We start from the raw sequence: 57,671 nt of genomic DNA on the forward strand, positions 1-57,671 counted from the left end.
AATATGATTGGGTCCCGGCTCGGCCTGACGGCCGTCCGGGACGACGGGGAGAGGACCTTCGATACGCAAAGGTCTCCTATGGGAGAGGGAATCGGCTGCTGATCGGAATAGCGCCGAGGTCGCCAAGGGGCAATCGCCAGGGGCGCGAAGCCGATTTGCCCTAAACCTTCAGCAGCGCGATGCACTGGTCGCGGATTTCGCGCAGCTCCTGCAGGGCCTGGTCGATGTCGCGCTGCTTGCCGCTCAGCTCGGCAATCGAGCTCTCGACGCTCTTCAGGAGCCGCCGGGTCTGCTCGATCTGGTTCGGGTCGGCGTCGTAAAGGTTGAGATATTCGGAGATCTCCTCGAGGCTGAACCCGAGCCGCTTGCCGCGCAGCACGATGATCAGCCGCGCCCGGTCGCGCTTGGTGTAGATGCGGTTGCTGCCGACGCGGCTCGGCGCCAGCAGCCCCTTCGACTCGTAGAAGCGGATGGCGCGGGTCGAAATGCCGAACTCGGCCGAGAGATCGCCGATGCTGTAGAGCGGGGCGTCCTGCCGGACGGCGGGGGCCGCCGCCGCTTCCGGTTTAGACTTTACCATTGGCCTTCATTTCGGCGCGCAGCTCCTTCTTCGACAGCTTCCCGATCAGCGTCTTGGGCAACTCGTCGCGGAATTCGACCTCGGACGGCATCTCGATCTTGGAGAGTTTCGGCTCCAGGAATTTCAACAGCTCGGCCTTGGTCGCCGTTACGCCCGCCTTCAGCTTGATATAGGCCTTGGGCGCCTCGCCGCGATAGCTGTCGGGGATGCCGAGCACGGTCACCTCCTCGACGCCGGGGAATTGGTAGATCGCCTCCTCGATGGTGCGCGGATAAACGTTAAAGCCGGAGCAGATGATGATGTCCTTCATCCGGTCGACGATGAACGTATAGCCCTCGACATCCATATAGCCGACATCGCCGGTGCGCAGGAACTCGCCCACCATGGCGTCTGCGGTCTCCTTCGGGCGCTGCCAATAGCCCTTCATCACCTGCGGCCCGCCGATGCAGACCTCGCCGGTCTCGCCGAGCGGCATTTCCACGGCCGGGTCGTCCAGCGAGCGGATCGAGATGCGCGTGCCGGGGATCGGAATGCCGATCGAGCCTTCCTTGTTGGCGCCCGAGACCGGATTGCAGGTGGCGACCGGCGAGGATTCCGACAGGCCATAGCCCTCGACCAGCGCGCAGCCGGAGATTCGCTCGAAGCCGCGCTTGATCTCCATCGGCAACGGGGCGCCGCCCGAGATGCAGAATTTCAGCGAGGACAGGTCGCCGGGCTTCAGCGAGTGGGCATGCATCAGCGCATTATAGAGGGTCGGCACGCCGGGCATCACGGTTGGCCGGGTCTCGCGGATCAGCTTCAACCCGGCATTCAGCTCGAATTTCGGCACCAGCGTCAGAGTCGCGGCGATAGCCACGCCCAGGTTGAGCACCGTCGTCATGCCGAAGACGTGGAAGAAGGGCAGGATGGCCATCACCCGCTCCTCGCCCGGCTTCAGCGTATGCGCCCAGAACACGGACTGCCAGGCATTCACGTAAAGATTGGCGTGGGTGAGCATGGCGCCCTTCGGGCCGCCTGTGGTGCCCCCGGTATATTGCAGCACCGCGACATCGTTCAGCGGATCGATGGCGACGGGCGCCGGCTTGCCCGGATTGGCGATCACGTCATCATAGGCGATCAGCTTGGCGGCCTGGGGCGAGGCACGCCAGTCGGCCAGATCCTTGCGCTTGAACAGCCTGAACAGGATCGATTGCAGCGCCGGCAGAAGCCGCGGGAACGGGCAGATCACCGCCGAGCCGATCGCGCCGCTGGCGACCAGCGCCTCGGCTTTCGGGAACAGCGCCTTCAGATCGAGCGTCACCATCATGTGCAGCCGGGCGTCGCGCGCCTGATGCGTGAGCTCCTCGACCGTATAGAGAGGGTTGAAATTGACGACCGTGCCGCCCGCTTTCAGAATGCCGAAATAGAAGATGATGTAGGTCGGTGTGTTGGGCAGCAGCAGCCCGACATTGACGCCTTTCTTGACGCCGCGCTTCTGCAGCCCCTCGGCCACCCGGCTCGACAGCGCATCGACCTGCGCATAGGTCAGCGCCTTGCCAAAGAACGTGCAGCACGCCCGGTCCGGATAGGCGGCGGCAGTTTTCTCCAGCAGCGAATGCAGCGGCGCCGGCTCGAGCCGCGCATGCCAGTCGACATCCTTGGGATAGGTTTTCAGCCATGGATAACGCGCGGGAGGCGTTGCCCGCTCGACGCCATTAGCTCGAACGTCTGCGCGATTCGGGTCCATTATTTCCTCGTTTTATGGGCGTTTCCTCAGATGCGGGCGAGCCGCAAAGACCCGGCAGCGATTATTCGGCTTTTCGCCGCCGATGGCAATCATTCCGCGCCTGAAGAGCGCTCAAGGGCCGGGGAGTTTGCCAGGCTCCCGCGACGCTGTGATGACGGCCCGCCCGCGCCCGCATGAATTCCGTGCAGGAATGGAATTCGCCAGATCGCGCAAAGCTGCCATAATGCAGGCCGGGGGCAGGGCAATGACGAGCGGGGGGCCGATCCGATTCGCGATCCCGGAACAGACCCCAGTTCCGTCCGGCGCCAATCGCGAGGCTCAATTGGGAGAGACATCATGTTCTTCGACACGTTCACCACCATTCACAGCCTGTTGAGTCTGGCCGCCATCGCAACCGGCGTGCTGGCCGTCGCGGCGCTGTTCAACATCCGCCTGCCGCAGATCTTCACCATTCTGTTTCTGCTGACTGCCGTCGGCACGAGCGCCACCGGCTTCGGCTTCACCTTCTACGGGCTGAAGCCGTCGCATGTGGTCGGCGCGATTGCGCTGGTGATCCTGGCGGTTACTATCTATGCAGGTTACTTCACGGCCCTGACCGGGAGCTGGCGCTGGATCTATGCGGCCGGCATCGTCGCCAGCCTCTATCTGCTCGTCTTTGTCGGCATCGCCCAATCCTTCGCCAAGATCGAGGTGCTGCGGGCCGCCGCGCCGACCCAGTCGGAGCCGCCATTCGCCATCGCCGAAGCCATCGGGCTGGTGGTTTTCCTCATCGTCGGCTATCTGGCGGCGAGGGCATACCGACCCGAGGAGCCGGAGCTTGCGGGCCGCTCGGTGAACGCCTGAAAATCCGCTGTGACGGGGGCGAACGGGTGCTAACCAATCCTCGGACAAGGCGGACGAAGCCCTGGACACCCCGCAAATTTGCGTTTATCTGGGGGGCTACGATGCTCCCCGGACCGCATCCGGCGAAAGCGGCATACACTGGCCCTCGATTGGGAAGGGCACGGAGAGGACGATGGACGACGTAGCCAACAAGATTGTCAGTATTCTCAAGAAGAACATGAAGGAGCCGCCGGAAACGATCGCTCTGGACACCAAGCTCAGCGATCTCGAAATCGAGTCGCTCGATCTGGCCGTGATCGTATTCGACATCGAAGACACGTTCGGCATCCAGATTCCCTACAACGCCAATGAAGAGATGCAGGATTTCGCGACGGTCGGCTCCGTCGTCGAGCGCGTCAAATCGTTGATCGGTGACAAGGGCGCCGCCGGCGCGGCCGCCTGATACGTCCATCCCGCCTCACGGGCGCTTTTTCGACATCATAGGCACGGCATGGCAGGGCCCAACGGGGCAAGACGGGTGGTCATTACCGGTCAGGGTGTGGTCTCGGCCATCGGCATCGGGGTCGACACATTCTGGGCGAATATGCGGCGCGGCGTTTGCGGCATCGGGCCGATCACCAATATTCCGCTGCAGGATCTCTATATCACCATCGCCGGCGAGGTGAAGGATTTCGACCCGCGCGAGCGCTGTCCGTCGAAGCCCTTCATGCTCGCCGACCGCTATTCGCAATTTGCCGGCTCGGCCGCCATCGAGGCGATGAAGCAGGCGGGCTATGACGGCCCGGTGTCGGACGGGCATCGCGCCGCCTCGATCATCGGCTCCGGCATCGGCGGGCTGGGCACCATCGAGAACGGCTATGTCGATCTCTTCATCCATAAGAAGAAGGCCACCCATCCGCTGACGCTGCTGCGCAGCATCGGCTCGTCGGCGGCGGCCCATGTCAGCATCGAATATGGCATGAAGGGCCCCTGCTTCGGCACCGTCAGCGCCTGCTCCACGGCGGCGCACGCCATCGGCCTGACCTTCCAGATGATCCGGGCCGGGATGGTCGATATCGGCATTGCCGGCGCGTCCGAAGCCTGCGTGACCTTCGGCTCGATGCGCTCCTGGCAGGCGATGCGCGTGCTCTCGCCGGAAGGCTGCTGGCCCTTCTCCAAGCACCGCAACGGCACCGTGCTGGCCGAGGGCGCCGGTATCCTGGTGCTGGAGGAACTGGAGCACGCCCTGGCGCGCGGCGCGACGCCGCTCGCCGAACTGGTCGGCTTCGGCATGACGTCCGATGCGGCCGACATGGTCAATCCGTCCATCGAAGGCCCGTCCGTGGCGATGCAGATCGCGCTCGACGATGCGCGGCTCGCGCCCGGCGACATCGACTATATCAACGCGCATGGCACGGCCACTACGGTCAATGACATCAACGAAACGCGCGCCATCCGCCGCGTCTTCGGCAAGGACGCGGACAAGGTCTCGGTGTCCTCGACCAAGTCGATGCACGGCCATTGCCTGGGCGCGGGCGGCGGCGTCGAGGCGGTGGCCTGCATCAAGGCGATCTCGGAGAATTTCGTCCCCGCCACCATCGGCTTCGACGAGCCGGGCGAGGAATGCGACCTCGACTATACGCCGAATGAAGGCCGCTCCCGCGAGATCACCTACGCCATGTCGAACTCCTTCGCCTTCGGCGGCCTGAACGCGGCCCTGGTCTTCGGCCCGCCGCCGGCCTGACGCTGGGGTTGAGGTCGACCGCCTCGCCGAAGGCACGTCGAGGGGATGACGGGAGCGCTGAATCGCTCCTGCCCAGACTTATGGGATCTCCGCACAAAACCAGAGGCACGGCCCTTCCCATCTCCGACTGTGAGAGGTTAGCGCGCGGGTGAGGGGGGAATGCCTCTCCGATGGTTTGTAACCCTCGTTCCAGCCCTCTCCAAATGAAGACCTTTGCAAACTGCCAGAGCCGGGGCTACTTGCCTCTCCTCTGGCACGGTGCTGGCCGATCCGCGAGTGGATCCCGGTTCGGCCTGACGGTCGCCCGGGACGACGGGTGGAGATGCCCAAGCGACGCGCAAAGGTCATCCATGGGAGAGAGAGCGATCCGTCGCGCATCGCGATAGGGTTCTACTCCATCCCCCAAGCTAAATTCCGCGCGAACCTCACCCCCGCGCCAGCCTCGCCGCTTCGCGCAGGTCGCGGACGAAGGCGTCGTATTGCTCGCGCTTGGCGGTCTCGTCGGGCAGGCGCAGCAAATAGGACGGATGCACCGTCAGCACCACCGCGCCGTGCTCGCCCGGGATCGGCTTGCCGCGCTCGGCCATCAGCCGGACGGCGCGGCCGAGAACGCTGCGGGCAGCGGTCGCGCCCATCGCCACGATCACGCGCGGCCTGATGAGCCGCACTTCCTGCTCCAGCCACCAGCGGCAGGCCTTGATCTCGTTCGGATTGGGCGTCTGGTGCAGCCGTCTCTTGCCGCGCGGCTCGAATTTGAAGTGCTTCACGGCATTGGTGACATAGATCCCCGCCCGGTCGATGTCCGCCGCGCCGAGCGCCTTGTCGAACACAGCGCCCGCCGGTCCCACAAAGGGATGGCCCGCCAGATCCTCCTGATCGCCCGGCTGCTCGCCGACGACCATCATGGCGGCATCCGCCGGTCCCTCGCCGAAAACGGTTTGCGTCGCCGGCTCCCAGAGCGGGCAACGCCGGCATTGCGCCGCTTCGGCACGCAAGGCGTCGAGCGTCGCCCGGGCGGGAGCGGCCGGTCCGCCGAGCGCGAACTCGGCCTGGGCCGGCGGGTCGCTTTTGCGGCTTGGGGCGTGCAACTTATGATCCATCCGACAAATCCTGCTGGCGAAGCTTTCGCCGTTTGACGAGAAGCGCGCGCGCTGCGCGCCGGTTCCGCCTGCTTTCCGGTGATAATAGGTTCTGTTCCTGGTTTGTTCAAGATCGCGCCCCAACCGGTCCCACTTGCTTTTGCGGTGCACAAAATTTTGAGTGCAGAGGGGTTGGCTGGTATTTGCTGCCGGTTCATAGTCATAACGGGCGTGAGCGCATCACCAGCAGCCGGAGTTTTCGCATGAGCAAAAATAAAAGTGCCATCGTCACCGGGTCGACCAGCGGCATCGGACTGGGGATGGCGGAAGCTTTCGCCAAAAGCGGCATGAACGTCATGCTGAACGGTTTCGGCTCGCCGGACGAGATCGAGGCCATCCGCCGCCGCCTCGCCGATCAATACGGCGTCAAGATCGGTTACCACGGCGCCGACATGACCAAGCCCGAGGAGATCGGCGCGCTGGTCAAGGCGGCGGAGGAGCAATTCGGCGCGGTCGATGTGGCCGTCAGCAATGCCGGCATCCAGTTCGTCGCCCCGGTCGAGGAATTCCCGGCCGACAAATGGGACGCCATCATCGCCATCAATCTGTCGAGCGCCTTCCACCTCATCCGCCACGCCCTGCCGGGCATGAAGGCGCGCGGCTGGGGCCGCATCATCAATCTCGCCTCGGCGCATGGGCTGGTCGCCTCGCCGTTCAAATCGGCCTATGTGGCGGCCAAGCACGGCATGATCGGCCTGACCAAGAGCGTGGCGCTGGAGACCGCCGAGCACGGCATCACCGCCAACGCCATCTGTCCGGGTTATGTGCTCACCCCCCTCGTCGAGAAGCAGATCCCCGACCAGGCCAAGGCGCGCGGCATCTCCGAGGAGGCGGTTAAGCGCGACGTCATTCTCGGCGTGCAGCCAACCAAGCAATTCGTCACCACCGAGCAGATCGGCGCGCTGGCCGTATTCCTGTGCGGCGACGAAGCAGCCTCGATCACCGGCGCGGCGCTGCCCATCGATGGAGGCTGGACCGCGCAATGACCGTCGTCGCGGATCCGGCGGCGGCGAAGGGGGCGAAGCCGATCAATCTGGCGCTGCAAGGCGGCGGGGCGCATGGCGCCTTCACCTGGGGCGTGCTCGACCGCTTCCTCGCCGACAGCCGCATCGCGATCGAGGCCATCAGCGGCACCAGCGCCGGCGCCATCAACGCCGTCGTGCTCGCCGACGGGCTGATGCGGGGCGGCCCCGAGGGCGCGCGCGAGCGGCTCAAACTGCTCTGGGACGAGATCGGGCGGGCGGCGCGGCTCAGCCCGATCCAGCGCGGTCCGCTCAGCGTGCTCTCGGGCGATTGGAGCCTCGACAGCTCGCTCGGCTACCTGTTCTTCGACGCCTTCACCCGCAGCGCGTCGCCCTATGATTTCAATCCGCTCGACATCAATCCGCTGCGCGACATTGTCGGGCGGCTGGTCGATTTCGACCTGGTGCGGAGCTGCGGCGCGCCCAAGCTGTTCGTCTCGGCGACCAACGTGCAGACCGGCCGCGTGCGCGTCTTCGGCTGCCCGGAATTGTCGCTCGACGCTGTGATGGCCTCGGCCTGCCTGCCGACCCTGTTCAAGGCCGTTGAGGTCGACGGACAGTATTATTGGGACGGCGGCTATACCGGCAACCCGGCGCTGTTCCCGTTCTTCTATGCCAGCCGCTCAAACGACATCCTGATCGTCCAGATCAATCCGCTGGAGCGCAAGGAGGTGCCGCGCACGGCGCATGAAATCATGAACCGGATCAACGAGATCTCGTTCAATGCCAGCCTGCTGAGCGAACTGCGCTCGGTGGATTTCGTACGCCGGATGCTGGATGAGGGCCGGCTCGATCCGGAGCGATACCGGCGGCTGAACATCCACATCATCGGCGAGCAACAGGCGGCGGCGGCCTATGGCGCCTCGAGCAAGTTCAATATCGAGCGGGCCTTCCTGCAGCATCTGTTCGAGATCGGCCAGAAGGCGGCTGCGGATTGGCTGGAGCTCAATTTCGACGCCATCGGTGAACGCTCGACGGTCGACATCCGCCGCATGTTCGCCGGCGACGGCTATGACGAGGCGGCGGGCGTCGTCTGACTATTCCGCCGCGTCCTGCGAGGCGAGGAATTTCGGCGCGGCCGGGTCAATGACCGGGACGCCGGCCGGGATCGCCGCTTCGCCTGGCTTCTTCAGCCTATGCGGCATGCTGTCGGGCGCGAGCGCGCCGAGCGAGAAATAGATCCGCAGGAGATCGTCGACCTTCATCTCCGGCACCGGGATGACGCAGTTCTGCGGCACCATGACGAGGCCGCCGGACATCGGGATCGGCGCGGTGGGCAGGTAGACCATCTTGCGCGGCTCGCCGCCGATATAATAGGTCTCCTGATTGGCGAGCAGCGCCAGCACGTCGACGCCGTTCTGGCCGCCGAAGCGGCAGGACACCACCGCCATGCCGGTGAAATCGCCGGCGCTCTTGTCGGTGGCGAGGCGGACGACGCGCGAGACGGGATTGTAGATGGTGCGGATGATCGGCAGCTTGGTGAAGATGCGGTCGATGGCGCGCTCGATGGTCTTCTGCGCCGCGCTCCGGGCGATGACGCCGAGGAACCAGATGCCGACGAAGGCGATCAAAATGCCCAGGAAGAAAGCCAGCGTATCGTAGCCGGGGCCGATGATGGTCGAGCCGCCGCTGGTCAGCAGATTGCCCAGGAACGATCCCGGCCCCAGCGCCGCCTTCAGCACATCGATGATCCAGGCGATGATGATGATGGTCAGGACGACCGGCAGCAGCAGCACGAGGCCCGCCAGGAATGTGGTCGTCACGCTGTTGCGCCAAAGGCGTGCAAATAGGCTCATGGTGTCACCGCTCGCAAGGGCCTGCCGAATGCCTACCCTATCCAAATTTGCTGTAATTGTCCTTAATTTGTGCGTAGCAACATAAACCCCCTTCGCCCGCGCGGCGAGAGCGGAAAACCTTGCCCCGCAACAAGGCTGTGGGCAGAATTGGCCGTCAGGTCGGTATTGCGCCGCCGAAATGGGCGGACAGGCCGGCGATCCCGATCAAGATCAGATAGGCGGCAACGAGGTAGTTCAGGATCTGCGGCACCAGCAGGATCAGCACGCCGAAAACAAGGGCGATCCAAGGCTGAAGTTCAACATAATTCATGTCGCCGGCTCCGTTGCGATGTGGCACGAGTGGCCGATGCAACAATCCGCGGCGGCGCAAAGTTCCGCCTGCGCCGGGCCTGGGCGCAGTGGCGCCGGTCACCGAGAACACTTCGATTGCGGTTGGCCCCGGCCGGAGGCGGACGCCGGCCGAGTTCCCCCTACTCGCTAGGGTCTAGAACGCACTGATGGGAGCAAAGAAGCACCGGCGGGTGCCGTTCGGCCGGTGGCAGCGCCAATATTGGCCGTCGACACTGGGCAGCGCTTCCTTGTAGGGAACCGTCTCCTGCGTCGGCGTCAGCTCGAAGCCGGCACCGCCGACTTTGACCGCCGAAGAGGGCACGACCGAGCAGTCGGCAGCGCCGCAGCACCATTCCCCGTTTTGCGGACCGCGAAAGCCGCCACGGGAAATCCAACTGTCATGGGCGTATGCTGTGGAGGTTAAGGAAAATAATGCCAGGGCAGCAAAGAGCATGCGGGATGTCGATCCGATCATAGCGTCTACCACGTTGAGGTTTCATCTCATCGCGCGGCGATCGCCTGAACGGCCTAATCTTCAAAAGTCTAAGCCGTCATGCGGCTCGTCTATCGCCGCGTATCGTGCCGGCCTTGGACATTTCGACCCTTTGACGGGTCTCTAAGGACCCGGTCACTCCACTAAAGTGTAACAGCGAAATCACGCTTCGCAAAACGGGAATGTTAAACGGTTGCTCGCATTCGTTAATTCGCGCGAAGGTAGCGAAAAATGCGAGAAATTGTCGCGAATCAGCGGGTTTGGCGCAGGCTTGCGGGAGGCTGAATTGCCTGTCGGGGCGGGTCCTGGCGGCATTTGCCGCATGATTGGCGGTCAGCCGTTCAACGGCTTTTTCGCGGACGACTGGACGGATTGACTGGGTAATGAGGGAGGGACGCGGCGGTCGAGGTGCGGAGTCGGCGCTTCGACGCAGGGGATTTCACTCAAGCGGTTAATGCAATCTTACAGCGCCGGTGATTCCGAGCTGTCCACACCTAGCGGCGGCCATGCTCGCGCAGCACTTCGCGCATCGTCTCGGCAATGATGGCGGGGAGTTCGCCGCGCAACGAGGTCACGTCCTTGCGCAAGGAGCTGAGCTCGGCCTCTACCCGGTCGACCTTCGATTCCAGCCGGTCCATCCGCGTCTTGAGCACCGCGAGATCGTCGCCATTCTGGCGGGACTGGTTGAGAATGTAGCGGGACAGCATTTTCTCGCCGTCCGCTTCCTGCTCGACGCTGCTGACGCGCGTTTCGAGGCGTTTGAACTCCTCATGCGTCACAAAGGCTTCGCTCATGCTCGCGGGTCTCCAAGGCAGAGGCCCACCGTAGCCTGATCTGCGGCTATTCGGCAACAGTGATTGTGCTGGGGATTCACCGGATTTGGTGGGGGAGATCCGACTTCATTATCGATCAGCGTCCGCAAACGGGAACCTGTCTGCTGTTGCCGAGACGAAGGCATGAATCAGCGGATGTTCCACGCCTGCGAGGGCGGAGCGCTCGGGCTGATAGGCGGTCCCGATGAAGAAGGGGTGCGATCTCACCTCGAAAGCCCGCGGCTCCCCGTTCGGGTCGAAGCCCGTAAAATCGAGAGCGCTGTCATCGAACAGGCCGACATACCGATGGGCGACGCCGTAGCTGCAATGATATTTCTCCGTGACCCGCGTCACGCCGTGGATCTTGGCGATCTGCGATCCGGCCACGAACTCGATCTCTCCGTGCTGCTCCACCAGAGCGCAGGTCAGCGGCGCGACCAGCGGCATTTCGGCGTCCGGATTGACTTCGGCATTGTCCGCCATGGCGTAACCGAGGACATTGCGGGCGAATTCCAGAATGCCGTGCTGGTATCCGCCGCAGGTGCCGAGGAACGGCATTCCGGTTTCGCGTGCGTGCCGAATGCCTCTCAGCGCGCCGTCCATGCTGGCATAGGGGCTGGCGGGAACACACCAAACGGCGTCGAAGTCCTTCAACGCTTCCGCTGTGTGCTGCAATGCGGTCGTCGCGACCCACACTCCTGTGGTGGGATATCCTGTGCTCGATGCGGCGATGTCTATCGCTCGGGGGATCGCAATATGCGCGGTGACGCCGGGATTATAATCGCCGACGAGGGCGATGCGCTTGGGATTGGCCATTGGCTGCTTGCCGCTTTTTGATGATCGCCACTAATCGGCTTCGGAGGACGGCTTGCGGCTGTCACTCCGCCGCCTGCGCCCTCTTCATCGGCCTTCTCGCCAGCAGCTCGGCCAAAAACTGACCCGTATAGCTTTCCTTCACCTTGGCGATCTGCTCGGGCGTCCCCTCGGCAACGATGCGGCCGCCGCCGTCGCCGCCTTCCGGGCCCATGTCGATCACCCAGTCGGCCGTCTTGATGACCTCGAGATTGTGCTCGATAACCGCGACGGTATTGCCGGCATCGACCAGCTCGTGCAGCACTTCCAGCAGCTTCGCCACGTCGTGGAAATGCAGGCCCGTGGTCGGCTCGTCCAATATGTACAGCGTCCGGCCCGTCGCGCGCTTCGACAGCTCCTTGGCCAGCTTAATGCGCTGGGCCTCGCCGCCGGACAGCGTCGTCGCCTGTTGGCCGACCTTGATGTAGCCCAGGCCGACCCGCGCCAGGGTCGCCATCTTGTCACGCACGGCAGGCACCGCCTTGAAGAACTCCGCCGCCTCCTCCACCGTCATGTCCAGCACGTCGGCGATCGACTTGCCGCGGAAATGGATCTCCAGCGTCTCGCGGTTGTAGCGCTTGCCCTTGCAGACGTCGCAGGTGACGTACACGTCGGGCAAAAAGTGCATCTCGATCTTGATGACGCCGTCGCCCTGGCAGGCTTCGCAGCGGCCGCCCTTGACGTTGAAGGAGAAGCGGCCCGGCAGATAGCCGCGCGCCTTGGCCTCCGGCAGCCCGGCGAACCAGTCGCGGATGGGCGTGAAGGCGCCGGTATAGGTGGCCGGGTTGGAGCGCGGCGTGCGGCCGATGGGCGACTGGTCGATGTCGATGACCTTGTCGAGATGGTCGAGCCCCTGGATGTCCTCGAAATGCGACGGGGCCTCGCGCGCGCCGTTCAGCCGCCGGGCGACCGCCTTATAGACGGTCTCGATCAGCAAGGTGGACTTGCCGCCGCCCGAGACGCCGGTGACCGCCGTCAGCGTGCCGAGCGGGATGTCGGCGGTGACGTTCTTCAGATTGTTGCCGGTCGCGCCGATGACGCGCAGATGATTGCCCTTGGCAGCCTTGCGCCGCTGCTTCGGCACCGAGACCTGCCGCGCACCGCTGAGATATTGGCCGGTCAGGCTCGACGGCGTCGCCATGATCTTTTCCGGGATGCCCTCGGCGATGATCTCGCCGCCATGCACGCCCGCGCCGGGGCCGATATCGACGACGTGGTCGGCGAGCAAAATCGCCTCCTCGTCATGCTCGACGACGATGACCGAATTGCCGAGATCCCGCAGGTGCTTGAGCGTTTCCAGCAGCCGCGCGTTGTCGCGCTGGTGCAGGCCGATGGAGGGCTCGTCCAGCACATAGAGCACGCCGGTCAGCCCCGAGCCGATCTGCGAGGCAAGGCGGATGCGCTGGCTCTCGCCGCCCGACAGCGTGCCGGAATTGCGCGACAGGGCGAGATAGTCCAGCCCGACATCGTTCAAAAATTTCAGCCGGTCGCGGATTTCCTTGAGGATGCGCGTGGCGATCTCGTTCTGCTTGGCCGTCAGCTTCTCCGGCAGCGCGGCGAACCATTCGCCCGCCTCGCGGATCGACATGCGCGAGACTTCGCCGATATGCAGCCCGGCGATCTTCACCGCCAGCGCCTGCGGCTTCAGCCGAAAGCCGTTGCAGGCGTCGCAGGGGTGGTCGGACTGGTAACGGCCCAGCTCCTCGCGCACCCAGGCCGAATCGGTTTCCTTCCAGCGCCGCTCGATATTGGTGATGACGCCCTCGAACGGCTTGGTGGTCTTATAAGTGCGCATCCCGTCGTCATAGACGAAGGTAACCGCCTCGCTGCCGGTGCCGTAGAGTATGGCGTTCTGAACCTTCTCCGGCAGCTCGCTCCAGGGCTCGTTCATCGAGACCTTATAATGCTTGGCGAGGGCGTCGAGCGTCTGGGTGTAATAGGGCGAGGTGTTGCCGGTGCGCGCCCAGGGCACCACGGCGCCCTTGCGCAGCGAGAGCGACGGGTCGGGCACGACCAGGGAGGCTTCGAATTGCAGTTCCGTGCCGAGGCCATCGCATTTCGGACAGGCGCCGAACGGGTTGTTGAAGGAGAACAGCCGCGGCTCGATCTCGTCGATGGTGAAGCCGGAGACCGGGCAGGCGAAACGCTGCGAGAACAGCAGGCGCTCATGCGTGTCGTTCTTCGACTTGTTCGCGCCCTTCATCGCCTTGGCTTCGAGCGGCTTGTCCGGGAATTCGGCGCTGGCGAGGCCGTCGGCGATCTCGAGCGCGGTCTCAAAACTGTCGGCGAGCCGGTTGCCGAGATCGGGGCGCACGACGATGCGGTCGATGACGACGTCGATATCGTGCTTCAGCTTCTTGTCGAGCGCCGGCGCGTCGGCGATTTCATAGAACTGGCCGTCGATCTTCACGCGCTGGAAGCCGCGCTTCATGAAGCCGGCCAGCTCCTTCTTATATTCGCCCTTGCGGCCGCGAATGACCGGGGCGAGCAGATAGAGCCGGGTGCCCTCGGGCAGCTCCATGACGCGGTCGACCATCTGCGAAATGGTCTGGCTCTCGATGGGCAGGCCGGTCGCCGGCGAATAGGGCACGCCGACGCGGGCGAACAGCAGCCGCATATAGTCGTAGATCTCGGTGACGGTGCCGACCGTCGAGCGCGGATTGCGGCTGGTGGTCTTCTGCTCGATGGAGATCGCCGGCGAAAGCCCTTCGATGGCGTCGACATCGGGCTTCTGCATCATTTCGAGAAATTGCCGGGCATAGGCGGACAGGCTCTCGACATAGCGCCGCTGCCCTTCGGCATAGATGGTGTCGAAGGCCAAACTCGACTTGCCCGAGCCCGACAGCCCGGTGATGACGACAAGCTTCTCGCGCGGAAGGTCCAGCGAGATGTTCTTGAGATTGTGCTCCCGCGCGCCGCGGACGGAAATGAACTTTTGCATGGAGAGCCCGAGACCAGAATGGCTGTCAATTTAGCAGGGGACGTGGAAAAGGCACGGGACGATTTGTCTCTGCCCCCGGATAATTCGTGGATTGCTCCTTGCATTTAGGTGCAGATCGTTGCGGTACAATGTGTAGTGCGTTTCTCACTGCGCAAAACCACCGCTTGTGACCATATGCCTATTGGGTGCGGAGTAATTCGGCATGACGTTGATTGACCCCACGGTCGAGCGGATCGAGGCCGGGTTCCGGGAATTGCTGCAGGAGGTCAACGCCACCAGCGCGTCGACCCGCGCGGGCTGGCTGTTTTTCCTGGGTTTGCAGGCTTATTTTTTCGTTACCCTCGCCGGCATCGGCCACCGCGACCTGCTGCTGGATAAGCCGCTGACGCTGCCCATTCTCGAGGCGCAGGTCAATCTGACCGGCTTCTTCCTGTTCGCGCCGCTGATCCCGCTGATGGTGCATCTGGGGGTGCTGATCCAGCATGTCCAGCTCGCACGGCAATGCCGCGAGCTGCATCGCCGCATCGCCATCTTCGAAGGCGCGAGCCTGTTCCGCGCGCACCGGCACCGGATGCATCTCAACTCCTATTTCTTCACCCAGCTCATTGCCGGCGGCCCGCGCGGCGGCCTGTTCGCCTTCTTCATGGCCTTGATCGCCTGGCAGACACTGGGCCTCCTGCCCGTAATCCTGCTCCTGGATTTCCAGACCTCGTTCCTGCCCGTTCACAACCTCGACGTGACCTGGCCGCAGCGCGCCTATGTGGTGCTCGACGTCGTGCTGCTGGCGATCTTCGCCGTCTATATGCGCTATCCCACGGCGAGCTTCGTCTCCGGTTTCGGCCGCACCATCGTCGAGCGCCCCTTCAGCTTCCTGCTGGCCGGCATCCTGATGGTCGGCGCGATGTTCTTCTCGCTCAGCGTCGCCACCATTCCAGACGAACAAATGGACCGGGTGATGACGGTTCTGATGCCCGCGCCGGTGCCGTTCGACGATGCGGGCGCGGTGGTCGGGGCCGCCGCTGAGCCGCGCCAGGCTTTCCTGCCGACGGCCTATCTGTTCGAGCGCGGCATCGACCCGCTGTCCGGGCGGCCGCTCGGCTTCTTCGCCCGTAATCTGATCCTGACGGACGCCGATCTGGTGCCCGGCGGTCCCGAGACCGGAGCCGGGGAAGCGGGCGCCAATCTGCGCCGCCGCGATCTGCGCTATGCAACGCTCGACCGCTCCGACATGCGCAATGCCGACCTGACCGGCGCGCTGCTCACCTGGGCGAGCCTGCGCGAGACCAATCTCGCCGGCGCGCGGGCGGAAAAGGCGGTGTTCCGCGGCGCCGATCTGTGGCGGGCCAAATTCGCGGTTCCGGCCGGGGCGATCAGCAGCGGCCCGGTCGGCGGCATCGACATGCGCGGGGCGGATCTGCGTGGCGCCAATCTGTCCGAGGCCAATCTGCAAGGCGCCGACCTCACCGGCGCCCTCTTCGAAGGCGCCGACCTGCGCGCCGCCCAAATGGACCCCGAAGACGCCGCCGAGGCGACGCGGCAGGGCGCGAAGTTTTAGGGGGCGGTGGTGATGGAATCGGTCGGCGCCTCAGTCGTGCTGTCATTCCCGCGAAGGCGGGAATCCAGCATCCTTGAGGAGGCCGTTGTGGACGCGGCTGGATTCCCGCCTTCGCGGGAATGACAGAACAAATGCCGTCGCCCCGGCCGTCAGAGCCGGGGCCCACTCGCATCGCCTCTTGCCGCAGGGCTTGCGGATGGGCCATTGGATTCCGGCTCGCCGCTTTCGCGGCGTCCGGGACGACGGTTTTCGTAATCCCCGCGAAAGCGGGGACCCGGTAAAGGGCAAATTTCGCCGTGGTGCCCCTGCTCAACCGCGGATGCTGCGGAGTACTGGGTCCCCGCTTTCGCGGGGATTACGGCTGTGCGGTAGGCGTCTCGGTATGGCCAGTCGCATCCGCCCTACGGCATCACCACTTCGACCTGCTTCTTATCCCCGGCCTCGACGGTGAATTTCTTGGCGAACTCGCCATTCTTGTGCTGGACCTTGACCTCGTAATTGCCCGCCGCCAGCACATGCGAGGGGAACGCCCCGCCGCTCTTTTTCACCAGTTGCCCGTCGCTGCCATAGATGTTCCAGATCGTGTCGGCGAGCGCCTCGCCGCCGGGCTTCTGCACCAGGCGGAAGGTTACCTTGCCGGCCTGATGGTCGATGGTGGCCTCGGTCAGCTTGCCCGCCTCGACCGTGATGTCGGCCTCCATCACGGCGTTGCTGTCGCCATAGGAGCTCTCGACCCGGTAGGTGCCGCTGTTCAGCCGCATGATGATGCCGGGCTTGGCGCCGCCGATCACCTTGCGGCGGTTGCCATATTGGTCGGTCTCCTCCGAATAGATGTCGAAGGTCAGCGACTGGTCGGACAAAAGCGGCTGCTTGGCGAGCGTCGCGTAGAGCCGAAGGCCGCCGGCATTCAGGTTGAACACGTCCTCCTGGCGCTTTTCCGGCCAGACCGTCAGCCGCTTGGTGATGTTGGCCCGGCCATAGGCGGAGTTCACCAGATAATCGCCCGGCGTCAGGGTGACGGTCGGGCGCGCCTCGTGGAAGGTGAACAGCAGGCGGTAGCTGCCATCGTCGTAGACGCGGCCGTCATAGATGCGCCAGGTCAAGCCGCTGGTCAGCGGCTGGGTGTCCTTCGCCAGGATCGCCGCGAGGGTCAGCGTGCCGGGCTCCTTCGAGGTCGCGGGCTGGCCGCCGGGCGAGCCGACGCCGCCGATGGGGGGCAGGAAGGCGGGCACCGGCTTGCCGTCGGCATCCTCGCTATTGCCGGCCGCCGCCAGCCTGAGGATGCGCTGCAAGGCGTTTTGCAGCTCGTCCGCATTGCCCGCCGTCATGAACACGCCGCCGGTCTGCTCGGCGACGCAGGACAATTCCTGCAGCTTGTCGTCCGCCTCGGCGTCGAAGCCGATGACGTGGACGATGCTGCGCGGGGATTTCTCCTTCAGGTCGCTGGCCGCCGCGCAAGGATCGGCCTCGCAGCTATCGACGCTGCCGGCGACCAGGATGACGGATTGCGCGCCGGTCTGGCTCTTCAAGAGCTTGCCCGCCGCCGTGATCGCCGAGGCGATCGGCGAGGAGCCTTTCGGATTGGCGGCCTCGAGCGCCTTCGAATCGGCATCGGGCGTGATCGTCCCCGTGCTCTTCAGCGTTTCGACGGCGTCGCAGGCCTTGCCCTTGGCGGTGCCGAAGGCGACGACGCCGAGATTGAGCTTGCCCGCCTGTTCCTTGAGCGCGGGCGCGATCGCGCCGCGCAAGGTAGTGATCTTCGGGCTGCCGGCGATCTTGCTCCACATGGCGCTGGAATAGTCGAGCACCAGCACGGCTTCATTATCCGCGCTGGCGGCGTGGCCGGCGCAGAGGAAAAACATCAGGCCTAGCGCGAGGACGCGAACGCAGGACACGCTGAAGGACGTCTGGTTCATGGCCGCACCATCCCCCCGAGTTGTAGCGGAAATTAGGCGCCCCTATTGGGCGATCAGCTCGATGATCTGCTCCTGGTTGGAAGCCGCCTCGAAGGTCTGGGTATAGGTCTTGGCGTCGTGCTGCGCCATGGCTTGATAGTGGCCGGCCTGGAGAATGAGCGAGGGCGTGGCATCCTGCGAAATCAGCACCGTGCCGCCGCCATTATATTTCAGCGTCCATTTCACCTTTTCCATCGCCGTGCCCCCCGGGCCCGGCACCAGCCGCAGCTTCACCTCGCTCGCCTTGTGCTCGAAGGCGACGTCCAGCACGTCGCCGGCAGCGACGTCGATCTCGCGCGCCTGGCGGGCATTGTGCCAGCCATACTGGCTCTCGATGCGGTAGCGCCCGGCGGGAAGGAAGATGGTCGGCGAGGGCTGGGTCGAGGTCAGCACCTCCTGGCTGGCGGCGCCGTCGGGGCCGTTCAGGCTGTAGACCCGGTAGAGCAGGTTCTGATCGAGCGGCTTGTTGTTGCCCGCCATCACCGAGGCGAGGCGCACGCCGCCGGCATTGAGAATCAGGTCCTTCGTCGTGGTCTCCGCCGCCCGGACGGCGACCTCCTCCTCGACGCGCGCCATGCCGAGCACCGCGGCGACCCGGTAGCGGCCGGCCGGAAGGCTGAATTTGGGCTCGTCGAGATAAGAGCGCGAGATTTCCTGGCGCCGGCCGACCTCGCCATTCTCGAACACCAGGAAGGTCGCCCCGCTCAGCACCGGGCTGCCGTCCTTGGCCCGGGCGGTCAAGGCGAGCGTGCCGCTGTTGAGGATGGCCTCGGCGCGGCTTTCCTGGCCGGCGGTGACGGTGACGGGCACTTCGACTGTGGCAAAGCCGCGCTTCGCCGAGAGCACGTAATCGCCCGCCGGGACGTGGAACACCGCCTCGGACAGGCTCGACCGACCGATTTCCGCCGATGCGTCGCCGCTGGCGGCGCCGGCCCGGCGCAGCACGAAGAACATCTCGTCGAGATGCGGTCCGCCCTTCACGGCGACGCCGTCGACCAGCAGCGTGCCGGCATTCAGCGAGATGGTCGGCTCGGTGCTCTGATTGGCGGCGATCTCGACCTCTTGGCCGCCCTTCGCCAGCCCCCAGCTCGCCTCGATATAATAGCGTCCCGGCTTGAGCCGCATCTGCGGCTCCCCGCCGCCGCCACTCCAGACCAGCTCCCTGTCGGTGGTGCCGGCGCCGAGCTTCAGGACGCGCCAGGACAAACCCTCGGCGATCGGCGGCGATCCATGCGCCAGCACGGCGCGCAAGGTGACGATATTGCCGCGCTGGGAGCCTTTCTCCGGCGGCGGCGGAAGCTCGTCGTCGTCGTCATCGACCACCTGCGCGTGACGGCGGTGCCCGATAGGCTGTACTCGATGCGCATCAATCGACTGTATGCTATCGTAAGTTGCTGCGGCGGCGGTCGAGAGCGAGGCCGCGCGCGCAGGGGCCGGGCCCAAGCCCAGCAAGCCGAAGCTTAGGCCAAGAACAGCCGTTGCGAACGCGAAAGCTCTTCGAATAAAGCGCATGGGTCCAGTCGGGAGCGGAATCTTTGCGTCCCACCTTTCACAGCTTTCTCTTGCTTGTCCAGTGCCGTGTGATGAGCTATGCGGGAGCAAAGGACATTAGCCTGGAAGTTTGCAATTATGACGGCAGCGACGAAGATTTCGACAACGAATGAGCGGGATGCCACGGATATGGTGCATGAAGAGCTGCTGCGGCATCTGCGCGGCCGGCGCTCGGTTTCGGCCGGAGCGCTGGTCGAGCCCGGCCCGGACCGCCCGGCGCTGGAGGCGATGCTGACCATCGCCGCCCGCGTGCCGGACCATAAGAAATTGGCGCCGTGGCGTTTTATCGTGTTGGAAGGCGCGGCGCGGGCGGCGTTCGGGGCAAGGCTGGCCGCGATCTGCGCGGCAAATGAGCCCGAGGCGTCGCAAACGCGGCTGGAACTGGAGCGCACGCGGTTTTTGCGCGCGCCCGTCGTCGTGGCGCTGGTTTCCTCGCCGAAGCCGCATCCGGCGGCCCCCGAATGGGAGCAGGTGCTGTCGGCGGGGGCGGTCGGGCTGAACCTGCTGCATGCCAGCGCCGCCATGGGGTTCGGCGCGCAATGGGTGACCGAATGGTACGGCTATGATGCGGCGGTGAAATCGGCCTTCGGCCTGACCGACGCCGAGCGCTTCGCCGGCTTCATCTATATCGGCACGGCCCGCGAGACCCCGACCGACCGCGAGCGCCCGGACCTCGCTGCCATCACCAGCTTTCCGGACGCACCGTCCGGAGCTTAAATCTTGACCTCCCAAAGCTGTCCCCCGTAACCGATCCGCAGCCCTCTCCCAAGGGAGACCTTTGCGTATCGAAGGTCCTCTCCCCGTCGTCCCGGACGGCCGTCAGGCCGAGCCGGGACCCAATCATATTTCCGCTATTGCTGCGGCAAGTGGAGAGGCGAGTGGGCCCCGGCTCTAACGGCCGGGCGAAGGAATCGAAGTTTTGCAAAGGTCTTCAAAGGGAGAGGGTTGGGGGTGAGGGGGTAATCCCTATCGGTAGGGCAGGACATCGCCACACGGAGAGGCATTACCCCCTCACCCGGCACGCCGGCGCGTGCCGCCCTCTCCCACGGGGAGAGGGCTCGGCTGCGGCGTATTCGCGGGCCGAGCATTGCGGCGCCGCTGACCTGACAACGCGTCAGCTCGCCGGGACGCGGTGACCGGGATCTTGCGATCTGGCGAGCCGCATCAGCGCGATCATGGCCAGCACCGTCGCGGCGTAGGCGAGGACCTGGGCTTGATTCGGCCGGTCCGTATAGCCGATGAAGGTGTGCAGCAGCCGTCCGATCAGGCTGTCGGCGGAGAGCAGCCACGAACTGTCCCAGACCGTCTCGCCGAGCCATTCGAAATAGCCCGCCTGCTGCAGGAAGGCGACCGCCTGCGAGGCAAGGCCGGCGGCGAGAAAGATGATCAGCGCCGAGGTGACGCCGAACAGATAGCGCAAGGGGATCGCCAGCAGGCCGAAATAGAGCAGGGCGGAGACCGCCGCCCCGGCGGCGATGCCGAGGGCGCCGGCCGCCAGCATTCCGGCGGCGCTGTTGTCGCCCGACGCGGCGACGCCGTAGAGGAACAGTACCACCTCCGAGCCTTCGCGCAGCACCGCGACCCCGACCACCACCGCCAGCGCCGTCAGCGGACGCTCGCCCGATGCCACATCCGTCCCGACCTTGCGCATTTCCGCCGCAAGCTCGCGGCCATGCGCGGCCATCCAGGCATTGTGCCAAGTCAGCATGACGACCGCGACCAGCAGGATGGCGGCGTTGAACAGCTCTTGGCCCGTCCCGGCGAAGAGATCGGCGATCTCACCGGCGAAAGCGGCGACGATGGCGGCGCCGGCCAGCCCGGCGGCGATGCCGGCGGCAACCCAGAAGCCGCGCTGCGGCAGCCCCTTGGTCGCCGCAAGCACGATGCCCACGATCAGGCCGGCCTCCAGCACTTCGCGGAAAACGATCAGCAGAGTCGCGAGCATCGGCGGCCTCGATTATTCGGCGATGACGACGCCCTTGGCGGTGCTCTCATGATATTCGCCGACGAAGGGATAGCGCCCGGCCTTCAGCGGCTTCAGGCGCACGGTGCCTTCCTTGCCGCCGGCGATGACTTTTTCCACCTTCAGCTCGTGCGATTCGAACTCTTCGGCGGTCGAATCCTCATTCTTGATCTGCAGCACCACGGCCTTGCCCGCCTGGACGCGGATTTCGTCGGGGCTGAACTTGTGATCCTTGATAGTGATCTTCAGCGTCGAGTCTTCGGCACTGGCCGCGTGGCCGACCAGCAAAGCGGGCGCCGCGAGCAGCATGGCCGCAAGCAAGGTGCGGGGACGAATCATCAAAATTTTCATCGCAGTCTCCTCCCAAGACGGCAGGCCCCGATGGCCGAAAATGCCGCCGCTCATCTTCGAGATAAAAAACGATAGCCAGCCTGCCGAGGTGGGAGGAGTGCACTCTTCGCAGGCATATTCATGCGCGCCGCGCATATTTCCGAGGGCGGATCGTGTTTAGATCGCAATGATTTGAGTTTAATTGCAGCGTTCTGTATTTGCCTGACGGCGGACGAGCAGTGCTCGGTACCGAATCCGAGGCTGATGCGTCGGTGTATTCAGGCGGACGACCAACTTTCTACGGCAGGTTGCTTAGAACAGCGCGGCTGGCACTAACGGAGCCGCGCAAGCACCTTCTGTGCGCGCAGCAGATGCGGCCGGTCGACCATGCGGCCGTCGAGGCCGACGACGCCCGCGCCAGGATTGGCGTCGAAGGCGGCGACGATGGCGCTGGCCTCGGCGATGGCTTCGGGGCTCGGAGCGAAGGCAGCGTTGATGGCGGCGATCTGGCCGGGATGGATCGCCATCTTTGCGGAGAAGCCATCACGCGCGGCATCGGCGGCTTCGCGGGCAAGACCTGCCTCGTCGCGAAAATCGGCGTAGATGCTGTCGATAGCCTGGACGCCTGCCGCGTGCGCCGCGATCAGGGCGAGATTGCGGGCAAGCGCGAACGGCCCGGTGAAAGCGCCCGACGCATCCCGCGCCGAACTCGCGCCGATGGCGGTGCCGAGATCTTCGGCGCCCCAGGTCAGCCCCTCGAGTCGCGGATGCGCATCGACGAAACTCGACATTTGCAACAGCGCCAGCGGCGTTTCCGTCGCGATGGCGATGATGCCGATGTCGTCAGCGTCCCGCCCTCCCGCGGCCTCGATCATTGACGCCAGGGTCTGAACATCGGCGCCGGAATTGGCTTTGGGCAGCATGATGCCTTCCGCCAGCGGCAGCACCGCCGCCAGATCGTCGGCCGTCAGCCCGGTGCCGAGATCGTTGACGCGAACATAGAGCCGGGGCCGCTCGCCATCACCGACATGCGCCGCAAGAAACTGCCGCGCCGTCTCCCGCGCCTCGGCCTTGGCGCCCGCCGCGACCGAATCTTCCAGGTCGATCAGCAGGCAATCGGCGCCGCTGTCGAGCGCCTTGTCGAGCTTGCGCCCGTCGATCGCCGGGACGAAAAGGTAGGAGCGTGGCGATGGCCCGTCCATCACGCCGCCGGACGCTTGCGCATGAAGGCCTGCCTTGTGCAGACGGCGACCAGCCGGTCCTCCTGATTGAACGCCTCATGCCGCAATTCGACGATGCCGGCATCCGGCCTTGACCGGCTCTCGCGCTTGCCGACCACGGTCGTGCGCACATGCACCGTGTCGCCATTGAACAGGGGATGTGGGAATTTCACATCCGTCATGCCCAGATTGGCGATGGTGGTGCCGAGCGTCGTGTCGTTCACGGAGATGCCGACCATCAGGCCGAGAGTGAAAAAGCTGTTCATCAGCGGGCGGCCGAATTCGGTCTCGGTCTCGCAGAAATGCCGGTCGATATGCAGGGGCTGGGGATTGTGGGTGAGGCAGGAAAACAAGGTGTTGTCCATCTCGGTGACGGTGCGGCGGATCGGATGCTCGATCACCAGACCGTCCTCGAACTCCTCGAAATAAAGCCCCTTCATCGCGCTCGCCTCGTCAATAGCGGAACTGCTCGGCCAAGCTGCGGTCGTCCAGCTCATGGCCGGGGTCGAACAGCAGACGAAGGCCGATGCCGCGCTCCTCGGCGATCTCGACCTTCAGCACATTGCGGAATTCCTTGTGATCGGCGACGGCGCTCATCGGCCGCTTATGCGGCTCCAGCACTTCGATGGTCACCTTGGCCGAACTCGGCAGCAGCGCGCCGCGCCATCGGCGGGGGCGGAACGGGCTGATCGGCGTCAGCGCCAGCAGCGAGGCGTTGATCGGCAGGATCGGCCCATGCACCGACAGATTATAGGCGGTGCTGCCGGCGGGCGTCGCGACCAGCACGCCGTCGCAGATCAGCTCCTCGAGCCGCACCTCGCCATCGACGCTGACGCGCAGCCGCGCCGCCTGATGGCTGAGCCGGAACAGCGACACTTCGTTGATGGCGAGCGCCTTGCCGGGCGTGCCGTCGGGAAGCGTCGCGCGCATCCTGAGCGGATAAATCATGTTCAGCTTCGCGACCGAGAGCCTTTCACGCAACTCGTCTTCGCGATATTCGTTCATGAGAAAGCCGACCGAGCCCCGGTTCATGCCGTAGATCGGAATATGGGCGTCCATGAAGCGGTGCAGCGTCTGCAGCATCAGGCCGTCGCCGCCGAGCGCGACGATCGCGTCGGCATTTTCAGGCGTGACATTGCCGTAGCGGGCGGACAGGCGGGCGAGCGCCTGATCGGCTTCCGGCGTGCCGCTGGAAACGAAAGCGATGGTCTCGACTGGGCTCTCGAGTGTTTGGGTCATGGAGCTATCGGAATGAGTGATACGGACGACGATAAAGCCGCTTCGCGCCCCATAGGCGCCGAAAGCGTGGTCCCGCAAACAGCGGATGATACTGCAGCTCTATTGATTTACACCACCTTTCCGTCCGAGGCCGATGCGAAATCGGTGGGACGCGCGCTGGTCGAAGCGCGCCTTGCAGCCTGTGTAAACCTTCTTCCCGGCGTAATTGCGATCTTTCGCTGGCAGGATCGGCTCGAAGAAGCGGCGGAAACCGGCATGATCGTCAAGACCACGCAAGGCCGCGCGGCCGAGGCGCTGGCCGAAATCAAGCGGCTGCACCCTTACGAAACGCCCGCCCGGCTGCTGCTTCCCGTCGCCGGCGGCGGGGCGGATTTCCTGCGCTGGATCGCGGGGGAAGTGGCCGGGCCGCGATCATAACCGTGTGTTCCGCCTTCGCCCGAGGCGCGGCTTGGGTTGCCGCTCGCGCCAAAGCTGTGCATAAGAGTGAGCTTGGCTAGGGCATGGGGGCACATGGCTTCGTCTCGCTTTCTCACCTTTTCCACGCGTGCGCTTTTCGTTTCCGCTGCTTTTGCCGCCTGTCAGCCGGCGGATGCCGGGGTGGAAAATCCGTCCCCCCCATCGCCGGCGGCGGAGGCCGCCGCCAGCATGCCGAACCCCAAGCCGGTCGAGCGCCATCTGCGCCTGAAACATCACTGGACCGGCGAGGAGATCGAGGTGCTCTACCGCATCGGCGACGACTACCAGCCGGCCGCCATGGAGAGCATCAGCCATTTGCTGCGCGACTGGCGCTGCAACAAGACCATCGCCATGGACCCCAAGCTGATCGACCGGCTCTACGCGCTGCAGCAGGCGATCGGCGATCACCGCACCATCCGGGTGATCTCGGCCTACCGTTCGGAGGGCTATAACGCCTCGCTGCTCGCCGCCGGCCGCAATGTCGATCCCAACAGCCAGCATATGCTCGGCCGGGCGGCGGATGTGTTCGTGCCGGGGCTGAAGCCGGACAAGCTGCGCGAGGCGGCGGCCAAGGCCGGCGTCGGCGGCGTCGGCTATTATCCGTTTTCGGGACCGCGCTTCGTGCATGTGGATAGCGGCCCGGAGCGGCAATGGACGGAGATGGATCCCGCCGAGCGCCGCAAGCTCGGCATCCACGGACGGCGGCGCGGCCCCTTCAAGCTCGATTGCGAGATGAAGATGGATCAGGCGCTGCAAGACCCGGGCGTGGTCGAGCAGCTCGCCGCATTGCCGGCGGGCGCCGCCGTAATCCCGGTTGCCGCCGTGCAGCAGGCCGCGGCGAGGGCGGCGGAGGCAACCGCGGCTCTGCCGGCGGCGGCCGACGGCGGACCGACCTGCGAGGCCGGGCAGCCGATGACGCCGCTGGCGCTCCTGGCGCGCGACGGCGAGCCGGTTTCGGCGCCCGGCGGGCGCTAGCGGGGGGATTCCGATCGCGCGAGAGGGGGAGAATCGCCATTAGCCGCGCGATTCGATCATCAGTTATTTCCCCTAGTCCCGATTTTGGCATGGGACACCGCCGCATTACGGCGCGGCCTGCCCCGTCCATGGCGAGATTGTGGCGGGGGCCTGGCCCCGTTTTACACCGATTATCCACCGATATAGCGGTATTTTCGCCTCAATCGGCCGCTCATTCGCAGGGTTTTTTGGCATTTTGCGGTGATTATGGGAAAAGCGAAGGTGCTTTTGGGCCAAAATATGGCACCTGCCGGCCAACTCTGTTGCACATGCATCACAGGCCTGCGAAATCGGCGCTAAAAGTCGTTTGTTTTCAATGTCTTAAGGTGCGATACGACAAACTTGCAATGGCACGGCCCAGCAGCCATTTTAGGACATAGAGATTCTGGAGCGGGTGAGATGGCAAGACGTCCTCTCAAAATTCTGGCGGCAAGCTGCGCACTGACCTTGGCGATCGTCCTGGGGCAGGCGAGCGGCGCACACGCCTTCACGGAGACGAAAGTCCCGCCGCCTCCCGGGCAGGGGGTGGCGCCGGAAGGTGCGCCCGCGCAGCTCCAAATCGGCAAGCCGGAGGACGGCAACGGCATGGCGCTGTCCTCGCCGGCGACCAGCCAGGCTGGCGGCACCGAGCTGACCATTCCCGGCGTCGGATCGGTGGGCACGCTGCCGAAGCTGGATTTCGGTCTCGAGCTGCTTTACGGCGCGGGCAACAGCCCTGCGGCCGAAAAGCCCGAGGACGAGAAGAATGACGATGTGCTAATCAAAGGCACGATCAAACATCGCTTCTGAGGCGGAACCATCCTTCTCCAACGTATGAGTGGCGGCCATGAGCCGCCATTTCGCTGTTTACGAGGTCGCGGAAATTTATGCTCAGGCGACTCTCCGCCGTCGGCGTTCACGTTTTTACGTCAATCGGCGCCGTGCTCGGCTTTCTTGCCCTGATCGAAGCCGCCGCGCACCGCTGGGAGGCCGCATTCTGCTGGCTCGGCGTCGCGCTGATCGTCGACGGGGTGGACGGACCGCTGGCGCGCTGGCTGCGGGTCTCGAAAGTGCTGCCGCGCTTCTCCGGCGAACGGCTCGACCTCATCATCGACTATTTCACCTATGTCGTGGTGCCGGCCTTCATGATCTATGCGGCCGGGCTCATGCCCGACGGGCTCGATCTGGTGGCGGCTGGCATCATCCTGATGAGCTCGCTCTTCCACTTCATCGACCGCGAGAGCAAGACCGAAGACGGCTTCTTCGTCGGCTTCCCCGCCATCTGGAACGTCGTCGCCCTCTATCTCTTCGTCTTCCCGATGCCCGCCGAGCTTGCCTTCGCCGCCATCGTGCTGCCCGCCATCCTGACCTTCTTCCCGATCAAATGGGTGCATCCGGTCCGCGTCGTGAAGCTGCGGCCGCTGACCTTCTGCGTCATGGGCGCCTGGGGTGTCGCCATCGCCGCGACGCTCGCCCATGGTTTCCCGGCCTCGCGCACCGAGCAGATCGTCGTCGGCCTGTCGAGCCTCTATATCCTCGGCGTCGGCATCGCCCGCAGCCTTTTCACGCGGCCGGGCGCCGTGGGCTGACGAGCCAAACCGGCGTCCACTTTTCCTCATCCCCTGCTAAAGCGAAGCCCGGCTTTCCGTAATTGGCCTTGTACTACATCCGCCAACTGCGCTAAGCGAAACCTCGAAGATGCGACGAGGGGAAAAAGCCGTGGAATTATTGACCGATCCGAATGTCTGGGCGAGTTTCGTCGCCTTGAGCGCGCTCGAAATCGTGCTCGGCATCGACAATGTGATTTTCCTCTCGATCATCACCGAGAAGCTGCCCCCCGATCAGGCCAAGCGCGCCCGCCAGATCGGCCTCGCCCTGGCGCTGGTCTTCCGCATCGTCCTGCTGCTGTCGATCTTCTGGATCATCGGCATGACCCGGCCGCTCTTCGAGGTGTTCGGCCAGGATTTCTCCGTCCGCGACCTGATCCTGATCGCCGGCGGCCTGTTCCTGATCGTCAAGGCGACGCAGGAGGTCCATGCCGAGATCGAAGGCGAGGACGAGCATGAGGAGAAGGGCAAGGCGCCGGTCGCCGCCGCCTTCAGCGCCGTCATCGCCCAGATCGTCGTCATCGACGCCATCTTCTCGATCGATTCGATCATCACCGCCGTCGGCATGGCCGAGCGGGTGGAGGTCATGATCGCCGCCGTCATCCTCGCCATCGGCGTCATGTATGTGGCGGCCGAAACGGTCGCCGCCTTCATCGAGCGCCATCCGACGACCAAGATGCTGGCGCTGACCTTCCTGATGCTGGTCGGCATGGCGCTGGTGGCGGACGGCTTCGGCTTCCACATCCCGCGCAGCTACATCTACTCGGCGATGGCCTTCGCGGCGGCGACGGAGGTCTTCAACATCATGGCGATCCGGCGCAGGAAACTGCGCCGGGGCGGCAAGCGTCCCTGATGCCGCCAAGGCCCCGCGTCCGAAGGCGCTATGGCACTTCCGCCCGGCATCGTGTTTAACGCAAAAGCGTTTCCCCTCCGGCGCCATCATGCCGGGATGGCCTATTTACGCCATAGTGTGGTTTATGGTGCCGGGACGTCACGATATTGCAGTTCGGCAGGGTGCGAGCGCATGAAGCTTTCGGCGGTCTGGAGAGGTGGGTACATGCTGCGGCTTTGCGTGCTCCTCGTATGCGCGCTGCTGACGGCGGCGCCGTCCGCCGCGAATGAGGTGACGATCGAGAATCAGGGCCTCGACGTCCTCGGCAATCTCGAGTTGGCGCCGGGCAAGACGCTCAAATCCGACGGCGTCGTGCTGCTCGTGCATGACACGCTGTCGCATCACCGCATGGAGATCATGTCGGCGATGCAGGAATTGCTGCGCGAGCGCGGCATCAACTCGCTGGCGATCACCCTGGGGCTCGGCCTGAATGCGCGGCGCGGCCTGTTCGACTGCTCGATCGAGCAGGACCACCGCAATGAGGATGCGGCCGTCGAAATCGCCGGCTGGATCAATTGGCTGAAGGAGCAGGGCGCCAGCAGCGTGACGGTCGCCGGCCATGCGCGCGGCGGCACCCAGGCCGCGATCTATGCGGCCAAGGACCCGGACAAGGTGGTGAAGCGGCTGATCCTGATCGCGCCGCTCGCCGACACGCCGACCAGCCTCGAGGCCGAATACGACCAGCGCTTCAAGCAGCCGCTGCCGCCGATTCTGGCCCAGGCGGAAAAGCTGGTCGCCGAGGATCAGTTCACCACGCTGATGCTCGACGTGCCGTTCCTGGTTTGCGACCGGGCCAAGGTGACGGCGGGGGCGTTCGTGAACTATTACGGCTCCAACCAGAATCTCTACACGCCGAGCCTGCTGCCCCATATCAAGCTGCCGACGCTGGTCGTCGTCGGCGACCAGGACCCGCTCGCCTCCGAGCTGGTTCCGGCGATCCAGGGCATCCCCGGCCCGACGACCTTCACCCTCGTGGAGATCCCTGGCGCGGACCATTTCTTCCGCGATCAGGCGGCGGAAGACCTGACCGACAGGATCAAGGCGTTCCTCGAGAAGAAATAAGCGGCGGCAAGGGGCCCCCCAATTTCCCGGAAAATGCTTCGGACCGGAGCACCCCTGGCTTAACCAATGCGGGGTTAGGCTCGCATGGATCGCGGCCGGCGCGGTGCCGCGCCCTGCGCCATGGGAGCCAACACGATGCCCTGTCCCTCGATCGTCGCGTCCTTGTTCGCCGGTTCGGTGCTGTGCCTGGGCGCGCTGCCGGCCGTTGCCTGCACCTCGATGGTGTTCCGGGCGCAGGACGGAACCGGCATCTATGCCCGCACGATGGAATGGGGCGCGACCGATTTCAAATCCGAGCTGATGCTGGTGCCCCGGGGCACGGAATTCACGGCGCAGCTCGGCGACGGTGCCTCCGGACGGGCCTGGAAGACCGTTTACGGCTTTGTCGGCATCAATGCGGGCGGCCTCAATTACGGCACCGACGGCATGAACGAGCAGGGGCTGACCATCGGCGCGCTGTTCTTCCCCGGTTTTGCCGAGTTCCAGCAGCCGAGCGCCGATCAGCAATCGGCGACCATCACCAGCATCGACCTCGTCAATTATGTGCTCGGCAATTTCAAAACTGTCGAGGAAGTCCGGCAGGCGATGCCGGGCTTGCGCGTCGTGCGCAATGCCGAGATCGAAAAGCAGTTCGGCGGCCCGATTCCGCTGCATCACGTCGTCAGCGACGCGACGGGCGCCTCCATCGTCATCGAATACACCAAGGGCACGCTGGCGATCCATGACAACCGGATCGGCGTGATGACCAACGCCCCCAATTACGACTGGCATCTGCTCAATTTGCGCAATTACACCAATCTGCGGCCGATGGGCGCCCCTCCCGAGGCGATCGACGGCGTGTCGATGGCGCCCTTCGGCGCCGGCAGCGGCATGCTCGGGCTGCCGGGCGACTTCACGCCGCCATCCCGCTTCGTCCGCGCGGTGGCCTTCGTCCATGCGATGGCCCCGGTCAAGGACGCGGCGGCGGCGGTCGACGCGGCCTCGGCGATGCTGAACAATTTCGACATTCCCGAGGGCCTCGTCCGCGAAGGCGGCAGCGCGGACGAATACACCCAGTGGTCCGTCATCGCCGATACGCGCCACAAGGTCTATTATTACTGGACCAAGTACGACCGGCGCATGCGCAGCGTGGATCTTGGCAAGCTCGATTTCACGGCGGCGACAATGTCCAGCTTCCCGCTGGACCGCGAGCGCGTGCAAAGCATCGAAGACCGCTCAGGGGATTTTCCGAAGTAGAGTGGGTCGGATGAGTGGCGCATCCTCCCCAACGAAATCCCCGCAAAGGCGGGGATCCAGTACGCCGCAGCGTAAGCGGTTGGGCCGAATGCCAGTTGCGAGTTTGTGAATACTGGATCCCCGCCTTCGCGGGGATTTCGGTCTGAACTGATCGCGCCTACCCCTTCACATAGCTCCCCGGCGCGTCTTCCAGCGGCTGGTTCATGCCGTGGCCGGGAAGGCGGGCGGGGATCATGCCGCCGGACAGGCCCGCCAGCCACGCGCCGTAATCGGGCCACCAGGACCCGGCGGTTTCCTGGGCGCTGGCCAGCCAGTCCTCCAGCGTCGGCCATGCCTTGCTGTCGGGGCCGCCCGGGACCCAATGCATGTATTTCTTCGCGGCCGGCGGGTTGATGACCCCGGCGATGTGGCCCGAGCCGGCCAGCACATAGCGCACCGGGCCGCCGAACATCCGCGCGCCGTTGAACACCGATTTGGCCGGCGCGATATGGTCCTCGCGCGCCGCCAGCTCGTAAATCGGCAGCTTCACCTTGCTCAGATCCAGTTTCACGCCGCCGATCGACATCTCGCCCTTGGCCAGCCGGTTGTTCTGATAGAACTCGCGCAGATAGAAGCTGTGATTGGCCCGCGTCATCCGCGTGGTGTCGGAATTCCAGTAGAGCAGGTCGAACGGAAAGGGCTGCTTGCCGAGCAGATAATTGTTCACGACATAGGGCCAGATCAGGTCCTTCGGGCGGAGCATGTTGAACACCGCCGCCATGCGCGAGCCGTCGAGATAGCCCTGCTCGGCCATCATCGCCTCCAGCGCCTTGATCTGGGTGTCGTCGATGAACACCATCAGGTCGCCGGCCTGGGCGAAATCGACCTGCGCCGCCAGGAACGAGGCCGAGTTGAAGCGGTCATCGCCGGTCGCGGCCATGTAGGAGAGCGTCGTGCCGAGCAGCGTGCCGCCGACGCAATAGCCCATCACGTTGACCTTGGCCTGATCGGTCAGCCGCTGCACCACCGAGAGCGGCTCGAGGATGCCCTCGTTCATGTAGTCTTCGAAGGTTTTGTGCGCGAGCCGCTGGTCCGGGTTGACCCAGGACACCACGAAGACGGTGAAGCCCTGGTCGACCAGCCAGCGGATGAAGCTCTTCTGCGGCACGAGGTCGAGAATGTAGAATTTGTTGATCCAGGGCGGCACGATCATCAGCGGCAGCGCGTGAACGTCCGGCGTCGTCGGTTGATATTGGATGAGCTGCATCACCTGGTTCTGGAACACCACCTTGCCGGGCGTCGTCGCCAGATTCTTGCCGACGGCGAAGGCGCCGAGATCGGTCTGCTTGATTTTCAGCAGGTCGCCCGACTCGTCCAGATCCTTCAGCAATTGCGTCATGCCCCGGACGAGGTTTTCCGCGTTCGACGACATCGTCGTGCGCAGCACTTCCGGGTTGGTGAAGGGGAAGTTCGACGGCGAGAGCGCGCTGGTGAGCTGGGTCAGGTAGAACTGCGCCCGGTGGCGCGTACGCTCCTCGACGCCGTCGGCGCTGCGAATCAGGTCGTCGGCCCAGTTGACGCTCAGCAGATAGGCCTGCTTGCAGAAATCGAAGAAGGGATTTTCGGTCCATTCGGGGTCGCGGAAGCGGCTGTCGCCGGGCGCGGGCGTGGCCAGCGGCTCGACCTTCTCGCCCATGAAGCGGCGATGGGTGCGGCCCCACAACTCGACCATATTCTCGGCGAGCTTGGCTTGCTTGGCGGCGAATTTCTCCGGCTCGGCCATCCAGGCGCTCATCACCGCGCCGATCAGATTGCCCGCCTCGCTCATCTCATTGGCGATGCCGGCCGGGCCGTCCGCGCGCTTGTCGTCCAGCATCCGCGCCATGGCCTTGGCGCCGACCTCCATCAGCTTCATCATATTCTGGGCGAGCTGTTCCGGGTCCTTCACGGCGTAGGGCATATCGGACGCGGCGCCCTTTGCTCCTCGATCGTCGGCCATTGTCTCTCCCGCTGGGTCATAGGCATAATCACTGATGTAGAAATGCCGCAAGGCGCGGCAAAATCCGCGCTGCGGCGCAGCGACCTGCTCTTTTCTCGTCTTGAACTAAATCTCCACATAAATCCCCGCGATAATCAACGGATCTGATCGGCGGGCCGGAGCGAGCTCCAGCGCCAATGTTCCCTTCCCGTTTCGCGGTGAAAATGATATGGAAAACCCAGTTCCAACGAATCACAGCGCGTAATTTGGGGGAAGCGGCCTGGGCTGTCCAGGAACGCTAAGGAAAATGAACATGCAACGCAGTTTTAAAACGGCGATTGTACTATTATGCGTTGTCTGCTCCGCTGGCCTTTCGGGCTGTGCGGATAGCCTCTACCCGCGCCTTCCCGATCTCGGGGGCACGAGCAGCAATCTGCTCACGCCGCAGCAGCAGGAGCAGACCATCAAGGACTTGACGACCGAGCAGAGAACGCACGGCGCCGAGGCCGCCAAGACGATTGAGGCGCGTTAACAGCCTCGAAAATCGGGCAGCCGGTGCGGGCAAGCACAGCGCCCGCGAGACCATATAGGCTTCCACTGACGCTCCGCTCACGGGTTCTCTCGTGGGCGGCGCGCCAAATCTAAAGTTCCCCGGGAGGGATCAAGCTGTGCCGGACCCCACGCAAGATTTTCATCGTATCAAACGCCTGCCGCCCTATGTCTTCGAGCAGGTGAACAAGCTCAAGGCTCAGGCCCGCAATCGCGGCGAGGACATCATCGATTTCGGCATGGGCAATCCCGATTTGCCCACGCCCCAGCACATCGTCGAGAAGATGATGGAGACTGTCACCAAGCCGCGCACCCACCGCTATTCGGCCTCGCGCGGCATTCCCGGACTGCGCCGCGCCCAGGCGGCCTATTACGAGCGCCGCTTCGGCGTGAAACTCAATCCGGATACGCAGGTCGTCGCCACGCTCGGCTCGAAAGAGGGCTTTGCCAATATGGCGCAGGCGATCACCGCGCCGGGCGACGTCATTCTGTCGCCGAACCCGACTTATCCGATCCACGAATTCGGCTTCATCATGTCGGGCGCCTCGATCCGCAGCCTGCCGGCGACGCCCGACGCCGATTTCATGACCGCGCTCGACCGCGCCGTGCGCCATTCGATCCCCAAACCCCTGGCGCTGGTGCTGAGCTACCCGTCCAATCCGACCGCGCTCGTCGCCGATCTCGATTTCTACAAGGAGGTCGTGGATTTCGCCCGCAAGAACGACCTCATCATCCTGTCCGACGTCGCCTATGCCGAGATCTATTTCGACGTGCCGCCGCCGCCCTCGATCCTGCAGGTGAAGGGCGCCATGGACGTCGCCGTCGAGTTCACCTCGCTGTCGAAGACCTATTCGATGCCGGGCTGGCGCATGGGCTTCGCGGTCGGCAATGAGCGGCTGATCGCGGCGCTGGCGCGGGTCAAGTCCTATCTCGATTACGGCGCGTTCACGCCGATCCAGGTCGCCGCCGCCGCCGCCCTCAACGGACCGCAGGAATGCGTCGCCGAGATGCGCGAAACCTATCGGCGCCGCCGCGACTGCCTCGTCGATTCCATGGCGCGGGCGGGCTGGGACATTCCGCCGCCCCCGGCGACGATGTTCGCCTGGGCGCCGCTGCCGCCGCAGATGCGCGAGCTCGGCTCGCTGGAATTCTCCAAGCTGCTCTTGGAAAAAGCCGGCGTCGCCGTCTCTCCGGGCGTCGGTTTCGGCGAATATGGCGAGGGCTTTATCCGGATCGCGCTTGTGGAAAACGAGCAGCGCGTCCGGCAGGCCGCCCGCAGCGTCAAGAAATTTCTGTCCGAAGCCGCGACGACCATGCATAACGTCATCCCGTTGGCCTCGGGCCAGAGCCGGTAGGCTGGCCGCTCCCCTCGCGCGCATGGCGGCGGCGAGGGGTTGCGGACTGCCGGTGAGGCGCCAAACCCTCACCCGGAACGCGCTGCATTGGCTCCAAACCGAGGCTCGATGATATGAATTTGGGGCGGCCCGCGAGGGCCCCCCGGTCGTGCTTGGGAATGCTATGGAACCACTCAGGATCGGTCTGGCCGGGCTCGGCACGGTCGGCGCCGGTGTGCTGCACTTGCTGGCGGAGAACGGCGAGGCGTTGGCCTTGCGCTGCGGCCGGGCCGTCGAAGTCCGCGCCGTCAGCGCCCGCGACCGCACGCGCGACCGCGGCATCGACCTCTCCGGTCTCGAATGGTTCGACGACCCGGTCGCGCTGGCCAGAAGCGGCGCGATCGACGTGTTCGTCGAACTGATCGGCGGCGAGGACGGGGCCGCCAAGGCCGCCGTCGAAGCGGCGCTGGCCTCGGGCAAACCAGTCGTCACGGCCAACAAGGCGCTGCTCGCCAAGCATGGCACCGCCCTCGCCAAACTCGCCGAGGCGAACCGCGCCGCGCTGTATTTCGAAGCGGCGGTCGCGGGCGGCATTCCGATCGTCAAGACCATGCGCGAAAGTCTGACCGGCAATCAGGTCACGCGCGTCATCGGCATCCTCAACGGCACCTGCAACTATATCCTGACCCGGATGCAGACCGACGGCCACGCCTTCGAGGCCGTGCTGCTCGACGCTCAGCGCGCCGGCTATGCCGAGGCCGATCCGACCTTCGACATCGAAGGCCACGACACCGCGCATAAGCTCGCTATCCTGACCAGCCTCGCTTTCGGCACCGAAATGTCCTTCGACACCATCTATCTCGAAGGCATCTCCTCGATCACGCCCGCCGACATCGAGGCGGCGGACGAGCTCGGCTACAAGATCAAGCTGCTCGGCGTTGCCCTGCGCACCGAAAGCGGCATCGAGCAGCGCGTCCACCCGACCCTGCTGCCGATCCACAGCGCCATCGCCCAGGTCGACGGCGTGCTGAACTGCGTCGCTCTGCACGGCGATTTCGCCGGCGACATCATGCTGGTCGGACCCGGCGCCGGCGCCCGGCCGACCGCGTCCTCCGTGGTCAGCGACATTGTCGACCTGGCGCGCGGCGCGCATTTGCCCGCCTTCGGCACGCCCGCCGCGCGGCTGCTGCCGCATGTCCGCGCCGCCATGCCGACGCATGAGGGCGGCTATTACATCCGCCTCTCCGTCCACGACCGGCCCGGCGCTTTTGCCGCGATCGCCGCGCGCATGGCGGCGGAGGGCATTTCGCTCGAAAGCATCGTGCAGAAGCACGGCTCCTCGGATGGCGGCCGCAAGCAGGCGATGGTGGTCATCGTGACGCACGAGACCACCGAAGCCGCGATCCGCCAGGCGCTCGACGCCATCGAGGCCGACGGCCATGTCGATGAGAAACCGCAGATGATCCGCATCGAGCGGCTGTAACCTTCACCGGCCATGATGCGCGAACCCGCCAGCCATCCCCGCTCCCGCGAGGATCGGGTTTTTGCGGCTTATGGCCTAATCTGAACTTTCGCCCACGCGGAGGCTTGTGGCCATGACCGGATCGTCATGCCTTCGTGATTGCGATGGTGTATAACCGCCTGGTCCTTGCCGCTCATTGGAGGCTCTATGTCGACGGATCAACCCAAAACGGTCCTGCAGCGCTCGTTATCGATCGAAGTTGCGCGCGTGACCGAGGCCGCCGCGATCGCCGCCGGGCGTTTGCGCGGGCGCGGCAATGAGGCGGATGCCGACCGCGCCGCCGTCGATGCCATGCGCCGCGAGTTGAACAAGCTCAACATTCGCGGCAAGGTGGTGATCGGCGAGGGCGAGCGTGACGAGGCGCCGATGCTCTATATCGGCGAGGAACTGGGCACCGGCAACGGCCCGGAGGTCGACATCGCCGTCGATCCGCTCGAAGGTACGACGCTCTGCGCCAAGGCCATGCCCAACGCGCTGGCCGTGCTGGCGATGGCCGAGGGCGGCACGCTGCTGAACGCCCCCGACATCTACATGGACAAGATCGCCATCGGCCCGGGCTATCCGGACGGCCTCGTCGATCTCGACCGCAGCCCGACCGAGAATTTGCGCCGCCTCGCCGAGGCCAAGGGCGTCAAGATCTCCGACCTGACGGTGTGCATTCTCGACCGCTCGCGCCACGGCAAGCTGATCGACGAAGTGCGCCAGACCGGCGCCGCCATCAATCTGATCGGTGACGGCGACATCGCCGGCATCATCCAGACCGTGGAAGCGGCCGAGACCGACATCTATATCGGCATCGGCGGCGCGCCGGAGGGCGTTTTGGCGGCCTCGGCCCTGCGCTGCATCGGCGGCCAGATGCAGGGACGCCTGACCCCGCTCAGCGAGGATGAGAGGAAGCGCGCCGAGGCCATGGGCCTCACCGACCTGACGCCGAAATATTCCATCGAGCAGATGGCGCGCGGCGACGTCATCTTCGCCGCGACGGGCGTCACCGACGGCTCGCTGCTGAGCGGCGTGAAATTCTCCAACGGCCGCGTCGAGACGCATACGGTGATCATGCGCGCCGCCACCAAGACCGTCCGCTGGCTCCGCACCCAGCACCGCGCCGCCGCAAAATTTCCGCTGTCGGAGAGCTGAGCCCGGGCGGCGGCGCGTCCGACCTTTGCGACGTTCGAACTCTCTCCTCCGTCGCCCCGGCCGTCAGAGCCGGGGCCCACTCGCATCTCCTCTTGCCACAGTGCTTGCGGAACGGCCATTCGGTCCCGGCTCGCCCTGACGGGCGTCCGGGACGACGGTATGGGGATGAGGCTGGTGGACGACGGCCGCCGATAGGCCTGACTTTCACCCAGCGCCTCCCAGTGGGGTATCCGGTTGCGGTGCGTCTCAGCCCTGTATCGCCCCTCAGAAAAAGCCCCCTCACCTTAGGCGGGAGCCCTCTCCCTCAAGGGGAGAGGGCGATGCCGCGTATGACGTTCGGCGCCTCATCTTGCTCGGCGTGCCCTCTCCCCTCGAGGGAGAGGGCGGGCGCGTCAGCGACCGGGTGAGGGGCTGTTCGTGCTCCTGGCTCTCCACACCCGCCCCCGTAGCCTCGCGCACTTCCGTATCGAATCGGGATAGCTTAACCTTCCTTAATAGGGGGTAGGCGATGTTGGCAGGGACGGCACTCAAGCAGACGGCGGCGAACGAGCCGGGCGTCTTCCTCGGCGTCATGCGCTCGGTGAAGGGCCAGGTCTGGCGCGAGCGGCTGAGCGCCGAGCAGGCGCGGCTCGCGGCGGCGATCTGCCAGCATCACGATCTGCCGGAACTGCTCGGCCGCATCCTCGCCGCGCGCGGGGGCACGCTCGAAAACATCCCCGACATGATGGCGCCGACTCTGAAAGCCCTGCTGCCCGATCCCTCCTCGCTGCAGGATATGGACCTCGGCGCCGCCCGTTTCGCCGACGCCATCCAGAAGGGCGAGTCCATCGCCATCTTCGGCGATTACGATGTCGATGGCGCCTCCTCCGCCGCGCTGGTGCGCCGCTTCCTGCGCGCGCATGGCCGCGACGCCGTCATCTACATCCCCGACCGCATCTTCGAAGGCTACGGCCCGAACGTCGCCGCCATCGAGGGGCTGGTCGAGCGCGGCGCGCAGCTCATCGTCACGGTCGACTGCGGCAGCACCAGCCATGAGCCGCTCGCCGCCGCCCGCCGCCTTGGCGCCGATGTCGTCGTCATCGATCACCACCAGATGGGCGAGGAGCTGCCGGCCGCCGTCGCCGTCATCAATCCGAACCGCCAGGACGATCTCTCCGCCCAGGGGCATCTCTGCGCGGCGGGCGTCACCTTCCTGTTCCTGATCGCCGTCACCCGCCATCTGCGCCGGGCGGGCTGGTACGCCAACGGCAAGGCCGCCGAGCCCGATCTGCTGGCGCTGCTCGACATCGTCGCGCTGGCGACCGTCTGCGACGTGGTGCCGCTGACCGGCATCAACCGCGCCTTCGTCGCGCAAGGGCTGAAGGTCATGCATCGGCGGCAGAATGTCGGCCTGCGCGCGCTCGCCGACGCCGCCGGGCTGAATTCGGCGCCGACGCCCTATCACCTCGGCTATATCCTCGGGCCGCGCATCAATGCGGGCGGGCGCATCGGCGACGCCGCGCTCGGCGCGCGCCTCCTGTCCAGCGACGATGAAGGCGAGGCCGCCCGCATTGCCGCGACGCTGACCCAGCTCAACCGCGAGCGCCAGGAGATGGAGCAGCGCTGCTGCCTCGAAGCCATCGCCATGGCCGAGGCGCGGCTCGAGGCGACCCCGGACCTGCCGCTGATCCTGGTCGGCTCCGAGGCCTGGCATAAGGGGCTGGTCGGCCTCGTCGCCAGCCGCCTGATGGATCGCTTCCGCCGCCCGGCCCTGGTCATGGCCTGGGACGGCGAGGCGGGCGACGGCACCGGCTCGGCCCGGTCGATCGCCGGGGCGGATATCGGGCACGCCGTACGCGCGGCGCTGGCCAAGGGGCTCGCCAAGAAGGGCGGCGGGCACGCCATGGCGGCGGGCGTCACCATCGAGCGCGGCCGGCTGGAGGAGCTGGAAGCCTTCCTCATCGCCGAGCTGGCCTCAAGCGTCACGACGGCCCGCGACATCTCCGCCCTCTCGGTCGACGGCGCGCTGACGCCGGAAGGCGCGACCTCGGAATTCGTCGACCTGCTGGAGAAGGCCGGTCCCTACGGGGCCGGCCACGCCGCGCCGCGCTTCGTCTTCCCCGCGCATCGTATCGGCTTCGCCAAGCTGATGGGCGAGGCTCATGTGCGCTGCACGCTGAAATCCGGCGGCGGCGCGAGCATCGGCGCCATCGCCTTCCGCGCCGTCGGCACGCCCATTGGCGAGGCGCTGCTCAGCGGCGACGGCCGCCCCTTCCACATTGCCGGCCGGCTGCAGCGCGACACTTGGGGCGGGCGCGAAAAGATCGAGGTGCTGATCGAGGACCTGGCGGATCCGATGCAACAAAAGCTGTGAAATCGCGGAACGCTGCGCAGAGGGCTTGTCATCCCGCCGATTCCTTTTTATATCAGGACTGCCTTGAGCGAAGCTCCCTTCGTCTAATGGTTAGGACATCAGATTTTCAATCTGGAAACAGGGGTTCAATTCCCCTAGGGAGTACCAAAAGCCTTTGTTTTCATTGGCTTTTCGCCTTTGTCCCCCATTGCGCCAACCAGCCTTGATCGGCTTTGATGTTGTGCCCGCACGCAGCAATCCGCGCGCCGGATTGAAGCGGCCGATGCCGGCCTCCACCAGTTCGGCGCCGAGATAGCACACCCGCGGCAGGGGTCGGATGGCGGTCCCGCACATTGCCCTCAATTTCCATAAAACCTTCGCATCAGAAGCATTATCGCAATTCGTCAAGCTAAGTGTCTGCAGTACCAGGGTTCTTCTTAATCCGTCGATGGGTAGAAGCTGCAAATCGATAACAAATCGTTGGCGATATGCGAAATTATCTTGCCCTCCTGCATTATTCTTAAAATACTCATTATGCAAATGTTAGCCGGCGGTCCTCGCCGGAGGTGGCACATGGAGATTCCCCATGCTGATTGCTGAAGGTGGAGGCGGTCGGACAACCCCGGTCTATGACGAGCGGCGGGAAATCATCGAGCTCAAGCGCGAGATCAATCGAAATCGCCAGCTCCAAGCCGCCAAGCAAAGCCAGGCGGGCAAGACCGAGGGGCAACGTCAGGCAACGAGTGCGGCGGTCGGGAAATATCAGGAGAAGGTCGATGCGCATCAGAAGAACTGGCTAAAAGCCAACGGCCATAAGTACCATACCCAGGCGGCATTGCAGCAGGCCTGGGAAAATGCCTGGGCGGTCGATGGCAAGGCGGCGCGCGACGAACTTGAGCCCTATCTGGTCGACTACGACAGGGATATCAGGGAGGATCTGCGCCTTGCCGCGGATGGGGCCGACGCCGCCGGAGGCGATCCCAAGGCGGCGGTTGAGGCGCGGGCGTCCGAGCTGAAGAGCGCTGATGGAAGCGACGGCCTGACCGACCAGTTCCTCGACGGCATCGTCACCAGGGCCGCGATCGAGGTCGGTCATGAAACGCCGGCCATGCGCGCTGCCGCAAGGCAATATGAGGCGGCCGGTGCCGAGTGGGGCGCTGCGCAGCAGATTCCCGAAGGTGATCGCACCATGAACACCTTCCTGCAGCAGCGCTACGAGTCAGCGAAGGCCAATTTCGAAGACGCCAGAACGAATTTCATCAAAATCTACTCCGACGCGATAACGACGGACCTGGAGGCCGGTCTCGCCTCCGGCAAATCCCTCGATCAGGTCACCTCCGAGGTCAAGAGCCTATACGATGAAGGTCTCTCCGACCTGGTCGATTTTCGCGTCATCGTCCTCAATAAGACCGAACTGGTCGACGAATGGCAGACGGCGATCGAGTCCGACATTGGTGCCCTGGGGTTGACCCCGGCGGAGTTGGAGCTGGGCGCGAAAGATTCCAACAAACTGGCTTTCCTGAAGGCGGCAGGGTTCACGCTTGAGCTGGATCCGGTGAAATACAAGGCGATGACGGGGTTCGATCTCAGCAAGGAAGAGATCGAACTGGCCAAGAAAGACCCGATCTTCTTTTTCTTCCTGCAGAAGCAGAACATTCATTTCTCGATGTCCGGCAACTCTGTCGTGCTGAAGATCGGCGCCAAAAACGCGCCGGCCCAAATGCAGCTCGCAGCGCAGCAGGGTTTTGATGATGGCGGCGTGCTCGGCCTCGCGGGCGCGCTGAGCGCTCCCGTTTTCGCCGACAGCGATCTCACGGCGCTGATGGAGGGTGCCGATAAGACGCGCACCAAATTCGGCAAGGCGAATCTGTACCGGCACGAAGGCAAGGATCGCCTGCAATTCGTCAATATGCTGCTCACCGGCTATTTCACGCTGGGGGAGCGAAAGGTGTTCTGGGACGAGACCGGGCGTGGCGCGGTCGAGCCGATCCTGCGCGATGGGCTGAACGGTGTGAAGGTGCCCGAGGACGACCTCGATGAGCGCCGGTTCCTGACCTATATCGGCGAATATATGGACGAGGCGCTGGTGGACGGCTCGCCCGAAATGGCGGCGCTCGTCATCGATCTAGTCATGGACCGGGTCGACAGCGCCTCGCCGGAGATGGAGTTCGGCAGCACCGAAGTCTTCGCGCAGTCGATGGTGAACGCCGTTCACCTGGCGGACCAGCTCCCCGGCAGCGTCAAGGCCGAAGAGGTCGCGAGATGGATGGTCGCTTCGGAACGCGGCCTGATCAATCGTGATGCGATCGGGGAGTTCCGTAACGCCATCGCCAATACCGGCAATACCGAACTGGGCGACGCCGTCCTGAGCGAGCTGCGGGCGACCGATGAATATTCCAGCGGCTTCCCCGAAGAGTTCAAATGGGGCGTGGACGACGGCAAGAAGGCGGCCAATATCGCTTTCGGCGAGGCAAAGCGGGCTGCCGAATTCACCGCCTTCATGGATCCGGCCCAGCAGAAGACGATCCTGAATGGTTTCTTCGATCGCTTCGCCGACATGCCCGATGTCGGCAAGCCGCTCAGCACCGCGAACAGCCCTGAGCTGCGCAACACGCTCGGTCAGATCGCCGGCTATCATCCCGACCAGAATCTCGATGCCTACGCCCGCGGCGATAAATCCGTCGACTGGTTCAGCGAGGATTCGACGCAGCGTGCGGTCATCGACCTCCTCGTCACCTGGGTTGACATCGAGGACGGCGACGGCCAGGGCGCCACCGCGACCATCTACCCCTATGCCTACGGCTCCAAGCGTGACGGTGTCGATTATAGCCTCCTGATCAAGATCACCCGGGCGGATGGCAGCGAAAGCTTCATCGACGGCAATGCAGCGGACGATGTCGTCAATTATTTCCTCGGCGATCCGATGACCAAGGACGACGACAAAGAAATCAAGCAAGAGGACGTGCCGCTGCAATGGCACTATACCGGCTTCGACGACTTCATCGACCATAACAACTATGACACTGGCGGCACCATCTACCTACCCAAGGACTGGAAGATCTCCAAGGCGGACGGCCATGTCGAATGGATGGAGATGGCCGCCGCGCGCGAGACCGGCAAAGAGACGTTCATGAAATGGGCGGACGGCGTCGCCACCGCGCTCGTGTTCGGCGCGAGCCTGGTCCTTGCGCCGTTCACGGCGGGCGGCTCGCTGGCGCTGGGCCTGACATGCCTCGGCGTCCTGGCGGCCGGCACGGGCTGGACGGTCTATAGCGCCCACGACCGACGCGACGAGATGGGCGAGCACGGGGCCTCGACCAAATTTAGCAATCCCGCCGCAAGGGACACCTATATTCAGGAAGCCACCGCAATCTTTTCGATCCTGCCGATGGGGGCCGGCTGGCGAGCGGTCAGGCTGGCGCGCATTGGCAAGGATTTCGAGGTGGTGGGCGCTCTGACGCGCAACACGGCGATGGCCGCGCGAGGGGCCCGAACCCTCGACGCCTCGGCGAAATATGCCCAGTGGGCCAGGGCGCTCGGCCGCCCCAACACCGCTATCGGCATTTATTTCACCGTCGACCAGTCGATCTCGCTGATCCAAAATTTTGACAAAATGAATAATGGAGAGCGCTGGCTGGCCCTTTACTATGCCGCTTTCGGCGTCAGTCAATTTGCGATCGGCAAAGCGGCGGAGCGCATTCCCAGGTTCCAGGAGGCGCTATCGGGTAATCCGCGTTTCAGCAAGCAACAGGAGGAATACTTCGAAGCGCTGGGCCATGCGCGCTTGGCCGGTGACGCCGGAGAGCCGCTCGATTCGTATTTCGGCAGCTATTTCGCGCTCGAGAATGGCGACATCCTGTTCACGCCGACCGTCGGCAAGCCCATCATGATCTACGCGGCGGAACGGATTGCGCCCAAGCTCGTGCTGCCGTCTGAAACCGCTGCCGCGCCGTCTAGTCCGATCCTGACCGCGGCGCAGGGGCGGCCGCCGGCACATAGCGGCGGCCGGCTCATCGTGCCGGGCGAGGGCGAGAGCACCTCGGGCGATTTCTACATGCCCGACGGGGTCAGGACCAACATCACCGACGCCGTCTCCGAACTCGGCGCGCGCGGGACCATCAGCGAATCCACCCTCGCCACCGTACCGGTGGACGCTGTCGACGCCTTTACCGGGCGCGACGGCGACGAGGGGCCGGCGCCGTCCTTGATCATCGCCGACCGGCGCGGTGGCAATCGCGGCTTCCTCTCCTGGGATGGTCCGCCCGCCCTGGCCCGCACCGGCAAGCCGGACATGTCTGCCGAGATCGGGATGCAGGATCCGGCCGATGCGCCCGTCGTCATTCGGATGACGAGCAGCCGCCAGGCCTCGCTGCAAACCGGCCGCGACGCGCGGACCGACCAGTTCATCGCCGCGTCTGGGGCAACGGTGCGTTCCGAGTTCGCGCAATGGCTGCGCCCGCAGGCTCCGGGCACCGTCTCCGGACGCCTGGCGGAATGGCTCGGTTGGGGGCGATCCACCTCCGAGCCGACCATCGTGCGGCAGGACGACACCGAATTCGAGACGACATTTGCCAGTCACAGCACCGACGATGCCTCGCATGTCCAGGGGTTTTATCTTTCCGGCTCGAATACGATCCATCTGCGCAACCGGCCGTCGGGCTTTTTCGAGCCCTTCAACGGCTATGTGGTCGGCCATGAATATCTGCATTCACTGGCGGCACGATATTTTACGGAGCGCGTCGGCTCTCTGAAATATCGGCCAACCGACAAATTCCTCGACGAAGGCGTTACGCAATATCTGACTTTCAAGGCTTTTGGCCCCAAGGAATACGCCCAGCAGGAGATGGGATACGCCAAATATGTCCTGTCCCTCGACGACCGCGGACAACTCACCAAGGACAACGGCCAATACCTGCATGAAACACTCCTGGCGGAGGAGATCTTCGAGCGGATGGCGGCGGATGGCTACGATCCGTTTGCGGCTTATTTCCAGGGCGAGGTCGGAGCCGTCGAAGCGTTCTATTCCTATGCCATGGCCGATCCAAACGTCGTGCCGGCCACCAAACCGAATGCGGGGGTCCATTCCGCCAAATGGCAGCCTTCGGGCAATATTCCAGGCGGCAAGCAGGTCTACCGCATCGGGCCCGATGGCAAGATGGCGCTCGTGCCGGCGGCACAAACCGCCCAGCCAGCCCCCCCACCCGGGAGCGTGCCTCCGCCGCCGGCAGTGCCGGTGCCGACCTTGCGTCCTGCCGTGCCGGGCACGGCCACACCGGTCTCCGCCGCCGCCGGAACCTCGACATCCGTGCCGACGGTGCGCTCCGCGACCCTCCCCCCGACGATCATCACACCGGGCAGGGCGGCGACGAGCGCGACAGGCAAAAAGCTCCCGCCTTTGGTCATTATCAGCGACGTGCCATCCAATCCCTATCGCGGCAAGCCGATCCGCAAGGGGCCATTCCGACGTGTCTTCACCTTCGTCGCCGAATCGCGGGCAACGCGGATCGACGCCTTTGCTCGCGACCTCGGCGTCGACCCGAGCGTGGTGGAGTCGGATATCGTCCAGGACATCGTCAACGGCATTCCGATCCTGGGACGCCTTGCCGACCTTGTGGCGGATATTCACGCGCATTCGCGGACCTATGACCGCCGCTGGGATGTGATCAATCTGGTTCCGCCGGGGAAGAGCGACCGGCCGATGATGCTGGTGAACAAGACCGGCTGGGGCAGCCGCATTCTGATCGGCGACATCCCGCAGGATTGCGGCATCGGTCATTATTCCAATGTCGCCTCGCGGCTGCTCTCGCTGAAACTGGCCGGACTGCTTGACCGCAAGAACGTCAAATCCTGGGATCGCGCCAACCATACTTTTAAGCGCTGGACGCAAACCCTCGAGACCGTGGCCAAGGACATAAATCCCGAGATCGCCATCGCGCTCGACCGCGCCACTTTGATGGGCGGGACCGTAAAATATCGCGGCAAGGCGTATAATCTGACCCAGCTCATCAATCAGCTTCACCTTGAAGCGCCCGCCATGCATCGGACGCTCTCGAATCAGGTCAGGCGCCTGGCCAAGAAGCAGCCCCACGCGGTCCTGCGCTACGATCTCTCCATCACCGGATTCAATCCCGGCGGACCGAAGGGCGCCAAGCAGGTTCGCCAGCGCCTGATGAGCGCGCCCGGGCGCAGGGCGTTCATCGGCGAGGTGACCCTGCACAAGGAAATGGTCGACGCGATGCTCGGCAAGGAGGGCACCACCTTCCGCGACATGGCCTCGATCAAGAATTTCCGCGAAGTCATGAAACTCGCCGATGAAAGCGGGCTCGGCGTGCTGATCCATTGCGACTGGGGCAATGTCTCGCACCGCAAGTCCGATGGCCGGCCGCAGGCGGGCACGCACGAATATGAGAATTTCGACCAGCTCATCGAACTTGTGTCGCAATATCCCAATGCCAATATCGTCCTCGCCCATACCGGCATCGGACGCTATGTGCGGCCGGATTCCACTGCCATATCGGCCACCGAGATGATCGGTCCCGACGGCCATAAGGTTGCGGCGGGAAATTTGGTGCCCAGCGCTTTCGCCGCCAAGAACGGCGTCCGCTACGGCACGACCGTGCCGATGCACATCCTCAAGATGGAGCAGGCGCTTGCCAAGGCGCCGCATGTCAAGTTCGACATTTCCTGGAACGATGTCGGCGAAGCCTTCGTCACCGACCCGGCGCTGTTCGAGGGGCTGATCAGATTCATCCAGCGTCATCCGGACGCCGTCACATTCGGCAGCGACACCGTCAAGCCGGTGAACAAAGGCCAGTATCGCCAGGCCTTCAACACGCTGCTGCCGCTGTTGGGCGAACTCGCCCAGCGTCCCGGCGGCCGCGAACTGGTCTGGAAGGTGATGCGCGGCAATTATGTCGACACCATCAACTCCGCTTTTTACGGCACCGACCCGTCGGGCAAGAAGGTGAAAAACGGCGTTATCGACTGGACCGCCGCCCGCGCCGGTGTCGATGATCGCAAGAAGATGGAAGCGATGCACGCACGGCTGAATGACGGCATGTCCGTCAATGGCGAAAAAATCGTGCTGGGCCGCAAGGATCTCGAGGCCATGGCGCGCCGCGAATTCGATGTCATCATCTCCGACTACCTCGCCAGCGGCGCCAGCATGCGCAGGGGGCCGAAGCCCCCGGGTTCCGCGCTTGTGGGCAACGCCGATTTTTCGGTGCTGGACTCGCGGGCGCTCGGTCGCCGCCCGATCAATTTGGTGCCGGCCGATGCGTCAAGCGAATATCCGCGCCAGACCGGCACGGGGCAGGGAAGTCCGACGATACAGTTTCCCGGGTCGCGGTTTGCGCCTGTCGCCTCGCGTCTGACGCGAGGCGCCGTTATCCTGGGCGCCGCCGTCGCGGGCGGCATCTATGCGCCAGGCATGGCCGGCCCGGCTGCGGCCGTCGCCCGGCAATTGCTTTTCCTGGTCAATATCCGCTATCGCGACTTCGTCCGGCTGTCCTGGGACCAGATGTTCGAGGAAGGCCAGATCACCAATAAGCGGCTCGACGCATTCGTCACGCGCGTGCTGAAAGTTGGCAATACGCTCGGGATCGACAAGGAAGCGCTGCGCAACGTCGTCGTGGAAACGCTGCAATTCCGTAAGGATATCAGCTATATCCTGGATAGCAGCAATGGCAGGGCACTCAGCCATACCCAGCAATTCGATGCCATTATGGCGACAGTCGGTCTTTACCAGATCCGGGTGGACCGGGCGCTCGGCGTGCAGGCGGCCTCGCTCGAGGCGACCTTGCCGCAGACCAAGCTCGGCCGGTTCGTGAACAACCGCATCGTCGATACGGCGACACTGAGCCTTCTGACCACGCTGTACAGCTCGACCGCCGACCTCATCCATCGCCCGGGCGATATGGGGCCGACCGCAACCAAGGCGGCGCTGGACATCATCGCACTATCCGCGATGATCACCGTCCGACTCAAAATGAACAAGGGCGGCCTGACCAACAGCGATCTGGTCGACAACGCTCCGTATCTGCGTTGGTTCAACGCCGGCAGCTATGCCGCGATCGGCGGCAGCGGAGGGGTGGGAGTCTGGCAGTCGATCGCGGACTCCTTTGCGCAAACGCCCGACCATAGTGTGCCGGTCAATGTCACGACCGGCGTCCTGAACGCCATCGTCGCCTATTACGGCCTGAAAACCGCCGGCATCGAGGGCGCCCGGCAGTTCAGGCTCGGCGGCCCCGATAGCGGCAAGATCTTCGGTGCCGGCACGGCGCTGGTGGTTTCGCTGGCGCTAGCAGCCGCCGCCAACGTGATCGCCGACGTGGTCGACGATTGATGCGGGCAATCGAGCGCGCCGTTTGGCGCCGCACAGAATGGCGCCACTACCGCTCGGCTCATGGCCATATTCGGTTGGAGGGACATCGAACAAGCAGAGCTTCGCACCCGGGCTGCGGACCAAAACAATCCGGTTCAAGACACCCACCTCCGAGGACGATTTCGACGCCCGGACAGGCCGTACCTATGCTCAGAGGCGAAGCGCCGAGCAGATCGCGCGGGTCGTGGTGACGGCGCCGAAAATGCCGCCTTCGGTCATGATGGTATTCACCGCGGCGCGGTGGTTCTCCGCGACCGTCGCCGCGCAGGCATCCTCGACGAGCACGCATTCATAGCCGCGATCCACCGCGCTGCGTAGCGTCGAATGCACGCAGACATCCGTGGTCACGCCGGTGAAAATCAGGCGGCGGATGCTTTTGGCGGTCAGGATGCGCTCGAGATCCGTGGCGTAGAAGGCCGAGTAGCCCGGCTTGTCGACGAGAATGTCGCCCGGTTGCGGCGCCAGCTCCGGAACGATCTCCCAGCCCGCTTCCCCCCGCACCAGCACCCGGCCGAGGGGACCAGCGGTCCCGACCTCGACGCCGCCGAGGCGCGAGCGCCAGGCCTTCATCGGGTGCAGATCCGAAAGATCGGGGCGATGCCCCTCGCGCGTTAGCACGATCGACCCGCCCCACGCGGCGACCGCGTCGCGGACGGCGCGCACATTGGCGATGATCGCGCGCGCCGGGGATACGTCATAGCCCATAGACGCGATATAGCCGCCCCCGTCGCAGAAATCGCGCTGCATGTCGATGATGAGCAGGGCGGTTTCCGATGGCTCGAGCCGCCCGTCATGCGGCCATGGCGAGGGACGCGCGTCGATCGACATTTGCGGCATCGCGTCCCCTCGGTCAAATGCGCCCTGCCGCGCCCGGTCCGTATGGGCGCGGCAGGCGTCAGTATTACGAGCCCGACCCGTCAGAGCCCGATCCGTCCGACCCATTTATTGGAATTATATTTCTCGACATAGCCCTCCGCGCCGAGCTTGCGCACGATGCTCGTGTCGAAGCCGGCGCTGCTTTTCACCTTCTTCTTCGCCACACCCGCTTCGACATAGATCTCGTTGAACAGATCCCAGGTCGGTCCGGCATAGCCCGGAGCGCAGTCGCGGCCGTCGAACAGCAGGCCCCAGCCGATCGATTTCGGCGCGCGCGGCGCTTCCGGCGGCAGGCTCTCGCACAGCGGCTTGCCGCCCGGCAGGCCGAAGGCGCCGAGATTCTGCGACAGGTTGAGCTGGATCGCGCCATTCTGCGCCAGCTTGACCTCGGGCAGCGACCAGCCGAAGCCCTTGGCCACGATTTCGTCGCCCGCCTCGGGATTCTCGTTCCACCAATGGGTCGCCTCGAAATAGGCGCGGAACGCCTCTTTCGCGACATCCGGCTTCTCGGCGAGCCACTTCTCGTTGCAAGCGATGGCGTCGCCGATCAGGCCGCGTTCCCAGGTCCGGTCGGTGAGGCTGGATTTGAAGACATAGGAGCCTTTCCGCTTCAGCGAAGTATCGGCAAACGGATCGAAATTGACGTCGATATCGACGCCGCCGCTGGCGAAGGCGGCTGCGCTGTCCGCGGCGATCATCGGTACCAGCGTCGCATCCTTGAGCCCCATGCCTTCGCGGCGCAGGGTCAGCAGCATCCACATATGGTTCAGGAAACCGTAGTCGGCGGCGTATTTCTTGCCTTTGAAATCACGGACCGTCTTGATCTCCTTGCTGACGACGATCTTGTCGAGCCCGTAGGACATATTGGAGAATGCGACCAGCTTGATCGGAACGCCGCCCGCCCGGGCCAGCATGATGGTGTCGACGGTGTTGTTCATGCAGGTGAGCTGGCCGGAGGAGATCGCCGCGTTCTTTTCCGGAATGCCGTCGATGACCTGGATATCGAGATCGATATCCTTGGCGAGCTTGCGCTCCTTCACGATGTACCAGGCGCCGTAGGGTGAAAAGGAGTTGAAGGCCACCGAGACTTTTTCGGCTGCCGCAGCTTGAAAAGCCGTCCCCATCCAGCTTGCGCCCATGACAGTCAGCGAAAACAGGAAATAGATTAATCCACGAATGCGCATAGCGCCCCCTTCGTCTATTGATTTGTGAATATCGGCCAATGCCGGACGTAGTCAAACGCAACTACGCTGCATTGTCCACTGCGGCTATTTCTTCCCGCATCATCGAGAATAAGTGTTTTTCCATTTCACGATAGCCAGGGAGACTGAACAGCTCTTCCTTTTCCTTGAGGCGCCTGCCGCCTTTAAAGTCCAGAGTCAAGTCGGCCTTGATGCGGCCGGGCTGGCGGCTGAAGAACAGGATGCGGTCGGCCAGATAGAGCGCCTCGCCGATATCGTGGGTGACGATGACGACGGTGCGCGGCTCGGCTTCGACCAGTTCGACCAGGAGCTCCTGCATCTCCCAGCGTACCTGCGCGTCGAGCGCGCCGAAAGGCTCGTCCATCAGCACGATGCGTGGCCGCTGGGCCAACGTCCGGGCCAGCGCGACGCGCTGCTTCATGCCGCCCGAAAGACTGCGCGGATAGTGATCAGCGACATGGTCGAGGCGGACGAGTTTCAGGAAATCCAGCGCGCGCTGCCTACGCTCCTCCTTGTCGATGCCGAGGATTTTCAAGCCATATTCGACATTCCGGACGGCGGTCAGCCAGGGGAAGGAGGTATAGGCCTGGAAGATCAGGCCCCGGTCGGGCCCCGGCCCCTGGACGGTCTTGCCGTCGATGGCGATCGCTCCGCGCGTGGGAAAATCCAGCCCGGCAATGATCCGCAGCAGGGTGGTCTTGCCGCAGCCGGATGGGCCGACCAGAGCGGTGATCTGGTTCTCATGCAGGTCGACGGAGATATTGCTCAGCGCCCGGACCGCGCCTTCATTGTAGTCCTTGCCGACTGCCGTAGCCCGGATAAGCGGTTTCACGGACATTCTTTGCGATCTCCGTGCGCTATCGTGAGGTTGCCCATGGCAGCAGCAAGCGAGCCGCCATGCGAAAAAGAATATCGGTCAGGACGCCGAGAATGCCGATGGTGAGGATGCCCGCCATGATCTGGTCGACGGACAGGGTGCGGCCGGCGCGCATCATCATCGCGCCGATGCCGTCGCGCGCGCCGACGATTTCGGCGATTACAAGATATGTCCATCCCACCGCGATCATATTGCGCATGGAGTCGAAAATCGCCGGGGCCGCCGCCGGCACGATGACGTTCAGGACGACCTCCCACCGGCTCGCGCCCATGGTGAGGGCGGCCTCGGTGAATTCGCTCGGCACGGCCTCGGCATTGTCGAGAACGAGCGCGACGAGGAAGAACACGACGCCGATGAAGAGGAGCGCGAGCTTGGCGGTGTCGGTCGGGCCGAACCAGACCAGCAGCAGGGGCATGAAGGAGGCGGCGGGCAGATATTTCCAGGCCGAAAGCGTCGGATTGAGCAGCGCGCGCAGATTTTTGAAGCTTCCCATCAGCACGCCCAGCGGGACGGCGATGGCGGCCGCTGCGAAGAAGCTCACCGAAATGCGGATGCAGCTCGCGATCACGTCGTCCAGGAAGTTCTGTTCGCGAAACAGATCGATGAGCGCGTAGATGACCTCTCCGACGGAGGGCAGGAACTGACGCCCTTCTTCCGGCGTCAGATAATGCCCGGCTTCCCAGAGGCCGATGAACAGCGCCGCGCCGATGAGACCGAGCAGGGCGCCGTTGATCCGCGACGGCTCGTGCCGCAGTTCGAGGAATTTCCGGCCGGGCGGGCGGAAGACAGGCGCATCGGCGGCGCCGGTTTGCTGTTGAGCAAAAGTCTCGGCACCGCCCTGATGTGCAACAACGCCCGCGCTATCGTCTGCCACAGATCGCTCGTTTCAAATATGCCGCAATGTAATCAGTGCACGGGCGAGGTGATTTGACGTTCGCAGGCGCCCCAATCTGTGGCAATTCTAGTGGTGCAACCATGGGCCTTGGCAAGCAATCAGCGGTTGCAGCATGGGTCGGCTCTTAATTTTCCATAGGCATTCATAAGCTGCTCGCCGATTTCGCCCGCGTCGGTCATGAATGACTCCACGATCACCGAGCTACAGATGCGCCAATCTGAAATATCGTCGGGTGTAAGTTCCTGGATTTTCAGGCCTTTTTCCTGGGCAAGCTGGTAGGTGTCGGCCTCCAGAAGAAAATACCAGCGCCATATACTCTGCTCGACCCGCTCAGCCGCTTCGCTGATGAGCGTTCTCTGGTCTTCGGTCAGAGCCTGCCAGCTTTTCTCATTGATAACGATGAGAAATAGGATCTCCGAATATCTGAGCTTGGTCACGGTATTTGTGACCCGCCAAAGCTCTCGCTCCTTGAGGCTGAGTATTCCGGTCATGCTGGAATCGGCGGTCTTGTCCGCAAGCGTCTTGAATGTCTCCGGAGCCGAGACGAGGCGCGGCTTTCCGCCGCAATTGGTGATAAAATTCCCCATGCCGGAATCGATTGCCGCGACATTGCGCCCCGCCATCGCGGAAGGGTTGGTCACCGGCGCGCCGTTGGACAGCAGCACCGTCCCGCCATAGGGCTGCCAATAGAGCGGCCGCACGCCGGCTTTCTTCAGGATTTCCTGCTCGATGGTCTTGCGGATCGGATGGTCGCGTTTCGTCGAGGCAAGCACCAGCGGCTTCAGGTCGAACAGGAACGGCTGCTGGAACAGACCCGCCGCCGGGATGTCGCCGGCGTAATCGCCGAGCGGCACCACGGCAATGTCAATCGCGCCGGAGGAGACGGCGGCGCGCCCCTGCGTTTCGGAATAAAGCTGGGCATTGTCGAAAATCTCGACGCGCAGCGCGCCGGACGAGTCCTCCTCGATCGCGTTCTTGAAATCGATGAGATTTTGGCTGAGCGGGTTTTTCAGCGAGTTCGCCAGTGTCACCCTCAAGGTCTTCGCTGGTGTGACGCCCTGTTCCGCCGCCAGCACCGCCGGCTGGCTAGCGAGCAGAACCAATATCGATAGGAGCAGCCGCATGGAATTATCTCTCACGCCAAATGCCGGTTAGGGTTGGCCAGTCTTTTTGCCATCGCTGCCCTTCTTGCCTGGTGTGGTGGGTTTTTGCTGCGCTCCGGCCTCCGGCTCGCGCGCCTTGACCGCCGGCGTCTGACCGGCGCCCGGCTTCGGCTGGGGTTGGGCCTCGGCGGTCGAGGCAGGGCTTGCGGCACCCGAGCCCGCGCCCCAGAACTGCTCGAGATGCTTTGCCGTGATGGCGTCGTAGGCGCCCGTCACTTTGAGCCGCGCCAGCGAGGTATTGATGTAATAGAGCACCGTGCGCGCGCTGGCATGGGTCTTGGCGATGATCACATGCATGGTCTCGATATTGATCGGCCGCGCCGCCGCGTGAATGCGGTCGCCCATGCCCATGGCGCTCGCGACGGCGAGCCCGGTCAGTTCGGCGATGACGACGGCGTCGACGCTGCCTTCGTCGAGCAGCCGGAAGCAATCCTCCGCCCGCTGCGGCTGCAGCAGCGTGATCTTGCCGTCCTTGACCCAATTGCGCCCGCCCTTGTCGAGGTCATAGGTCGACCAGCCCTTGGTGCGGCAGAGCGTCTTGCCGACGATTTGCTCGTCGCGCTCGAAATTGAAGGAGCCGTCATTGCGCACGAACAGCACCGTGACGCTTTCATAGAGCGGGTCCGAGAAGAAGAATTTTTGGCAGATATATTGCCCGGCTTTGTCGAGCGCTTCCGGGTGCGCGCAATCGGGCTTGCTCCACGGCACGCCGGCGTCGAAGGCGCGGGTGATCAGCAGCGGATTGAGATGGGCCGACCAATCGTTCACCCACGAAACCTGATAGTCGAAACCGCCATTGGCCTGCTCTTTGATCTGGTCCATCGACGCCTGCAGCAGATCGATGAGCATCCCGCCTTGCGGCAGATCGCGGCCGGTGAAGGGGGGATAACCCTCGGCGGTGAGGAATTCGATCCGTTTCAGCATGGTGGAGAGCTGGAACGGCGCCGCCTCGTTGGCAGGAGGCGCGCCGGCGGGGGAGGTCTCGACCGGCGCGGCGGCGGTGGGCGTGCCGGCAAGACAAGGGATCTTCAGCGAAAGCCCCGGGACGGCCAAGGTCGCGTTGGTCCCCAGCCGGTCCTGGTTGGCGTAATAGATGATGCTCCACTGGCTGGCATTGCCGTAAACGGTCCGGGCAAGGCCGGCGAGCGTATCGCCCGGCTTGAGCGTATAATCCGTGCCGCAGGTCTGCGCCGATGCCCCTGTTGCAAGGAAACACGACGCGCCGATAATTGCGCCTATGAACAGCCAGGCCACCATTGCGTCGGATTTTGCCGTCATGGTCAGTCGCCTTTACTTTACGCAATACGATAGGCCGTTCGGAGGCGGAAGGTTACAGCAGGCAGGCACGTCGCGATCGGGCCCGCCAGAAATGCCAACGGGTTTGAGCCTCTTGGGAAGTCATTAGCGAGAATATTGTTTAAGTGCCACCGCAAAATGCAGAATTTTCTTTTCCCGCGGATCAACTTTTGATTGTTTTTCCTTGATGTAGCAGCGTTGCCTGCGACTCTAGATTGCTGTTCGACTTTGGTCTGTTTCTCAGGCCGGGACTATACTATACCCTTCACTCCTGCATTGCGGCGGGCGCGGGCCCGCATGACTGGCGCGGCGATGCGTTGACCATGGAGGGGCGACCATGATTTCCCAGGGCATCATCTGGCCGAACGGCGCCAAATGCGCGGCGTGCCTCAGCTTCGACATGGACGCCGACAGTCTCATCCACGTTGCCTATCCCGGCGACGGCCACACCAAGGTCTCGCCGATTTCGATGCTGCGCTATGGCCCGACGGTAGCGGTGCCGCGCATCGTCGAGACCTATCGCCGGCTCGGCATCAAGCAGACCTTTTTCATCCCGGCCTGGTGCATCGAGCAGTATCCTGGAGCCGTCGAGACCATCATGGAAGGTGGGCACGAGATCGCCCATCACAGCTATATCCACGAGAACCCGCTGGAGCAGACCGACGCCGACGAGGCGCATTGGCTGGACCTCGGCATCGACATCATCAAGCGCACGACGGGCAAGGCCCCGCGCGGCTGGCGCGCGCCGCTCTACAATTTCTCCAACCGCTCGCTCGATCTGCTGCTGGAGCGCGGGTTCGCCTATGACGCCTCGCTGATGGGCGCCGACATCCCCTATGTCATCAAGAGCCGCAGGACCGGCGGCGAGCTGATCGAGTTGCCGAGCCATTGGGGTCTCGACGACTGGCCGCAATGGGTGCAGTCCTTCGAGCTGAATTACATGATGCCGGTGCGCAGCGCGAAGAGTGGCTTTGCGCTCTATCTGGAGGAGTTCGAGGCCGCCTATGCCCATGGCGGCCTGTGGGTTCCGGTGCTGCATCCGTTCTGCACGGGGCGGCTGGCGCGCTGGCATGTGTTCGACGCGTTTCTGGAAAAGGTGGTCAGGCGGGGCGATGTATGGTTCGCGCCGATGGAGGAGATCGCCGCTTACGCGCGCGCCGAGATCGACGCCGGCCGCTTCCAGGCCATGACCGACCTCCTGCCGCAATATGAGCAGCCCGTCGGACGGGTGTTCCCGAGGTGATGGACGCCTCGCACGCCCTTTCCCGAAATCCCCGCGAAGGCGGGGATCCAGCATTCAAAACTCGAAATTGGCTTTCGGCCTAACCACTTACGCTGCGGCGTACTGGATCCCCGCCTTCGGGGGGATTTCGTCGGAGGTCGTGGGGATCCAGCAACCCTGTCCCCTCCGGCCTCCTCATGAGCGCAGCGCCGTCAAATTCTCAGCCAAACGGCGGCAGGCTTCGGCGCGGGCGCGCAGGGTCTGCGCTTGCGCTTCCAGCGCCTCGGCGTCCCCGGCCGCCGCGCCCGGCTGGACGGCGTCGAGCGTGGCTTGAGCGCTCCGCTTTGCCGTCTCGATGCAATGCAGAACGCTCACCCGGAAATGATCGAGGATGAAAGCCGTCGCGCGCCCCGTCTCGGCAGCGGCCGCGTCGCAGAGCTTATCGATGATGGCGGCGAACTGGGTCCGAACCAGCTCGCGGAAGCGCGCGCCGCGCTCCTCGGCGGAGATCTGCTGGCGGTGCCACTGCGCCTGGATGGTGCCGCCCGCCGCCAACGCGATCGGGTCGGCCAGGGCCGCGAGCGGGGGCGTCAGCTTCAAGGCGGGCAGGGGCAGGCAGAGGACGGCCATCCCGGCGGTGTCGTTGGCGCGGCCGACCAGTGCTTGGATCCGCGCCTCGGCCTGGGCCGCCGCCTCGCCGATGCCGGCATGGATGGCCGCGAAACCTTGGGAAAACTCATGCTCGAGCGCCGCGCGCAACGGCGTGACGTTAACGGACGGCTCGGCGGCGGCCTCCGCGCGGGTGCCCGGCGCCGCGATGGCCGTGGCATGAGCATCGAGCGTCGCCGTCAATTGCTGGCGCAGCGCCGCAAGCCCCGCCTTGACCTGTTCGCCGAACCGGCTCCGGCACCCCGCGATAATTTCAACGATCTCCTGCGCCACCGACGCGGCGGCGGCTTGCTCCTGCCGCAGCGCGCCGAGCGCGGCCTCATCGGTCGCGCCCGCCAGCAGACGCTTCGCCAGATCCGCCTGGGCCTGCGCTACGGCGGCGCAATTGGCGGCAATCGCGCCAAGCGCGGCGGCGGCGAAGGCGAGGCAGTCGGCGATCGGCCCGGAGCGCATCATTTCCGACACCGCGACCGCCAGCGCCGGCACGCCGGAGCGGATCAGCACATCCTCCGCCGCGATCAGTTCCTGCAGCGAGCTGTCGGGCATCCAGAAGCTGCGGCCGTCTTCACCAAGCGCGGCGATCTCGGAGGCGGAGAGCGGCGCGCCGCTCGGGATGACATCCAGTTCGGCCTCGGCGGCGGCTGAAAGGCCGCTGCCCGCCCAGCGGGCGCTGCCGGTGATGACAGGAATGCGCGCGCCCGGAAATTCCTTGTCCAGCACGCCCCGCACCCGGCCGACGACGGCGCTCTCGACTTCGGAAAACGCCTCCACCTCGTCGATCTTGTTGACGAAGACGATGATGCGGTGCTTGTCGAGCCCGCGCAGGATGCGCAACAGGTCCACATCGGCGTTGGACAGCGGCTGGCGCGCCGTGACGACGATGATGAAGATGTTGGCGCGTTCCAGATTCTGCCGGGTGATCTCGTCGCGGACGAGAAAAGGATCGTTGATGCCGGGCGTGTCGATCAGCAGGGTCGGGTAATAGAAGCCGCCGAGGTCGAAATAGAGATTGGCGGCCTTGGTGATCAGCGAGAACTCGCCGGTGCCGGCTTCCTCGGGCTCCTCGAAGGCGGGCTCCGCGCACACATATTTCTGCAAGAGCCCCGGCGTGACTTCGGGAAAGCTATGCTGGCCGCCCAGCAATTCCTCGAATTTCGGGCCCATTTTCTGCTTGGCCTTCTCCCGCATGTCGCCGACCTGGCGGTAGAAGGTCGGCCAGTCGAAATTCGGGATCAGCCGCTCGGTCAGCTCGCGCATGCGGGCGCTGCCCTCGGCGAGGCGCTGCCATTCATCGGCGTCGAAAAACTCGAACTCGACGCCGCTGCGGGGCATGTTCGGCACGGCGAAATGTAGGTTGGTGACGACCGTCGTCCAGGGGGTGATTTCGGCGGGCAGGAAATCGGGCTGCTGGATGAAGGCGTTGACCAGCGTCGACTTGCCGGAATTCATCTGCCCGAGCACGGCGATGTTGCAGATCTGACCGTCGACCAGCCCCAATATGCCCGAGACATAGGCGGCGATGGTGGCGTCGCCGAGCGCCGCGAGTTCCGCGCCGAGCGCGGTGATCTCGTCGCGGGCCGATTTCAGCTCCTCGCCGACGCGGATGCGGCTGGCGGCGGATTGCGGCGCAGGCCCCGCGTCCGCGCGCTTGGCGAGGATGAGGGTGTTGTCATTCGCGGACGGATCGGGCGCGGCAAGCACGCTGCCAAGAATTACCGCCCGGCCCCTGGAGGCGTAGATGCTGGTCGCGCCGCCCGCGTTCGAAATGTCGATCTCGATCGGCGACGCCATGGCTTCAGCATCTTCGGAGCCCCCCACCAAGGCCCGGAAGAACTGTGCAATCCCCCTCGGCATCCGCCCCTCTCCCTCTTCCGTGATCGAAATCTTCGCGAGGCCGCCAGCCCATGGTGGCACTCATTTTTGGCAATCCGTGTGCGGACC

The 57,671-nt window shown here is 64.5% G+C and carries 44 protein-coding genes, 1 tRNA gene and 1 pseudogene; 22 read left to right on the plus strand and 24 right to left on the minus strand.

Features of this window, described 5'->3' with window-relative positions:
- Positions 1-160: 160 nt before the first annotated feature.
- Together BLEFHOIH_RS25120 and BLEFHOIH_RS25125 are read right to left on the minus strand one after the other, a co-directional pair.
- The gene (locus BLEFHOIH_RS25120; RefSeq protein WP_088348813.1) at positions 161-580 is read right to left on the minus strand and encodes a MerR family DNA-binding transcriptional regulator; all 420 of its coding nucleotides are present in this window, start codon (positions 578-580) and stop codon (positions 161-163) included.
- Positions 567-2,306 (minus strand): long-chain fatty acid--CoA ligase, encoded by a 1,740-nt coding sequence (locus BLEFHOIH_RS25125; protein WP_088348814.1) that lies wholly within the window; start codon positions 2,304-2,306, stop codon positions 567-569. Before BLEFHOIH_RS25125 ends, BLEFHOIH_RS25120 begins: the two co-directional genes overlap by 14 nt.
- Before the next feature lie 336 nt (positions 2,307-2,642).
- Between BLEFHOIH_RS25125 and BLEFHOIH_RS25130 the strand changes: the two genes are divergently transcribed.
- The 3 genes from BLEFHOIH_RS25130 to BLEFHOIH_RS25140 all read left to right on the plus strand — a co-directional run bounded on the left by BLEFHOIH_RS25130 (position 2,643) and on the right by BLEFHOIH_RS25140 (position 4,872).
- The gene (locus tag BLEFHOIH_RS25130) at positions 2,643-3,149 is read left to right on the plus strand and encodes a hypothetical protein (RefSeq protein ID WP_088348815.1); all 507 of its coding nucleotides are present in this window, start codon (positions 2,643-2,645) and stop codon (positions 3,147-3,149) included.
- A gap of 172 nt (positions 3,150-3,321) precedes the next feature.
- Complete coding sequence (locus BLEFHOIH_RS25135; protein WP_088348816.1) at positions 3,322-3,591, plus strand: acyl carrier protein; 270 nt, start codon at positions 3,322-3,324, stop codon at positions 3,589-3,591.
- Between the two features lie 48 nt (positions 3,592-3,639).
- Positions 3,640-4,872, plus strand: coding sequence for a beta-ketoacyl-[acyl-carrier-protein] synthase family protein (locus tag BLEFHOIH_RS25140; protein ID WP_088348817.1), 1,233 nt, complete (start codon positions 3,640-3,642; stop codon positions 4,870-4,872).
- 425 nt (positions 4,873-5,297) lie between these two features.
- Here the strand turns inward: BLEFHOIH_RS25140 and BLEFHOIH_RS25145 are convergent.
- Positions 5,298-5,885 (minus strand): annotated as a pseudogene (locus BLEFHOIH_RS25145) (UdgX family uracil-DNA binding protein); the annotation flags it as partial.
- A 329-nt stretch (positions 5,886-6,214) separates the two neighbouring features.
- Here BLEFHOIH_RS25145 and BLEFHOIH_RS25150 point away from each other — a divergent pair.
- On the plus strand, positions 6,215-6,997 hold the full coding sequence (locus BLEFHOIH_RS25150; RefSeq protein WP_088348819.1) for a 3-hydroxybutyrate dehydrogenase: 783 nt from the start codon (positions 6,215-6,217) through the stop codon (positions 6,995-6,997).
- Positions 6,994-8,070 carry a patatin-like phospholipase family protein gene (locus BLEFHOIH_RS25155; RefSeq protein WP_088348820.1) on the plus strand — a complete coding sequence of 359 codons (1,077 nt, stop codon included), beginning with the start codon at positions 6,994-6,996 and terminating at the stop codon, positions 8,068-8,070. The genes BLEFHOIH_RS25150 and BLEFHOIH_RS25155 overlap by 4 nt, the downstream gene beginning before the upstream one ends.
- Here the strand turns inward: BLEFHOIH_RS25155 and BLEFHOIH_RS25160 are convergent, their stop codons facing one another.
- From BLEFHOIH_RS25160 to uvrA, 6 genes are all read right to left on the minus strand, one after another.
- Entirely contained in the window at positions 8,071-8,796 is a 726-nt protein-coding gene (locus BLEFHOIH_RS25160; RefSeq protein ID WP_170937374.1) for a DUF502 domain-containing protein, read from the minus strand.
- A 187-nt stretch (positions 8,797-8,983) separates the two neighbouring features.
- Positions 8,984-9,139, minus strand: a complete 156-nt coding sequence (locus BLEFHOIH_RS25165) for a DUF3096 domain-containing protein (protein ID WP_088348822.1) — start codon at positions 9,137-9,139, stop codon at positions 8,984-8,986.
- 174 nt (positions 9,140-9,313) lie between these two features.
- Entirely contained in the window at positions 9,314-9,634 is a 321-nt protein-coding gene (locus BLEFHOIH_RS26465; protein WP_125461888.1) for a hypothetical protein, read from the minus strand.
- 512 nt (positions 9,635-10,146) lie between these two features.
- Positions 10,147-10,446: a hypothetical protein gene (locus BLEFHOIH_RS25170; RefSeq protein ID WP_088348823.1), complete on the minus strand. Its 300-nt coding sequence runs from the start codon at positions 10,444-10,446 to the stop codon at positions 10,147-10,149.
- A gap of 108 nt (positions 10,447-10,554) precedes the next feature.
- Positions 10,555-11,280: a hypothetical protein gene (locus tag BLEFHOIH_RS25175; RefSeq protein ID WP_088348824.1), complete on the minus strand. Its 726-nt coding sequence runs from the start codon at positions 11,278-11,280 to the stop codon at positions 10,555-10,557.
- A gap of 61 nt (positions 11,281-11,341) precedes the next feature.
- Positions 11,342-14,257: an excinuclease ABC subunit UvrA gene (gene uvrA, locus BLEFHOIH_RS25180; protein ID WP_088348825.1), complete on the minus strand. Its 2,916-nt coding sequence runs from the start codon at positions 14,255-14,257 to the stop codon at positions 11,342-11,344.
- 202 nt (positions 14,258-14,459) lie between these two features.
- On the opposite strand from uvrA, the gene BLEFHOIH_RS25185 reads away from it, so the two are divergent.
- A complete protein-coding gene (locus tag BLEFHOIH_RS25185; protein ID WP_088348826.1) occupies positions 14,460-15,812 on the plus strand; it encodes a pentapeptide repeat-containing protein in 1,353 nt (450 codons plus the stop codon).
- 401 nt (positions 15,813-16,213) lie between these two features.
- Here the strand turns inward: BLEFHOIH_RS25185 and BLEFHOIH_RS25190 are convergent, their stop codons facing one another.
- Together BLEFHOIH_RS25190 and BLEFHOIH_RS25195 are read right to left on the minus strand one after the other, a co-directional pair.
- Entirely contained in the window at positions 16,214-17,728 is a 1,515-nt protein-coding gene (locus tag BLEFHOIH_RS25190; RefSeq protein ID WP_088348827.1) for a hypothetical protein, read from the minus strand.
- Between the two features lie 42 nt (positions 17,729-17,770).
- Positions 17,771-19,090 carry a hypothetical protein gene (locus tag BLEFHOIH_RS25195; RefSeq protein WP_088348828.1) on the minus strand — a complete coding sequence of 440 codons (1,320 nt, stop codon included), beginning with the start codon at positions 19,088-19,090 and terminating at the stop codon, positions 17,771-17,773.
- Between the two features lie 306 nt (positions 19,091-19,396).
- Between BLEFHOIH_RS25195 and BLEFHOIH_RS25200 the strand changes: the two genes are divergently transcribed.
- Entirely contained in the window at positions 19,397-20,035 is a 639-nt protein-coding gene (locus BLEFHOIH_RS25200; protein WP_245297188.1) for a nitroreductase, read from the plus strand.
- Between the two features lie 397 nt (positions 20,036-20,432).
- Here BLEFHOIH_RS25200 and BLEFHOIH_RS25205 read toward each other — a convergent pair whose 3' ends face one another.
- The 5 genes from BLEFHOIH_RS25205 to BLEFHOIH_RS25225 all read right to left on the minus strand — a co-directional run bounded on the left by BLEFHOIH_RS25205 (position 20,433) and on the right by BLEFHOIH_RS25225 (position 24,070).
- On the minus strand, positions 20,433-21,263 hold the full coding sequence (locus tag BLEFHOIH_RS25205) for an FTR1 family protein (RefSeq protein ID WP_088348830.1): 831 nt from the start codon (positions 21,261-21,263) through the stop codon (positions 20,433-20,435).
- 12 nt (positions 21,264-21,275) lie between these two features.
- Positions 21,276-21,632 carry a cupredoxin domain-containing protein gene (locus tag BLEFHOIH_RS25210; protein WP_245297189.1) on the minus strand — a complete coding sequence of 119 codons (357 nt, stop codon included), beginning with the start codon at positions 21,630-21,632 and terminating at the stop codon, positions 21,276-21,278.
- A 311-nt stretch (positions 21,633-21,943) separates the two neighbouring features.
- Positions 21,944-22,813 carry a CoA ester lyase gene (locus BLEFHOIH_RS25215; RefSeq protein WP_088348831.1) on the minus strand — a complete coding sequence of 290 codons (870 nt, stop codon included), beginning with the start codon at positions 22,811-22,813 and terminating at the stop codon, positions 21,944-21,946.
- Positions 22,813-23,271, minus strand: a complete 459-nt coding sequence (locus BLEFHOIH_RS25220; RefSeq protein ID WP_088348832.1) for a MaoC family dehydratase — start codon at positions 23,269-23,271, stop codon at positions 22,813-22,815. Before BLEFHOIH_RS25220 ends, BLEFHOIH_RS25215 begins: the two co-directional genes overlap by 1 nt.
- Positions 23,272-23,284: 13 nt before the next feature.
- Positions 23,285-24,070: an NAD kinase gene (locus tag BLEFHOIH_RS25225; protein WP_088348833.1), complete on the minus strand. Its 786-nt coding sequence runs from the start codon at positions 24,068-24,070 to the stop codon at positions 23,285-23,287.
- A gap of 12 nt (positions 24,071-24,082) precedes the next feature.
- Here BLEFHOIH_RS25225 and cutA point away from each other — a divergent pair, with 12 nt between their 5' ends.
- The 7 genes from cutA to BLEFHOIH_RS25260 all read left to right on the plus strand — a co-directional run bounded on the left by cutA (position 24,083) and on the right by BLEFHOIH_RS25260 (position 30,316).
- Positions 24,083-24,487: a divalent-cation tolerance protein CutA gene (gene cutA / locus BLEFHOIH_RS25230; protein ID WP_088348834.1), complete on the plus strand. Its 405-nt coding sequence runs from the start codon at positions 24,083-24,085 to the stop codon at positions 24,485-24,487.
- Positions 24,488-24,667: 180 nt separating this feature from the next.
- Complete coding sequence (locus tag BLEFHOIH_RS25235; protein WP_170937375.1) at positions 24,668-25,501, plus strand: DUF882 domain-containing protein; 834 nt, start codon at positions 24,668-24,670, stop codon at positions 25,499-25,501.
- A gap of 438 nt (positions 25,502-25,939) precedes the next feature.
- A complete protein-coding gene (locus tag BLEFHOIH_RS25240) occupies positions 25,940-26,329 on the plus strand; it encodes a hypothetical protein (protein WP_125461889.1) in 390 nt (129 codons plus the stop codon).
- A 77-nt stretch (positions 26,330-26,406) separates the two neighbouring features.
- On the plus strand, positions 26,407-27,108 hold the full coding sequence (locus tag BLEFHOIH_RS25245; RefSeq protein WP_088348837.1) for a CDP-alcohol phosphatidyltransferase family protein: 702 nt from the start codon (positions 26,407-26,409) through the stop codon (positions 27,106-27,108).
- A gap of 130 nt (positions 27,109-27,238) precedes the next feature.
- Positions 27,239-27,979, plus strand: coding sequence for a TerC family protein (locus BLEFHOIH_RS25250; protein ID WP_245297190.1), 741 nt, complete (start codon positions 27,239-27,241; stop codon positions 27,977-27,979).
- Positions 27,980-28,183: 204 nt separating this feature from the next.
- Entirely contained in the window at positions 28,184-29,080 is an 897-nt protein-coding gene (locus BLEFHOIH_RS25255; RefSeq protein ID WP_170937376.1) for an alpha/beta hydrolase, read from the plus strand.
- A gap of 135 nt (positions 29,081-29,215) precedes the next feature.
- Entirely contained in the window at positions 29,216-30,316 is a 1,101-nt protein-coding gene (locus BLEFHOIH_RS25260) for a choloylglycine hydrolase family protein (RefSeq protein ID WP_170937377.1), read from the plus strand.
- Between the two features lie 157 nt (positions 30,317-30,473).
- On the opposite strand, the gene phaC is transcribed toward BLEFHOIH_RS25260, so the two are convergent.
- Positions 30,474-32,294, minus strand: coding sequence for a class I poly(R)-hydroxyalkanoic acid synthase (gene phaC, locus BLEFHOIH_RS25265; RefSeq protein ID WP_245297191.1), 1,821 nt, complete (start codon positions 32,292-32,294; stop codon positions 30,474-30,476).
- Between the two features lie 292 nt (positions 32,295-32,586).
- Between phaC and BLEFHOIH_RS25270 the strand changes: the two genes are divergently transcribed.
- The 7 genes from BLEFHOIH_RS25270 to BLEFHOIH_RS25300 all read left to right on the plus strand — a co-directional run bounded on the left by BLEFHOIH_RS25270 (position 32,587) and on the right by BLEFHOIH_RS25300 (position 47,491).
- Positions 32,587-32,805, plus strand: a complete 219-nt coding sequence (locus BLEFHOIH_RS25270; protein ID WP_088348841.1) for a hypothetical protein — start codon at positions 32,587-32,589, stop codon at positions 32,803-32,805.
- 136 nt (positions 32,806-32,941) lie between these two features.
- On the plus strand, positions 32,942-34,177 hold the full coding sequence (locus BLEFHOIH_RS25275) for an LL-diaminopimelate aminotransferase (RefSeq protein ID WP_088348842.1): 1,236 nt from the start codon (positions 32,942-32,944) through the stop codon (positions 34,175-34,177).
- Positions 34,178-34,340: 163 nt separating this feature from the next.
- Positions 34,341-35,639 (plus strand): homoserine dehydrogenase, encoded by a 1,299-nt coding sequence (locus BLEFHOIH_RS25280; RefSeq protein ID WP_088348843.1) that lies wholly within the window; start codon positions 34,341-34,343, stop codon positions 35,637-35,639.
- Positions 35,640-35,825: 186 nt separating this feature from the next.
- Complete coding sequence (gene glpX / locus BLEFHOIH_RS25285; protein WP_088348844.1) at positions 35,826-36,815, plus strand: class II fructose-bisphosphatase; 990 nt, start codon at positions 35,826-35,828, stop codon at positions 36,813-36,815.
- A gap of 508 nt (positions 36,816-37,323) precedes the next feature.
- Complete coding sequence (recJ, locus tag BLEFHOIH_RS25290) at positions 37,324-39,168, plus strand: single-stranded-DNA-specific exonuclease RecJ (RefSeq protein WP_088348845.1); 1,845 nt, start codon at positions 37,324-37,326, stop codon at positions 39,166-39,168.
- A gap of 72 nt (positions 39,169-39,240) precedes the next feature.
- Positions 39,241-39,315, plus strand: a tRNA-Glu gene (locus BLEFHOIH_RS25295).
- 418 nt (positions 39,316-39,733) lie between these two features.
- Entirely contained in the window at positions 39,734-47,491 is a 7,758-nt protein-coding gene (locus BLEFHOIH_RS25300) for a hypothetical protein (RefSeq protein WP_088348846.1), read from the plus strand.
- A 189-nt stretch (positions 47,492-47,680) separates the two neighbouring features.
- Here BLEFHOIH_RS25300 and BLEFHOIH_RS25305 read toward each other — a convergent pair whose 3' ends face one another.
- From BLEFHOIH_RS25305 to BLEFHOIH_RS25330, 6 genes are all read right to left on the minus strand, one after another.
- Positions 47,681-48,367 (minus strand): isochorismatase family cysteine hydrolase, encoded by a 687-nt coding sequence (locus BLEFHOIH_RS25305; RefSeq protein WP_088348847.1) that lies wholly within the window; start codon positions 48,365-48,367, stop codon positions 47,681-47,683.
- Positions 48,368-48,447: 80 nt separating this feature from the next.
- Positions 48,448-49,590, minus strand: a complete 1,143-nt coding sequence (locus BLEFHOIH_RS25310) for an ABC transporter substrate-binding protein (protein WP_088348848.1) — start codon at positions 49,588-49,590, stop codon at positions 48,448-48,450.
- 61 nt (positions 49,591-49,651) lie between these two features.
- Complete coding sequence (locus BLEFHOIH_RS25315) at positions 49,652-50,446, minus strand: ABC transporter ATP-binding protein (protein ID WP_088348849.1); 795 nt, start codon at positions 50,444-50,446, stop codon at positions 49,652-49,654.
- Between the two features lie 19 nt (positions 50,447-50,465).
- The gene (locus BLEFHOIH_RS25320; RefSeq protein ID WP_210191600.1) at positions 50,466-51,359 is read right to left on the minus strand and encodes an ABC transporter permease; all 894 of its coding nucleotides are present in this window, start codon (positions 51,357-51,359) and stop codon (positions 50,466-50,468) included.
- A gap of 119 nt (positions 51,360-51,478) precedes the next feature.
- Entirely contained in the window at positions 51,479-52,504 is a 1,026-nt protein-coding gene (gene dctP, locus BLEFHOIH_RS25325) for a TRAP transporter substrate-binding protein DctP (RefSeq protein WP_088348850.1), read from the minus strand.
- 27 nt (positions 52,505-52,531) lie between these two features.
- The gene (locus BLEFHOIH_RS25330) at positions 52,532-53,821 is read right to left on the minus strand and encodes a transporter substrate-binding domain-containing protein (RefSeq protein ID WP_088348851.1); all 1,290 of its coding nucleotides are present in this window, start codon (positions 53,819-53,821) and stop codon (positions 52,532-52,534) included.
- Positions 53,822-54,176: 355 nt separating this feature from the next.
- Between BLEFHOIH_RS25330 and BLEFHOIH_RS25335 the strand changes: the two genes are divergently transcribed.
- Positions 54,177-55,082: a polysaccharide deacetylase gene (locus tag BLEFHOIH_RS25335; protein ID WP_088348852.1), complete on the plus strand. Its 906-nt coding sequence runs from the start codon at positions 54,177-54,179 to the stop codon at positions 55,080-55,082.
- A 174-nt stretch (positions 55,083-55,256) separates the two neighbouring features.
- Here the strand turns inward: BLEFHOIH_RS25335 and BLEFHOIH_RS25340 are convergent, their stop codons facing one another.
- Positions 55,257-57,521 carry a dynamin family protein gene (locus BLEFHOIH_RS25340; protein ID WP_170937378.1) on the minus strand — a complete coding sequence of 755 codons (2,265 nt, stop codon included), beginning with the start codon at positions 57,519-57,521 and terminating at the stop codon, positions 55,257-55,259.
- Positions 57,522-57,671 lie beyond the last annotated feature (150 nt).

Origin of the sequence: Rhodomicrobium sp. R_RK_3 (assembly GCF_002198715.1) — a bacterium.
Lineage (GTDB): Bacteria > Pseudomonadota > Alphaproteobacteria > Rhizobiales > Rhodomicrobiaceae > R-RK-3.

Bases quoted from the DNA above. Each gene is read 5' to 3' on its own strand.
- BLEFHOIH_RS25120 (WP_088348813.1), bottom strand. From the start codon at position 580: ATGGTAAAGTCTAAACCGGAAGCGGCGGCGGCCCCCGCCGTCCGGCAG.
- BLEFHOIH_RS25125 (WP_088348814.1), bottom strand. From the start codon at position 2,306: ATGGACCCGAATCGCGCAGACGTTCGAGCTAATGGCGTCGAGCGGGCA.
- BLEFHOIH_RS25130 (WP_088348815.1), top strand. From the start codon at position 2,643: ATGTTCTTCGACACGTTCACCACCATTCACAGCCTGTTGAGTCTGGCC.
- BLEFHOIH_RS25135 (WP_088348816.1), top strand. From the start codon at position 3,322: ATGGACGACGTAGCCAACAAGATTGTCAGTATTCTCAAGAAGAACATG.
- BLEFHOIH_RS25140 (WP_088348817.1), top strand. From the start codon at position 3,640: ATGGCAGGGCCCAACGGGGCAAGACGGGTGGTCATTACCGGTCAGGGT.
- BLEFHOIH_RS25150 (WP_088348819.1), top strand. From the start codon at position 6,215: ATGAGCAAAAATAAAAGTGCCATCGTCACCGGGTCGACCAGCGGCATC.
- BLEFHOIH_RS25155 (WP_088348820.1), top strand. From the start codon at position 6,994: ATGACCGTCGTCGCGGATCCGGCGGCGGCGAAGGGGGCGAAGCCGATC.
- BLEFHOIH_RS25165 (WP_088348822.1), bottom strand. From the start codon at position 9,139: ATGAATTATGTTGAACTTCAGCCTTGGATCGCCCTTGTTTTCGGCGTG.
- BLEFHOIH_RS26465 (WP_125461888.1), bottom strand. From the start codon at position 9,634: ATGATCGGATCGACATCCCGCATGCTCTTTGCTGCCCTGGCATTATTT.
- BLEFHOIH_RS25170 (WP_088348823.1), bottom strand. From the start codon at position 10,446: ATGAGCGAAGCCTTTGTGACGCATGAGGAGTTCAAACGCCTCGAAACG.
- BLEFHOIH_RS25175 (WP_088348824.1), bottom strand. From the start codon at position 11,280: ATGGCCAATCCCAAGCGCATCGCCCTCGTCGGCGATTATAATCCCGGC.
- uvrA (WP_088348825.1), bottom strand. From the start codon at position 14,257: ATGCAAAAGTTCATTTCCGTCCGCGGCGCGCGGGAGCACAATCTCAAG.
- BLEFHOIH_RS25185 (WP_088348826.1), top strand. From the start codon at position 14,460: ATGACGTTGATTGACCCCACGGTCGAGCGGATCGAGGCCGGGTTCCGG.
- BLEFHOIH_RS25190 (WP_088348827.1), bottom strand. From the start codon at position 17,728: ATGAACCAGACGTCCTTCAGCGTGTCCTGCGTTCGCGTCCTCGCGCTA.
- BLEFHOIH_RS25200 (WP_245297188.1), top strand. From the start codon at position 19,397: ATGACGGCAGCGACGAAGATTTCGACAACGAATGAGCGGGATGCCACG.
- BLEFHOIH_RS25205 (WP_088348830.1), bottom strand. From the start codon at position 21,263: ATGCTCGCGACTCTGCTGATCGTTTTCCGCGAAGTGCTGGAGGCCGGC.
- BLEFHOIH_RS25210 (WP_245297189.1), bottom strand. From the start codon at position 21,632: ATGAAAATTTTGATGATTCGTCCCCGCACCTTGCTTGCGGCCATGCTG.
- BLEFHOIH_RS25215 (WP_088348831.1), bottom strand. From the start codon at position 22,813: ATGGACGGGCCATCGCCACGCTCCTACCTTTTCGTCCCGGCGATCGAC.
- BLEFHOIH_RS25220 (WP_088348832.1), bottom strand. From the start codon at position 23,271: ATGAAGGGGCTTTATTTCGAGGAGTTCGAGGACGGTCTGGTGATCGAG.
- BLEFHOIH_RS25225 (WP_088348833.1), bottom strand. From the start codon at position 24,070: ATGACCCAAACACTCGAGAGCCCAGTCGAGACCATCGCTTTCGTTTCC.
- cutA (WP_088348834.1), top strand. From the start codon at position 24,083: ATGAGTGATACGGACGACGATAAAGCCGCTTCGCGCCCCATAGGCGCC.
- BLEFHOIH_RS25240 (WP_125461889.1), top strand. From the start codon at position 25,940: ATGGCAAGACGTCCTCTCAAAATTCTGGCGGCAAGCTGCGCACTGACC.
- BLEFHOIH_RS25245 (WP_088348837.1), top strand. From the start codon at position 26,407: ATGCTCAGGCGACTCTCCGCCGTCGGCGTTCACGTTTTTACGTCAATC.
- BLEFHOIH_RS25255 (WP_170937376.1), top strand. From the start codon at position 28,184: ATGCTGCGGCTTTGCGTGCTCCTCGTATGCGCGCTGCTGACGGCGGCG.
- BLEFHOIH_RS25260 (WP_170937377.1), top strand. From the start codon at position 29,216: ATGCCCTGTCCCTCGATCGTCGCGTCCTTGTTCGCCGGTTCGGTGCTG.
- phaC (WP_245297191.1), bottom strand. From the start codon at position 32,294: ATGGCCGACGATCGAGGAGCAAAGGGCGCCGCGTCCGATATGCCCTAC.
- BLEFHOIH_RS25270 (WP_088348841.1), top strand. From the start codon at position 32,587: ATGCAACGCAGTTTTAAAACGGCGATTGTACTATTATGCGTTGTCTGC.
- BLEFHOIH_RS25280 (WP_088348843.1), top strand. From the start codon at position 34,341: ATGGAACCACTCAGGATCGGTCTGGCCGGGCTCGGCACGGTCGGCGCC.
- glpX (WP_088348844.1), top strand. From the start codon at position 35,826: ATGTCGACGGATCAACCCAAAACGGTCCTGCAGCGCTCGTTATCGATC.
- recJ (WP_088348845.1), top strand. From the start codon at position 37,324: ATGTTGGCAGGGACGGCACTCAAGCAGACGGCGGCGAACGAGCCGGGC.
- BLEFHOIH_RS25300 (WP_088348846.1), top strand. From the start codon at position 39,734: ATGCTGATTGCTGAAGGTGGAGGCGGTCGGACAACCCCGGTCTATGAC.
- BLEFHOIH_RS25305 (WP_088348847.1), bottom strand. From the start codon at position 48,367: ATGCCGCAAATGTCGATCGACGCGCGTCCCTCGCCATGGCCGCATGAC.
- BLEFHOIH_RS25310 (WP_088348848.1), bottom strand. From the start codon at position 49,590: ATGCGCATTCGTGGATTAATCTATTTCCTGTTTTCGCTGACTGTCATG.
- BLEFHOIH_RS25315 (WP_088348849.1), bottom strand. From the start codon at position 50,446: ATGTCCGTGAAACCGCTTATCCGGGCTACGGCAGTCGGCAAGGACTAC.
- dctP (WP_088348850.1), bottom strand. From the start codon at position 52,504: ATGCGGCTGCTCCTATCGATATTGGTTCTGCTCGCTAGCCAGCCGGCG.
- BLEFHOIH_RS25330 (WP_088348851.1), bottom strand. From the start codon at position 53,821: ATGACGGCAAAATCCGACGCAATGGTGGCCTGGCTGTTCATAGGCGCA.
- BLEFHOIH_RS25335 (WP_088348852.1), top strand. From the start codon at position 54,177: ATGATTTCCCAGGGCATCATCTGGCCGAACGGCGCCAAATGCGCGGCG.
- BLEFHOIH_RS25340 (WP_170937378.1), bottom strand. From the start codon at position 57,521: ATGGCGTCGCCGATCGAGATCGACATTTCGAACGCGGGCGGCGCGACC.